The 57671-nt window shown below is 61.7% G+C and carries 48 protein-coding genes and 1 pseudogene (1 of these 49 running past the window's edge); 18 read left to right on the top strand and 31 right to left on the bottom strand.

The annotated features are described in order from the left end of the window. The 15 genes from NKI58_RS12280 to tssA all read right to left on the bottom strand — a co-directional run. Positions 1-137, bottom strand: the beginning of a protein-coding gene (locus NKI58_RS12280) for a beta-ketoacyl synthase N-terminal-like domain-containing protein (RefSeq protein WP_352783750.1). The gene continues 919 nt to the left of window position 1, outside the view; only the first 137 of its 1056 coding nucleotides appear in the window; its start codon is at positions 135-137; its stop codon lies off the left edge, out of view. Then, complete coding sequence (locus tag NKI58_RS12275; protein WP_352592783.1) at positions 137-1195, bottom strand: DUF2169 family type VI secretion system accessory protein; 1059 nt, start codon at positions 1193-1195, stop codon at positions 137-139. Before NKI58_RS12275 ends, NKI58_RS12280 begins: the two co-directional genes overlap by 1 nt. Before the next feature lie 120 nt (positions 1196-1315). Next, entirely contained in the window at positions 1316-1858 is a 543-nt protein-coding gene (gene tagF, locus NKI58_RS12270) for a type VI secretion system-associated protein TagF (protein WP_352592780.1), read from the bottom strand. Beyond that, positions 1840-5376: a type VI secretion system membrane subunit TssM gene (gene tssM, locus NKI58_RS12265; protein WP_352592777.1), complete on the bottom strand. Its 3537-nt coding sequence runs from the start codon at positions 5374-5376 to the stop codon at positions 1840-1842. The genes tagF and tssM overlap by 19 nt, the downstream gene beginning before the upstream one ends. Before the next feature lies 1 nt (position 5377). Further along, positions 5378-6700: a type IVB secretion system protein IcmH/DotU gene (gene icmH / locus NKI58_RS12260; protein ID WP_352592774.1), complete on the bottom strand. Its 1323-nt coding sequence runs from the start codon at positions 6698-6700 to the stop codon at positions 5378-5380. A 4-nt stretch (positions 6701-6704) separates the two neighbouring features. Next, complete coding sequence (gene tssK / locus NKI58_RS12255) at positions 6705-8039, bottom strand: type VI secretion system baseplate subunit TssK (RefSeq protein WP_352592772.1); 1335 nt, start codon at positions 8037-8039, stop codon at positions 6705-6707. Positions 8040-8078: 39 nt separating this feature from the next. Beyond that, complete coding sequence (gene tssJ / locus NKI58_RS12250) at positions 8079-8534, bottom strand: type VI secretion system lipoprotein TssJ (protein WP_352592769.1); 456 nt, start codon at positions 8532-8534, stop codon at positions 8079-8081. A 3-nt stretch (positions 8535-8537) separates the two neighbouring features. After that, a complete protein-coding gene (gene tagH, locus NKI58_RS12245) occupies positions 8538-10016 on the bottom strand; it encodes a type VI secretion system-associated FHA domain protein TagH (RefSeq protein WP_352853239.1) in 1479 nt (492 codons plus the stop codon). Next, positions 10013-11074 carry a type VI secretion system baseplate subunit TssG gene (gene tssG, locus NKI58_RS12240; protein ID WP_352592765.1) on the bottom strand — a complete coding sequence of 354 codons (1062 nt, stop codon included), beginning with the start codon at positions 11072-11074 and terminating at the stop codon, positions 10013-10015. The genes tagH and tssG overlap by 4 nt, the downstream gene beginning before the upstream one ends. After that, positions 11038-12912, bottom strand: coding sequence for a type VI secretion system baseplate subunit TssF (gene tssF, locus NKI58_RS12235; RefSeq protein ID WP_352592763.1), 1875 nt, complete (start codon positions 12910-12912; stop codon positions 11038-11040). The genes tssG and tssF overlap by 37 nt, the downstream gene beginning before the upstream one ends. 1 nt (position 12913) lies before the next feature. Further along, positions 12914-13669: a type VI secretion system baseplate subunit TssE gene (gene tssE / locus NKI58_RS12230; RefSeq protein WP_352592966.1), complete on the bottom strand. Its 756-nt coding sequence runs from the start codon at positions 13667-13669 to the stop codon at positions 12914-12916. Then, complete coding sequence (locus NKI58_RS12225; RefSeq protein WP_352592760.1) at positions 13656-14117, bottom strand: Hcp family type VI secretion system effector; 462 nt, start codon at positions 14115-14117, stop codon at positions 13656-13658. The genes tssE and NKI58_RS12225 overlap by 14 nt, the downstream gene beginning before the upstream one ends. A gap of 46 nt (positions 14118-14163) precedes the next feature. Next, complete coding sequence (tssC, locus tag NKI58_RS12220) at positions 14164-15669, bottom strand: type VI secretion system contractile sheath large subunit (protein WP_352592757.1); 1506 nt, start codon at positions 15667-15669, stop codon at positions 14164-14166. Positions 15670-15671: 2 nt separating this feature from the next. After that, entirely contained in the window at positions 15672-16211 is a 540-nt protein-coding gene (tssB, locus tag NKI58_RS12215; RefSeq protein WP_352592754.1) for a type VI secretion system contractile sheath small subunit, read from the bottom strand. Positions 16212-16217: 6 nt separating this feature from the next. Continuing rightward, on the bottom strand, positions 16218-17396 hold the full coding sequence (gene tssA / locus NKI58_RS12210; protein WP_352592751.1) for a type VI secretion system protein TssA: 1179 nt from the start codon (positions 17394-17396) through the stop codon (positions 16218-16220). A 338-nt stretch (positions 17397-17734) separates the two neighbouring features. Here tssA and tssH point away from each other — a divergent pair, with 338 nt between their 5' ends. From tssH to NKI58_RS12190, 4 genes are all read left to right on the top strand, one after another. Then, positions 17735-20485 carry a type VI secretion system ATPase TssH gene (gene tssH / locus NKI58_RS12205; protein WP_352592748.1) on the top strand — a complete coding sequence of 917 codons (2751 nt, stop codon included), beginning with the start codon at positions 17735-17737 and terminating at the stop codon, positions 20483-20485. 142 nt (positions 20486-20627) lie between these two features. Then, the gene (locus NKI58_RS12200) at positions 20628-20861 is read left to right on the top strand and encodes a type II toxin-antitoxin system VapB family antitoxin (protein WP_352592963.1); all 234 of its coding nucleotides are present in this window, start codon (positions 20628-20630) and stop codon (positions 20859-20861) included. Then, positions 20839-21252 carry a hypothetical protein gene (locus tag NKI58_RS12195; RefSeq protein ID WP_352853237.1) on the top strand — a complete coding sequence of 138 codons (414 nt, stop codon included), beginning with the start codon at positions 20839-20841 and terminating at the stop codon, positions 21250-21252. The genes NKI58_RS12200 and NKI58_RS12195 overlap by 23 nt, the downstream gene beginning before the upstream one ends. A gap of 29 nt (positions 21253-21281) precedes the next feature. Then, the gene (locus tag NKI58_RS12190) at positions 21282-22379 is read left to right on the top strand and encodes an AI-2E family transporter (RefSeq protein ID WP_352592742.1); all 1098 of its coding nucleotides are present in this window, start codon (positions 21282-21284) and stop codon (positions 22377-22379) included. Positions 22380-22481: 102 nt separating this feature from the next. Here NKI58_RS12190 and NKI58_RS12185 read toward each other — a convergent pair whose 3' ends face one another. The 15 genes from NKI58_RS12185 to NKI58_RS12115 form a co-directional block, all read right to left on the bottom strand. Further along, complete coding sequence (locus tag NKI58_RS12185; RefSeq protein WP_352786606.1) at positions 22482-23471, bottom strand: TIM44-like domain-containing protein; 990 nt, start codon at positions 23469-23471, stop codon at positions 22482-22484. Positions 23472-23854: 383 nt separating this feature from the next. Continuing rightward, positions 23855-24769 carry a sugar-binding transcriptional regulator gene (locus NKI58_RS12180; RefSeq protein WP_352592739.1) on the bottom strand — a complete coding sequence of 305 codons (915 nt, stop codon included), beginning with the start codon at positions 24767-24769 and terminating at the stop codon, positions 23855-23857. 182 nt (positions 24770-24951) lie between these two features. Beyond that, positions 24952-26007: a hypothetical protein gene (locus NKI58_RS12175; RefSeq protein ID WP_352592736.1), complete on the bottom strand. Its 1056-nt coding sequence runs from the start codon at positions 26005-26007 to the stop codon at positions 24952-24954. Further along, the gene (locus NKI58_RS12170) at positions 26008-27090 is read right to left on the bottom strand and encodes an ABC transporter ATP-binding protein (protein ID WP_352786529.1); all 1083 of its coding nucleotides are present in this window, start codon (positions 27088-27090) and stop codon (positions 26008-26010) included. A gap of 77 nt (positions 27091-27167) precedes the next feature. Next, entirely contained in the window at positions 27168-28493 is a 1326-nt protein-coding gene (locus NKI58_RS12165; protein WP_352592730.1) for an iron-containing alcohol dehydrogenase, read from the bottom strand. Next, positions 28486-30015, bottom strand: coding sequence for a xylulokinase (locus NKI58_RS12160; protein ID WP_352592727.1), 1530 nt, complete (start codon positions 30013-30015; stop codon positions 28486-28488). Before NKI58_RS12160 ends, NKI58_RS12165 begins: the two co-directional genes overlap by 8 nt. 65 nt (positions 30016-30080) lie before the next feature. After that, positions 30081-31610, bottom strand: coding sequence for an ABC transporter substrate-binding protein (locus NKI58_RS12155; RefSeq protein WP_352592724.1), 1530 nt, complete (start codon positions 31608-31610; stop codon positions 30081-30083). 47 nt (positions 31611-31657) lie between these two features. Continuing rightward, positions 31658-32557, bottom strand: a complete 900-nt coding sequence (locus tag NKI58_RS12150; RefSeq protein WP_352592721.1) for a carbohydrate ABC transporter permease — start codon at positions 32555-32557, stop codon at positions 31658-31660. Next, the gene (locus tag NKI58_RS12145; protein ID WP_292655834.1) at positions 32557-33468 is read right to left on the bottom strand and encodes a carbohydrate ABC transporter permease; all 912 of its coding nucleotides are present in this window, start codon (positions 33466-33468) and stop codon (positions 32557-32559) included. The genes NKI58_RS12150 and NKI58_RS12145 overlap by 1 nt, the downstream gene beginning before the upstream one ends. 341 nt (positions 33469-33809) lie before the next feature. Beyond that, the gene (locus NKI58_RS12140) at positions 33810-34856 is read right to left on the bottom strand and encodes an NAD(P)-dependent alcohol dehydrogenase (RefSeq protein ID WP_352592718.1); all 1047 of its coding nucleotides are present in this window, start codon (positions 34854-34856) and stop codon (positions 33810-33812) included. 546 nt (positions 34857-35402) lie between these two features. Continuing rightward, positions 35403-35903: a GNAT family N-acetyltransferase gene (locus tag NKI58_RS12135; RefSeq protein WP_352827007.1), complete on the bottom strand. Its 501-nt coding sequence runs from the start codon at positions 35901-35903 to the stop codon at positions 35403-35405. Between the two features lie 23 nt (positions 35904-35926). Then, a complete protein-coding gene (locus tag NKI58_RS12130; RefSeq protein ID WP_352592712.1) occupies positions 35927-36232 on the bottom strand; it encodes a type II toxin-antitoxin system TacA family antitoxin in 306 nt (101 codons plus the stop codon). Positions 36233-36429: 197 nt separating this feature from the next. After that, on the bottom strand, positions 36430-37545 hold the full coding sequence (locus NKI58_RS12125; protein ID WP_352592709.1) for a Fic family protein: 1116 nt from the start codon (positions 37543-37545) through the stop codon (positions 36430-36432). A 1139-nt stretch (positions 37546-38684) separates the two neighbouring features. After that, positions 38685-42071, bottom strand: a complete 3387-nt coding sequence (locus tag NKI58_RS12120) for an acyl-[ACP]--phospholipid O-acyltransferase (RefSeq protein ID WP_352827008.1) — start codon at positions 42069-42071, stop codon at positions 38685-38687. A 1182-nt stretch (positions 42072-43253) separates the two neighbouring features. Next, on the bottom strand, positions 43254-43901 hold the full coding sequence (locus NKI58_RS12115; RefSeq protein ID WP_352637941.1) for a helix-turn-helix domain-containing protein: 648 nt from the start codon (positions 43899-43901) through the stop codon (positions 43254-43256). A gap of 324 nt (positions 43902-44225) precedes the next feature. Here NKI58_RS12115 and NKI58_RS12110 point away from each other — a divergent pair, with 324 nt between their 5' ends. Both NKI58_RS12110 and NKI58_RS12105 read left to right on the top strand, forming a co-directional pair. Beyond that, positions 44226-44357 (top strand): hypothetical protein, encoded by a 132-nt coding sequence (locus NKI58_RS12110; protein WP_352786768.1) that lies wholly within the window; start codon positions 44226-44228, stop codon positions 44355-44357. A 396-nt stretch (positions 44358-44753) separates the two neighbouring features. Beyond that, positions 44754-45140: a hypothetical protein gene (locus tag NKI58_RS12105; protein ID WP_352579053.1), complete on the top strand. Its 387-nt coding sequence runs from the start codon at positions 44754-44756 to the stop codon at positions 45138-45140. A 73-nt stretch (positions 45141-45213) separates the two neighbouring features. Here the strand turns inward: NKI58_RS12105 and NKI58_RS12100 are convergent, their stop codons facing one another. Further along, complete coding sequence (locus NKI58_RS12100) at positions 45214-46110, bottom strand: LysR family transcriptional regulator (protein ID WP_352592692.1); 897 nt, start codon at positions 46108-46110, stop codon at positions 45214-45216. Between the two features lie 79 nt (positions 46111-46189). On the opposite strand from NKI58_RS12100, the gene NKI58_RS12095 reads away from it, so the two are divergent. The 12 genes and pseudogenes from NKI58_RS12095 to NKI58_RS12040 all read left to right on the top strand — a co-directional run. Continuing rightward, complete coding sequence (locus NKI58_RS12095) at positions 46190-47404, top strand: trans-sulfuration enzyme family protein (RefSeq protein ID WP_352827010.1); 1215 nt, start codon at positions 46190-46192, stop codon at positions 47402-47404. A 28-nt stretch (positions 47405-47432) separates the two neighbouring features. Beyond that, on the top strand, positions 47433-48467 hold the full coding sequence (locus tag NKI58_RS12090; protein WP_352623457.1) for a transporter substrate-binding domain-containing protein: 1035 nt from the start codon (positions 47433-47435) through the stop codon (positions 48465-48467). 66 nt (positions 48468-48533) lie between these two features. Continuing rightward, positions 48534-49649: an amino acid ABC transporter permease gene (locus NKI58_RS12085; protein WP_352596278.1), complete on the top strand. Its 1116-nt coding sequence runs from the start codon at positions 48534-48536 to the stop codon at positions 49647-49649. 3 nt (positions 49650-49652) lie between these two features. After that, complete coding sequence (locus NKI58_RS12080; protein ID WP_352596280.1) at positions 49653-50744, top strand: amino acid ABC transporter permease; 1092 nt, start codon at positions 49653-49655, stop codon at positions 50742-50744. An 11-nt stretch (positions 50745-50755) separates the two neighbouring features. Then, on the top strand, positions 50756-51550 hold the full coding sequence (locus tag NKI58_RS12075) for an amino acid ABC transporter ATP-binding protein (protein ID WP_352623456.1): 795 nt from the start codon (positions 50756-50758) through the stop codon (positions 51548-51550). A 262-nt stretch (positions 51551-51812) separates the two neighbouring features. Then, positions 51813-52979, top strand: coding sequence for an FAD-dependent monooxygenase (locus NKI58_RS12070; RefSeq protein ID WP_352596194.1), 1167 nt, complete (start codon positions 51813-51815; stop codon positions 52977-52979). A 242-nt stretch (positions 52980-53221) separates the two neighbouring features. Then, a pseudogene (locus NKI58_RS12065) lies at positions 53222-53587 on the top strand (YqaA family protein). 44 nt (positions 53588-53631) lie between these two features. Beyond that, the gene (locus NKI58_RS12060) at positions 53632-54192 is read left to right on the top strand and encodes a hypothetical protein (protein WP_352853235.1); all 561 of its coding nucleotides are present in this window, start codon (positions 53632-53634) and stop codon (positions 54190-54192) included. Between the two features lie 88 nt (positions 54193-54280). After that, positions 54281-54514 carry a hypothetical protein gene (locus tag NKI58_RS12055; RefSeq protein ID WP_352455531.1) on the top strand — a complete coding sequence of 78 codons (234 nt, stop codon included), beginning with the start codon at positions 54281-54283 and terminating at the stop codon, positions 54512-54514. Continuing rightward, complete coding sequence (locus NKI58_RS12050; protein WP_352641659.1) at positions 54511-55968, top strand: TolC family protein; 1458 nt, start codon at positions 54511-54513, stop codon at positions 55966-55968. The genes NKI58_RS12055 and NKI58_RS12050 overlap by 4 nt, the downstream gene beginning before the upstream one ends. Positions 55969-55984: 16 nt before the next feature. Beyond that, a complete protein-coding gene (locus NKI58_RS12045) occupies positions 55985-57343 on the top strand; it encodes a multicopper oxidase family protein (RefSeq protein WP_352455533.1) in 1359 nt (452 codons plus the stop codon). 41 nt (positions 57344-57384) lie between these two features. After that, on the top strand, positions 57385-57671 hold a 287-nt coding region (locus NKI58_RS12040), incomplete at its 3' end, for a cupredoxin domain-containing protein (protein WP_352853234.1).

The following is a 57671-nucleotide window of genomic DNA, read 5'->3' as shown; positions in this document are numbered from 1 at the left end:
AACCGATCGATCATGTAGGGATGATCCTGAATGGCGGAGATTCCAGCGCGGACTGCCGCAGCACTTGAGGCCGCGTCGAAACCCAGCGGCGTACGCGCCCCCACACCGACGACGACAATCGTATCTGCCTTGGCCATCATTCGTCTTCGTCCGCCAGCCAGACGCCGGTCGCCGCGATTGTTGGTGAAATGCCGGTACGCGCGCGGACGCTAAGGGTCGTCATCTTCAGGCGCTCCTCGTCGTAAGGCACTGCCAGGGTCGACATCCACGTGATCGAGAACTGCCTGAGATCGGGCTTGATGCGCAGCGTGTGAATGACGGCTTCGCCGTTTTTGCGATCCGGGCGGTTGTAGAACTCGGTGGTCATGTCGAAGGTGATGCGCGGTAGCAGAAACTGCAGGAAGCCATCCGCAGTGAAATTGCCGAGCCGCACATCTTCGTACCCGATGAGCGTAGTCTTGGTTTGCTGGTCCTCCGGCGCGCACTGGTAATACATGCGGCTGAAATCGCGGGGCAAAAGCGGATCGCGCGTTTTCTCCCAGTCATCACCATAAGTACCGGCATATTTCATACGCGGCTGCCAGTGTCGTGCCACTGGCCCAAAACCTGCCGGTTTACCACTTCTGTGGTCGCGATAGGGAGCATCTGGATACTCAAAGTTGGGCCCGGTCTTGCTGATCAGCCGCTGTGGATCGACAGCAAAGCCGGTGCCGACCGGATTGCGCTGGTCCCAGTTCGGCGTCGATGCTTCCATATCCGTGCCGCCGTAGGTCCGGCGCCAGCTGATAGGCATTTTCGTGAATGGTTCCGCCCGGCTCATCCGCACCGACACCGCGCCCGGCATGAACACACGGTCGCCCACAACATTGACGGTCTTGTCCACGTCGCCGATTTTTATGCGCGCCGCGCTCTCGATGTTGGGACCGCCGCCGGGCGCATAGACGTGTCCCTCGACCAAAATGTCGGTGTGCTTTTTCTCCAGGTTGAGGTCCGTCTCGTCGAGAAGCTCATTCGGGTCCGATCCGTATACGGGCGCCAGGTTCACCGGCGTTTGGTCCTTCAAGAGCCGCTGCTTGCCGTCGGGATCGATCTCGAAGGACGCCTTGATCGCGATCAGCCAGACCTCATGTCCGCGCTCATCACGCGTCCAGCTTTCCTGGGCGGCAAATGGCGTCTCGTTGGACAGTATCCACATTTGGAACCACGCATCCTTACGCGATGGTGAAACGGCGAGCCTTCAACTGTCTTGGAAATAACTTGCCGACGCGGCCTCCGCGTCCGTACCAGCTATTAGATGTCGTCAAATTCGCCTGCATCAGCTGGTCTCCCAGCTGGCGGCAAGGATTTGCTCCAGCATCGCTTGCGGAGATTGCGGATCGATATCGAAAACGTCGGAGTGCGCCGTCCACATCACCATATCGCTGATGACCTCTTCGCCCGGCTCGACCGGCGGCACCGGCAGTACGGCCAAAGCGATATCCAGTTCGTCAGGCGTCAACTCGCCGTGCTGGGCGCCGATGGCAGCCTCTTCGATCTTGGAAAACCACGCATCGGCGCGAGCCAACTGAATGGACGCGTCAGGAAGCTGCGCGACGACAGTCAGCGGAAACTGCCTGCCTACCCGGTCGGCGCTCTGCAAGATGATGCCTGCCGATGCGCCGAAGGAAGCCGGGCCGGCCAGGAAGCGCAGCGCGGTGCTGCGCGGCCAAGATTCCGAGCCGATCAGCGGCACGACATGCTGCGCCAGCCAGCGGTCCCAGACGCGAACAAAATCCCCCGGCAATCGCCGCGTGACGAAATCGCCGGTGGCGGGCATTTTGCCGTAGAAGCCGGGCAGGATCATATCTGCGGCGGACATGAGAATTTCTTGAACATTTGCAGGTTGTAAGGGTTTTCGACGCTGGCGGCCTTGAGTTGGAAATCGGCGTACATGCCTTTGGTGCCCAGACGCAGGCTGTAGACGTCCGACAGCGAGGTGCCGGTGAAGCGACCGCTGCGCAACATTCTCAGCCACGCCCAGCTGCCGGTCTCGTTGAGCAAGATCTCGGGCGAGCCATCGATCGGCTGGAAGGCAAGCGAGATGACGCCCGTGCCGTCCTTGCCGGGCCACGTCATCGGCTGCGGCCTCGTTGCGTTGTTATAATAGACGAGGTTCTGGCCATCCAGATTGAGCGTCACGCGCGCGACGTTGGGCGACAAATCCTTCGGCTCGAGTGTGAAGCTCATCAGCGGGCCTGTACCACCGGGAAAGAGATCATCGCGGATCCGCCTTGCCTGTTCGAACGCGGCCAGTGCCGACGGGTCGAGGCCGAAATCGGCGCGCCATTCCCATGGCTGCGCTGACGTGTCGACATAGCTGATCAGATGGTCGTTGATGAAGGTGTCGATCAGCCCTGCCGGTCCGAACAGACGGGCGAAGTCGCGGACATTGACGTCGACGGCGCTGTCAGGGCTGAAAGGATAGCGGTTGTTGAGTGCTGCCTGGCAGAACGGCAGGATATCGGCTCGCCAGATGGCATTGAGCTCCGAGGTGACCGCCTTCTGCGTCAGGCCGCTGGTATCGCCGGCAATACCGCCCAACCAATCATCGATTGGGTCGGGCAGGATCTGCGCCTGCCTGGCAACCGCTCCAGTCAGTTCGGCGAGGCCGCCCTGCTTCTTGATGGCGTCCTGAGGATCGGGATTGGCCGTCACCGTCTGCAGCACGTTGGACAGTGCGGTGAGCGCGACAATGGCGGCGTCGAGCGCCGGCGGCTGGCCGTCGACCTCGGCGATGGCACCCTTGAGCGGCTTGAAATGCTCGGCCACCAGACTGCCGGTAAGATCCACCTCGTCGGCGGAGCCGGCGCGCGGCAAAAGCTTTGCTCCGGTTTTTACGATCTTGCCAAGCTTGCCCAGCTTGCCAAGCAGTTTCGAGCCACCTGCCGCCGCTGCCTTGTCGTTTCCCGGCGCTTCATCGGATCGCGTAAGCTCGGTCTCCTGGACCACCGCGGTGACCAGGCGCTTCAGCGCGGAGTCGGCACTTGAAAGATCCTTGAGGTTCTCACTGGCGACGTTGAGATCGGTCAATGGCGCAAGCCTCATGTCGCGCAGGAAGCTGTCCCATTGCGCGATGTAGTCGTCGTAATAAAGCTTCAGAATATCTTCTGACAGCGCTGACACCGAGGTTTCGGAATTTTCCGAGCAACCGCCGGCGAACACCGCCCGGTCAAGTGCTGCCTGGGCGGCGACATCCTCGACCCGGTCGAGAATGGCGTCATGGAAGCCGGCATAGGTAAACGCTCCCGAAATGCCGACCCGAAGCGTCTTGTCGGAACGCCGCGCAAAGACCTTGGCGCCGTTGGGGCCGGCGAAGTTGGCAGGAATCCATTCCTTGAGCGCAGCCACCGCCGGGTCGGCCAGCAGCTGCTTGTAGGCACGCGCCGGCAAGGAAATCGTGCAGACGGTTTTCAGGGCCTCTGCAACCAGTGCCTGGTCCGGGGCGATATAACTGGCGTCAACCGCCATGCGACGGATCGCGGCAAGCTGGTGCTCTTCGGCGTCAGCTGTCGGAAAGGGGGCAGCCGCGGCGAATTCGGGCAGACTGTTCACCCACCAGCCCTGGGCGAAGTCCGGATCCATCTGAGAAAGGCCGGTCATCATGCGATAGGTCTTCAGCGCGCCAAGCATGAAGTCCGGATCGCGGATCTGCCGCCACATCGTCGCTTCGAGCAGCGCCACCATGTGCGGCTCGAGAACGTTACGCAAAGCATGGTCGTAAGTGTCGGTCTGTGCCCGCACCAGTTCCGCCGAGGCTGATGGCCCCAGCAAATCCTGTGCTGCGCCAGGCGGCGGGGTGCGGGCATTTGCGACCTCATCCATCGCACCGAGGGCGACATCGATGGCAGGCTGTTCTACCGATGCCGGGTTTGCCGCGGCCGAGGTCAGTGGCGTTTGCAGCGCCTCGAACTGGCTTGCCTGGGCCGTGATCGCGTTGCGGTTGTCGTAGTAGGACCAGGTGAATAGGCCGCTGACCAGCAGGGCGGCTGCGGCACATGCGGCGGCCGCGCCACGCCAGATCCAGGCGCGGCGGCGTTGCGCCAGCGGATCGAAGGTGCCGAGGCCCGCTTCCTTGAAGATGACTTCGGTAAGCAGATTCTTTAGGAAGAAGCTGCGTTTTTCGACACGCGGCGCGGCCAACGCCCGGCGCGGCGGAAGACCGAAGGAGGCAGACAGCGCCGCGGTCAGCCGGTCGATGGGCGCCCCTTCCTGGGTCGCCGACGTCAGATAAAGGCCACGCAGCCAGGCGGCCTCCTCATACCGGCTTTCGCCAAACATCGCCTCGATCAGTACCTGGATCGGCTCGGACAGGCTGGCGAGTTGGGCGGGAAACCTGAAGATTTCGGCGCGGGCAGCAAGCTTGTCTTCGTCCTCCAGCCGGGGCACCAGCCGTCGCTCGAGCTCGGTTGCTAACGTCGCGATTTCCCGCTCGATGGTCTTTGCATCGACATGCGCATCGAGTGCGAACGTGGTCCCCCAGACCTGCTCGCGCGCAGCCGTCGACAAACCGCCGAAGAATGCCTCGAACCCCTTGATCAGGTCGGCTTTGGTCAGCATCAGATAGACCGGAAGGCGGATTTCGAGGCGATCGTTGAGCTCGGCCAGCCGACGGCGGATCTTGCGGCCATGCGCCTTGATGGCGTCGTCGCCCTCCGAAAGCACATCGATCGAAAGCGCGACGATCACACCGTTGAGCGCGCGACGGCCCCGGTGCTTCTTCAAAAGGTCGAGGAAGCCCAGCCACTCCTCCGCGTCGACATCGGGTTGGCTCTCCTGTTGGACATAGCGGCCCGCAGTGTCGATCAGAACGGCGCTCTCCGAAAAGAACCAGTCGCAATTGCGCGTCCCGCCGACCCCTTGCAGGTCGTCGGTCAGGTCGATCGGAAAATTCAACCCCGACTGGCGCAAGGCTGTGGTCTTGCCGGTGGCCGGCGGCCCGACGATAACGTACCAGGGCATCTCGCGCAGGAACTTGCGACCGCCCAGTTTGCGGCGCTTCAACTCGGCCATGACCTCGGCGAACTTGGCACCGACGGCTGCGACATTCTCTTCGCCGGGGCTGAGTGGCTTCTCTACCGCTGGCGCGGCGATTTCGGCGACGAACATCCGGTTGGCACGGATCGCGCGACGCTGGGCAGCGATCAGCCAAACCAGCCAGAAGATGACCAGCAGCGCGATGATGACGATGCGCACATTGTCCGAGGCGAAAGGGTCGTAGGCTCCGACCCTGACGATCGGCCCGAATACCCAGATCACCAAGGAAAGCAGCGTGATGCCAATCAGTGTCCACAGCCAGCGCGATGTCAGGACCGCCCAGAGGAAGCGCAGGATGAACATCTCACAGCCTCTTTTCGACCAGCACCTCAACGCGCCGGTTTAGGGCCCGGCCCTCGCGCGTGCCGTCGTCGGCCACTGGATCCGTGGCTGCCCGGCCCTCGGAATGGACGCGTTCCTGCGGCACTCCGTTTTGTACCAGCATGTCGGCAATGGTCTGGGCGCGAGCCTCTGACAGTCGCTGGTTGGTCGACAGCGGATTGGTTCTTTGCAGAGGAACGCTGTCCGTATGTCCGACCACAGTGATGTTGCCGATCAGGTCACGATTGGCGAGGATCACCTTGGCGATCGAGCCGATCAGCGGCTCGAATCCTTCCGTCAGTGTTGGCCGCGACGACTGGAACAGTTCGGGGTTGGAGGCCTGGATGACCAGCTTGGCCAGTGAAACGCTCTCCGTGCCGCTGAGAGCCGATCTGAGATTGCCCGGCGCCCCGGCCTCAAATTCGGGCAGCAGCGCAAAATCCACACTCTCCGGCGGCGGAACATCGACCGTTGGCGACACGCGGCTGATGTCGCCACGGGTCGGCGGCGGCAAGGCGCGGACCAGCGCTGAAAGCTCCACCGCCTGGCTGCTTAGTCCCATCGAGAGCCCGACATAGGTCGCGGTGGCGATGACCGCCGCGGCCAAGGCCATCACCCAGATCGGAACGATGAAGCGCTGCGGCTCGTCGGATGCGATGACGCCTTTCCAGTTCGGCGACAGCGGTCCATTCTCGGCGTCGGCATCGCGCAGGAAACGTGCCGCGGCCACACGAACGGCATTGAGCGAGCGATCGCCCGACCGGCCGGGCACGCGATACTTGCCGCGAAAACCGAGTGCCAGGCAGTCATACTGAAGTTCCAGCAATTCGCGATCGCGGTTCGGATGGCGTTCCAGTTCGTCGAGCCGTGTGAAGAACTGCGTGCCGGCGTCGACGTCGCCGCGCAACATGACCACAAGCGGCTGACGCGGCCATGCGCTGGCCCCGCCCCAGGGCGTGTTCAGGGCCAGATCGTCGAGCAAGGCCGCCACCACCCATGCTGCCTGATCGGCCCGCTCCATCGATGACCCCGCCGCCATTGCCGTGTCGCGTGCCCGAACCAGTTCTTCGAGCAGCCGTGTGCGTAACACTTCCGGAATCTCTGGTGGCAGCGCGCTTTCAAGCTCAGGCGCAAACTCGAGCAGGGGCGCAAAGGCGTTGACAAGGCCGTTCGGGTGGGTGCGCGAGCGTTTAACCGGCCCGCCCGGCAAGGATGCCGCCATCGGTCGCGGCATCGGCGTGCCGGTCAGCCTGATGCGAGTGCGTTCGCGATCCTCCGACAGTCCGAAAGGATCATCCCGGCTCATGGTTTCACCTGTTCACCGAATAGCAGTCCACCTGCGGTTCGCTCGGCAGTACACCCGAAACGCCAATAACGAAGCCTGGGGCACCGAGCAGCGATGCCCAGTGCTCGCTTTTCTGGTCGAGCTCAAGGCACAGCCGATCGCCGTCGTAAGGAATCTCGCGCGGTTGCGAATGAAGCGGTTTCAGCGGGATGCCGGGCAGGCGGGACTTCCACAGGCCCTCGAACTCATCGGCCGAGCCCACGGTCGCCTGGTTGACGAATATCTTGCGTAGCGCGTCCTCCGACAGTTCCGAACCGACCCGGATGACGATCCGGCTGGCCACCAGCAGCTTCGGATTGTCGATGCGGATTTTCCAAACATTGGTCGAATGGCGCATGACGGGCAGCGCACGCGATTTCGGCTCGATGTAACGCAGGCTCAGGATCAGTGAGCGCAATGCATCCGCCAGCGCCGAAAACGGTGGGCCGGGCGCCATGTGATCGTAAGCCGGCAGCTCGCCCAGTCGCCGCGCGCTCGAGCCGTAGGTCGCCATCGAGCCGGCAAGCCCGGCCAGTTCGAGGTAAAGTTCGGCCGGATGGAAAACATCCTGCGCCAGCATATGGGCCAGTCGCGGACGCGCCGCGTTGGCGAGGTTGAGCATCAACAGGTCTTCGACGCTGCGCCCTGGCCCGCCCATGACCATCTTGCCATGCGCCTCGGCGATCTGGTCGAGGCCTGTGACGACTTCCAGAAGCAGTTGCCGGTACCAGGCCACTGCACCGGTAACCAATGCCGGTGGCAGGAACGTCTCGTCCAGCGAAACGCCGCCATCGGCACGAACCGCCTTGATGTCGGCTATTGGCAGGGCGGTATAGCCGCCGACCGATTTGCCGGGTGCAAGCAACAGCGATTGCGGCCGGGCGATTTCGATTTCTTCGGGGTCTGAACCGCCCTGGACGGCATCGCGCACCGAAACGATCCGTCCATGATAGCGCGCACCGCTGGGCGGCGCATGCGCCGGATCGAAGCCAACGCCGCCGGCCGGCTCGAGCGGCAAGGCGACCAGCACCGGGCCGGCGCCTGTATCCAGGGTGACCGGCAGCGGACGCGGCTGGTCCATCAGATCCGGAATGGAGAAGGGGGTTCCGTCCGGGAAAATGCCTCGTGCAGACAGTATCGAGATCTGGCCGGCATCGAGCAATGCCTTATCCAGGGTCAATTGCTGAAAGCCGAACGTATGCAGCTGGCCGGCCCGCAACGCGCCGCGCACCGTCCCTTCGAAGAAACGATCCTGCTGCTGGAAATGCTGGGTCCGCAGGAAAAGGCCCTCGGACCACAGCACCCTGTTTGCATCGCTCATCCGGCTACTCTCTCAGTCGAGCTCCCCTTGCCTTGGCCGTCAGGCGGAAATGCCGCCGCTGCCGAGTGTGACATTGATCGTAAAGTTTGATCCGGGCGAAACCGATTTGGTCGTCCGCCAGTTTCGCCCGCCAGGCTCACGGATGAGCGCAACGAAGCCCAGGGCCGCCGCATCCGGTTCAACCGTAATGGTCTTGGTCGCGGTTTTTCCAGGCCCGACGGCAATCTGGTCGGATCCGATGAGATCACCCGCCAGTGCCGAGCCGGCATCCCCCTGCAAGGCAAAGTAGTCGGCGGAGTTGAACTTACCGGTGCTGCGCAGCCGCATGACCAGCACCGTCACTGGCCGGTCGCCGCCGCCTGGTCCAGGGTTCATGCCGCCCGCCCCTGTCAGTTTCACGGTGATGACCGACGGTTTTGGCGGCCCGGCGCTTTGACAGGCCGTAAGCAGCCCGGTCGCACCCAAGGCAACGATAAATTCCCGTCGATCCATCATGTGTTACTCCTCCTCATATGCATCCCGAAAATCGGCGCCGATTTCGCCGAGAAAGCTCTTTTCCGCGCTCTCGGCGATTTCACGATGGCGTTTCTGGTACAGCTCCCACAGCTTGGCGCCGCGCCCGCCCGACAACAGCGTGCCGATCGCGGAACTCGATTTCAGCTCTTCTTCGATGGCTGCCGGCTCAAAACGGTCGACCATCCGCCGCAAGGCGGCCTGCACGCCGCGCCAGGCGCGCACGTGATGCTGTGCCAGATCGCGAACCGCATCCGCGATAGCCGCTTCGCCGGCCAGAAATCCGGGGCTGCGTTCGGCGATAAGCGTCACGATAGCGTCGTCGACGGTCGGCAGAAACTTGAGTGGATTGACCTCGGAGGCTCCGACCATTGTCTGGGCAACGCGAGCATTTCCCTTTTCTTCGGCACGCTTGCGCAGCAGCTGCATCAGTCCTTCCATCATAAGCCGGTATTCGCGGCCGAACTTTTCCATCTCAGCGACGGCGTCGCGCCCGGGAAAATCGGCTTCCGCGACGCCCATGCCGCGCAGGAATGCGGTGCGAAGCGCCATGTCGGCGTGCTGCCTCGCAGGCGGCTGGCGGGCGGGGCTGGCGGCTGCGCCTGCCCGCATTGGGGGATGGGCATTTGCCGCTCCCACGGGCACTTCCAAGGGATTGCCCGATTGCAGTGGGTGGGCGTCGCGCTCGCGCTGACCGGTCGAGCCCGCATCTCTTCCCGGGCTGGGCGCCGCGGCTGGACCAAAACCGAAGTCGTCATTGAATTCCGGCAGCTTTGCCGTCGCGGGCTCCGTTGCGCCTTCAGGGGACGACATAGGGTCGAGGCCGAATGGGTCCGCGTGGCTGGGGGTGCTGTCTGGTTCCAGGTAGGCGTCGGCGCTTTTTGACAGGGGCGTTGAAACCGGATCGAGGCTGAACGGGTCGTCGAAAGCAGGCGAGCTTCGCTGTCTGGAATTGGCGCGTTCAAACGCACCCGGGATCGGCTGCTCGAACGGGTTAGGCAGCTCGGCTGGACGTGGCCGCTGCGGCTCTTCTTCCATGGCGGCTGAAAAGAAATCGTCCCGGCCGATGCTGACCGGTGCCCGAGACGCCGGCCGCGAGCGCTCCGGAACTGACGCTGCGGCTGCTGCAGATGTGGCTTGAGGGCTCGACGTCTGCAGATCGACATACACGATGTAGTCGCCCAGTCTCAGCCGCATTCCATTGCGAAGGCGCGTCGACTTGCCGGCACCGAGCGGCCTGTCGGAGTCGTCTATGAACAATCCGCTGCTCGAGGTATCGGTGACGAAATATCCGTCGCGCCCACCAGTGATCCTGCAATGGGCGCGTGAAACGAACATGTCGGGATCGTCGATCTGCCAGCCGGCGTCCGCGCTGCGGCCGATCACCAGTTCCCCCTCGTCAAGCCGGGCCTGCCGTACCGCCTGGGTGCGTGGCCCTTGCTCCAGCGTCAGCAGCAGACTCATGCCGCGACCTCCGCCCCTTCCTGCCGCCAGCCGACTAATGTCCGCAGCCGCATGTCGTCAGCATCGCCCCTTTCAGCGGGCCGCGCAAGCCACGCGGTCCGGGCGAGTTGCACGGCTCCAATACGCGGCGGCGGAACGGCATCGCGCGCCAGCACGATGCGCAGATCGACGTCGAGCGATTCGCCAACCATGTCGCCAACGGCTTGCTTCAACAATTTGAGGCGTTGACCGCCCGGCAGGAACGCCTTGAAGTCCTCATAGCCCAGTGGGCCGACGCGGAGCTCGAGCCTGCTTTGACGGTTGAAGACGCGCGGACCGATCGTCGCTCCCCGACCAAGCCCCGCGTAGGCTTTGCCAAGGCGGGTCTGAAGCGCGGCTGGTATGGTTATCCAGGCAGCGATGAACTCCCTGATCTGGACCGGCACCTTGAACGCCTCTGCCAGAAATAGCGTCAGCCGCTCAGGGCCGTCGACCTGATTGGCAAGCGAAGCGGCCTGGCGCAGCTTCACGGCATCCAGATCGGCGTTCTGGGTGCCGGGAAGCCCTATTCCCGCCATGGCTTCAAGCATGGCGCGAACGCGCCCACCGACCGCGCGCTCGACCTGAACCGCCGGATGCGCATCCGCCCACGCCCTATAATACAGCGCAATCATGCGGTTCTGAAGAATGTTGACGAAGTCGATGAACGTCGTGTCGCTGGTCTGCTGCGCATCGGCGCCGGTGAACCAGCGTTGCGACAGGCGATCGAGCACCCAGCGCGTCAAATGCAGGGGCATCGGACCTTCAGGTCCCATCAGACCAATGTTTGCGACCGTAACCCGAGCGGGCGCTTGGTCAGTCGCTTCGCGGAATTCTGCCAAGTCCTTGGCGGAAAAGCTGAGACGGACATGCTGCCCGAGCCGCGAGGGTTCGCGCTCCGGCGGGCCGGAATAGCCGAACAGCCCGCCTCTCCGTTCGAGCCGGCGCAACAGCTCGAAGAAGTCGAACGCATCCGACAGCTCTTCGGACCGACCAGGCTTATTTAGATCAGGTAGCGATTGCCGGGCGTCATCGGCCATGGCACATCCTCCTGCTTCTGCAGCAGCCATGTGCGGGTTCGCACAAAGCCGTTTATTCCGGCATGACGGGCAAACAGCCGTGCCAGCAGGGCCGAAAGCAGCAAGGTGCTCTGCCCCGCCAGGACCGATTGATCGACATGCAATGTCACCTCCGTGCCTCGTCCGAAGCACATCGGCCCATCGATCTGCAGTCGTTCGATGACCGACCGGGAATCGATGCGCACGATCGAGTGCACATTGCGGGCGAGGCTCGGGTCTCCCCTGTCGGCGTATAGCTCAAGCAGCGCATGCAGCGGATCGACGCCGCGACCTTCCTTTGCAAGGCTTAAGAAGTTGAGCGCGAGTTGCGATACAAGCCGCCAGGCGAGATTGTCGGCTCGCGATTCACCCGCCGCGCCCGACGGCAACGCTGCGGGGATGGCTGGGCGAGGCGGGCGCAATGCGCCGAGAAGCCGGATTGTTTCGACCGGATCGCCGGCTTCCAGCGTCAAGGTAGGGTTGTCGTCAAGGATCGGCAGATCGCGGTTGGTGCAGAGCGCCACGATGTCGACGCGCTTCAGCGGCCGGTTCGGCGGACTTTCCGCGGGGCGTGAAATCGCCAGGAAAACGTCGTCGCCCGTGTATGAAGTGCGGGTGAGGCCGTCGCGCCGTTCCTCCTCCGTCGGGCGGCGTGGGCGCCGTTCGGTGGAATAAACCCAACCGCTGCCGCGGTTCTGTCCCAGGCTGAAGAGCTCCGGGATTGCGGCGTCGCTCCCCTCACTGTCGGCGTCCTCGACGCGGATAACCCGATAGATTTCGAAGTCCCGCGCTCGCGTGCGGTCGGCATGCAGCACCTGCCGCGTCTTGCGCGGATCGAGCTCGACGACGTTGCACTCACGCTCGAACAGATTGATGATCGGCGTTGCGAAAAGTTCAAAATCGGCCGCCGTCAGATCGGCAAGTTCAGGCACCGGACGCCTGAAGATGAAGATGATCTCGAGCTCGGCTGTGCATCTGCGCACAATGGGCTGCAACCCCGAAATCCGAGCATAGTGAAAGCGCTCCGGCATCATGAAGTATTCGCGCAGAAGACGGTATCCTTCGAACGTCGGACGTGTACGAGGCATCAGCGCCTCGTCATCGCTGATGCCGACCATTTCAGGTACCGGCAACGCCGATATCGGGTTGGCCTTGCCTTCCGGTCGTGTACCAACGGCCGAGCAGGCGCCGAAAATCGCGTCGAAAAGCAGTGGTGCCTTGGTGCGCGCGGCAAAATAGAGATCAAGCCGGTCGAGCGACAGTTCGTCGAGCTTGCCTTTTCCGGTACGAGCCAGCGTGATGCGAAGCGCCGCCTCGCCATCCACACCGCCGATCCGCGTGATGCCGGCTGCCGCCAAGGCGCTGCGATCCTGAAAATAGCCGACCGACGTGATCGCAATCGGCCACAGCGTCATGTCCTGGGCGGTGGTGAACGTGGAACGCGTCGACAGGCCAGGCTGGAGGCTGGAAACCAGACGCGTATTGCGCTTGACGACATGACCCCCAATCATTGTCTGGACCTGCTGGCCGGGTTTGAGCACCACCATGGCCGTTGCCGGCGCCGGCGTGACAAGATCGGGATAGAGAACATCAAGGACGGCGCGCGAGAAACGCGAGCGTTCCGCATCGACCTTGAGCCGGGTCCGCGCGGCCAAGAAAGCAACGCCGTCAAGCAGCCGCTCGACGTAGGGGTCCGGACAGGGGACCGTATCGAGTGAAAGGTTGCGCGCCACCGCCGGATGCATGTCGGCAAATTCTGCCGCGAGCGCACGGATATGGGTCAGTTCCTCCTCGTAATATTCTACGAAGACCCGGTCCATCTCAGGCTTCCCTAAATTCGGTCCGAGCCAAGCCGTTATCGAGATTGATCGTGGTGCGCAGGCGCATGCGTTCGGGCGTCGGCGTCATGATCAACACCGCATCTATCTCGATCTTCAGGCCCACGGTTTTGTCGCCAAGGGTTACCGTAACTTTTGTTGCACTGTCCTTGAGACGCGGCTCGAAGGTGGCAAGCACCGAGCGGATCTCGCGCGCAAGGGCCTCGCGATCAAAGTCGCGGGAAGAACGGCCCGAGAAGGAAGGCACGCCGTAATTGACGACGCTGCGACGCACCTCCGGAAAATCGGCGAGCGACGGCGGGTTGTCCGCGGCCTGTTCGCTTTCAAGATCGGAAAGAAGCGGAACGGCCTCGAAGCGCTCTGTGTTGAACAAAGCCTCGACATCGCGCCGCACGGCTTCCTTGAGCACACGAGCCGACACCACCACGCCGCGGCTTTCGATTTCAGCGCGGTGCTGGCTCTGAAAGGCCAGGCGATGCAGACGCCGCTTCTGGTCGGCCGTCAACTCCGCGTCCGCGTCGATGAGCCGCGCACTGGCCGCAACCAGATTGTCCAGCCGCTCCGCGCCAAGCTCGTCCTGCAAGGCCTGGCGCAGCCCGTCTATCTCGGAAGTCATACCCGGCAGATCGTTTACGAGGCGGTCCCATAGAGAGGGCTGGACTGCTTCGCGCTTTGCTCGCGAACTGCCGCTAGCCAGCGACTTGTCCGCGCCGGGCCGCCGGGCCTCACTTGCCGACATAGACATCCATTTCGATTTCGTCGTTGTCGTCGTAGACGAACTTTATCTTCTTGTAGGCAAAGCTGACCTCTTCCTCGATCAGGTCCTCCTCATCCTCGGCCTGCGACATGTCGTATTCCATGATCGAGGCGTCGGTGAGTGTGACGACCAGGTAATCCTTGGTCTCGCCATCAATGGTCCGCCGTGCCGAAAACACGACTTCGTCCAGGGCCTTGTTTTCGAACAGCGCCTTTTTCAGGTAGGGCGAAGCCTTGTCATAGTGCTTGGTGAACTTGATCATACCCAAGGACACACGACCGCGACGCGAGAGCGAATTTGGATCATAGGGTGCGATCATCTTGTAATCGACGCCATGGATTTCGATTTCATCCTCATGGCCATCTCGAGTGCTTGGACCCTTGATATCCGGAACCTTCAGAAAGCCATCAATCTTCGTATTTGTGGGCATTGTCTTTCTCCACCGCTTTCAAAAACCAAGATGTTGTTGCTGCAAATCAAGTCTTTACCGACGGAAGTTCCGAAACCAGTCGGAGCGAGGCATTGATACCCTCCAGCTGATAATGCGGGCGCAGATAGAAGCGGGCATTGTAGTAGCCGGGGCGCCCTTCCACGCTGTCCACCTGAACCTCGGCGGCGGCGAGCGGGCGCTTGGCGCGCGCCTTGTCGTCGGCAAAGGCCGGGTTGGCCAGCACATACCGGTTGATCCATTCGGTCAGCCAGATCTGCATGTCGGAGCGCTCCTTGAACGAACCGACCTTGTCGCGCGCGATCGCCTTGAGGTAGTGGGCAAAGCGCGAGACCGGGAAAAGGTAGGGCAGGTTGGCGCTCAGCCGCTCGTTGGCCTGCGCATCGGGGTCGACCAGCCGTCCCGCCCTTGTCTCGTCGTCCTGCAGCGAATGGGCGCCAATGAAGGCGGCGAGATCGGTGTTCTTTCGATGCAGGATGGGCATCAGGCCGAGCTTGGCCAGCTCCGCCTCGCGCCGGTCGTCGATGGCGACCTCCGTTGGACATTTCATCGCTATGGAGCCATCATCGGTCGGGAAGCTGTGCACCGGCAGGTTGAGGACCGTGCCGCCATTTTCGACGCCGCGGATCTGCGTGCCCCAGCCATAGAGCTTGTGGCTGCGGTTGATATTCACGCCCATCGGGAAGGCTGCATTCATCCAGACATATTTGTTGTGATCGCCCTGCACTTCCTCCTCGAAGGTGAAGCTCTTCACCGGAACGGTATCTGTCCCATACGGCAGCCTTGCCAGAACGCGAGGCATGGTCAGGCCGATGTAGCGCGCGTCTTCGCTCTCGCGCAGTGACTGCCACGAGGCATAGGCCGGGTTTGAGACGATCTGCTGCAGGTCTTGCGGGTTCGGCAATTCCTGCCAGCTGTCCATACGGAACAGGCGCGGCGAGGCAGCTGCGATGAACGGCGTGTGTGCAGAGGCGCAGATCCCGGAGATGTTGCGCAAAAGACCGACATCGCGCGGGTGGTTGGAGAATTCGTAGGCGCCAATCACACAGCCGATAGGCTCGCCGCCAAGCATCGAATACTCGTCCGTATAGAGTTTCTTGAAGATCGGGCTCTGATCCCACATCTGGCCCTCATAATCTTCGAGCGTGTCGGCCAGCTGCTGCTTGGAAATGTTCATCACCCGGATCTTCAGCTTCTGATCCGTCTCGGTATTGTTGACGAGATACCACAGGCCGCGCCATGTGCCCTCGATTTCGCGCACTTCCGGCGCGTGCAGGATCTCATTGACCTGTTCCGACAGCATCTTGTCGATCCCGGCGATCAGCGACTTGATCGACTTGATCGCATTGGACGAGATGGTGGTGGTATCGGACCGCGATTGCGCCGCAAGCGCGAGATTGCGCACGAGCTGCTGCAGCTTCTCGCTGTCGTCTTTCTTGACCTTGAAATCCTTCTCGAGGAGGTCGCTGAATTCGCCAAGGTCGATGGCTTCGGCCGCGGCGGTGACGGCGGCAGTCTTTTGCTGTTCGGCCATGGTCATTCCCCTGCCTTATCGTCGTCGGCCAGTGCCTGGCTGGCGATCCTGCCAAGAAGCGGCTCGTTATTGAGAAGTTGCGCAATGCGCTTTTCGGCGTCGACGCGACCGTCCATGAAGCCGAGAAGTTCCTCGAGCTGGCGACGCATTTTGAGGATTTCGGCCAATTGCGGAACTTGCTCGGCGATCTTGTCTGGTGCGAAATCGCCCATCTTGGTGAAGGTAAGATCAAGCGCCAGTTCCTCGTCCCGCTCGGCGCCCTCAGCCTGGGGCAGCGTATTCTTCACGCGGGCTTTCACGCGCGGTCCGAGCGCTTCCATGAAACGTGGGAACCGGTTCGCGTCGGTTTCGACAAAGGAGCGGTCCAGCACCGACTTCATCGCTTCCTTGGTCTGCGAAGCGCCCGAAAGGTCGGCCATCACGGCCATGACGAACGGCAGTTCGATTGTCGTCGGACTGCCGTAGGTTTCCACATCATAGGCGATCTGCACCCGCGGCGCTCGATTGCGTTCGATGACCTTCGCTTTGCTTTCGGCTGGCATGGCTTGCTACCTTTCATCCTTCTGGACCGTCTTCTTGGCATCGGGAACGCCGGCAAGAAGCCGGAATTCCTTCAATCCCGACGGGGCGAGATCTTCCATCAGTTCAACAAAATCCATATGCACCATCCGGCGTACACGGCGGGCGAGGTGCGGAATCGGACTGGACGGTTCGGTGCGGTCATAAAAGGCGACCACGAGGTCCAGGCATTTCACCACGTCGTCGCGCGAAGTAATCCGGTCGGGAAGTGCGGTGCTCGAGTCAGCGTAGCTAGCCACACTTGCCATAGTATCGGCTCCATGACCGTTTCGGGCAGGCATTACCGGTTCTGCAGGCGAAGCGGACGGGTTTACTGGGCCATTTGCCATCGCGCCGGCAGCCGAGTTGCGCTCGAGGATTGTTAGCAAACGCTGCAGGAACCGTTTCAATTCCGGGATAGTGGTGCCGCCGCTGCCCTCAAGGTGAGCGTTGAGGGCTGTCTCGACGGCTTCCAGTGCCGCGACCGCTGCCCGCGCATTGGTAATGAGCGAATGCATTTCCTCATTGGCTTGGTCCGCCTGTGCCGCGCACCCGGCACGGACCCGGTTCAACAGTTGTCCGTGCGCACTGACAAGCGCTGCTTTTTCGGCCGCATTCAACCCTGACGCTGCTTCTTGCAGCATGACACGATCGTCGAGCGCAGCTTGTTCCAGGTCGCGTCCGCTGATCGGCCCGATCGAGCGTGGCGCAAAGAAAGTCATTTGCCGCAGGTTGGCCAGCAGCCCGTCCTGACCATTTTGAACGTCGAGCAGCGCGTTGATGCGGCGCAAGGCCGCTTCGCGAGGCGGCGTGTTGGGCCGCAGCGACGGGTGCATGGTTTCCCAATGCTGGTCGAATGTCCGCCCAATAAGCGTCAGACCCTGCGCCAACCCGGCCAGTCCCTGCTCGTTGGCCAGTGCGCGTGTGACAATGACAATCAGGCGCAGGTCGCGGCCACGCGCGCGCAATTCCTCGGCCTTGGTGAGTACTGCTGGCCAGTCGACGGGAATGGTGCTTTGCGAGACTGGCTTGTTGTTGCCATCATGGACAACCTTGACCTGAGGCTCTGTCAGGCGCTCCAGTTCATGAAACATCGGATCGTTGCGCAAATCTTCGCCGGACGGATTTTCACCGTCGAGCGGAGCAAGCCAGAGTGCGATATCTATCACACCGATCCCCCAGTGACTGGCCCTGAGGCCATGCCTGCCCTTACGTTATCACACGGCTGCACCTCACCACAATTCAGCGATCGCTGAAAAATTAACGAAAGCTAACTTAGCCGACTCTTGAGTGCTGAAATCGCTGGCGTAACTGCCGAACTCAGCATCTGAAAGCCATCGCATCGGGCCTGCCGGTCGCGTGGTTGTTTGTAGTCGGTGAGGCGAGACCTTTCACAAATGGCAGGACCCGGCGAAATCGGGCACCAAAGCCTTCGTTCATCACCGACTTTGTCAAGCGGCTGCTTATGTGGCAGGTTATCAACTTGCAGAATGCAGGAGCACGTTCGATGGAACAGCGCCGGTCATCGCAGAGCTTCAAGCGCAAGGAACTGGTCGGCAAGCTCAATCCTGTAGGCTTGCGGGCCTTCAAGGCTGCGGCAGACAGCGCCAAGCTGCGCGGCAACCCCTACGTCGAACTCGTCCACTTCATCGAACAACTTGTGCTCTCCGACCGCTCGGATGTGCAGATGATGATCGCCGATGCGGGAGTGGATGCGAGCCGGCTCGCGGCCGATATGACGCGCGCGGTGGACAAGCTGCCTTATGGCGCAACTTCGATCGAAGAGTTTTCCGACCATATCTTCCACGCCATCCAGGAGGCCTGGAATCTGGCAACACTGGAATTCGGACTGGAGGAGGTCCGCAGCGCACATGTTCTGCTTGCTTGCCTGAAGACACCGGTGCTGGAAGGCCTGCTGTCGAAGATCAGCGGCGAGTTCGACAAGATCGACGCCGACGCCGTCGTGGCGCGCTTCGCCGATGTCACGGAGGGCTCACTCGAAGCCGGCGCTGCGCCAACGGTCACCGCGACAGAGGCGCCGCGGCGGGCTCCGGGCGGGGATTCGGCACTGGCCAAATACGCCACCGACCTGACCCAGCGCGCCCGCGATGGAAAGATCGACCCGGTCGTCGGCCGCGATCCGGAGATCAGGCAGATTGTCGACATATTGATGCGACGCCGGCAGAACAATCCGATCCTGACCGGCGAGGCGGGCGTCGGCAAGACTGCAGTCGTGGAGGGTTTTGCTCTGCGCATCGCCAAAGGCGATGTGCCGCCCCCACTGCAGGGAGTGAGCGTGCGCATGCTCGACGTCGGATTGATGCAGGCAGGCGCTAGCGTAAAGGGTGAATTCGAAAAACGGCTGAAGGCCGTAATCGACGAAGTCCAATCCTCTGAAGCGCCGGTCATCCTCTTCATCGATGAGGCCCACACCCTGATCGGCGCCGGTGGTGCTGCCGGAACCGGCGACGCTGCCAATCTGCTCAAGCCGGCGCTGGCACGCGGCGAGCTTCGCACGATAGCGGCCACGACCTGGGCGGAATACAAGCAGCACATCGAGAAAGACCCGGCACTGACCCGCCGCTTCCAGGTGGTAAAGATCGACGAGCCTTCGGAACCGGTAGCCATCCTCATGTTGCGCGGCGTGGCCGGCGTCCTCGAACAGCACCACAAGGTTCAGATATTGGATGAGGCGATCGACGCGGCGGTCGGCCTGTCACATCGCTACATCCCGGCGCGGCAGCTGCCGGACAAGGCGGTCAGCCTTCTCGACACAGCCTGCGCGCGTGTCGCGGTATCGCAGCACGCCACGCCGGCCGAGGTCGAGGACATCATGCGCCGCCGCCAGGCGCTGGAGGTCGAGCGCGGCATTATCGGCCGCGAGGCTGCAATCGGCATCGAAGTGGCCGAGCGACAGGCACGAGTCGAGGCCGGGCTTGCCGAGACCGAACGCACGCTCGCAGCCGCGCAGCAGCGCTGGGAGCGCGAAAAGGCGCTGGTGGCCGAGATACTCGAATTGCGTGCCAGGCTCCGCGGCGACGGCGTCCCGCTCGATGCCGTGGAAGGGCAGGAGGCCGCCACGGAGACAGAGAGCGGGGAGGTGCCGGAGACCGAACTGTCCAATGCCGGGACGAAGGTTCCGGCGGCAGGTGGTCCTCCGCCTCCCGATCCGGCTGCCGATCTCGCTCGGCTGCGCGAACTGATGAGCGAACTGGCCGAGGCGCAAGGCGAAACACCGCTGATCCTGCCATCGGCCGACCGCAACGCCGTGGCGGCCGTGGTTCAGGACTGGACGGGCATCCCGACGGGGCGGATGCTGTCGAGTCAGACGGAGAAGGCGCTGCGGCTCGCGGTCACTCTGTCCGAGCGCGTTGTCGGACAGGATCACGCCATGGAGATGATCGCCAAGCGCGTGCAGACCAGCCGCGCCGGTCTCGGCGCTCCGGAAAAGCCAGTGGGTGTATTCCTGCTTTGCGGCCCCTCGGGCGTCGGCAAGACCGAAACCGCTTTGGCACTGGCCGAAACGCTTTACGGCGGAGAGCAGAACCTGATCTCGATCAACATGTCCGAATTCCAGGAGGCGCATACGGTCTCTACCTTGAAGGGCGCGCCGCCCGGATATGTCGGCTATGGCAAAGGCGGAATTCTCACCGAGGCGGTACGGCGCAAGCCCTATTCGGTGATCCTGCTCGACGAAGTCGAGAAGGCGCATCCGGACGTGCACGAAATCTTCTTCCAGGTCTTCGATAAAGGGATGATGGACGACAGTGAAGGTCGACGGATCGATTTCAAGAACACGCTGATCCTTCTCACGTCGAATGTCGGCTCCGAAGTCATCATGGACCGGACAAGGAATGGCGCGGTACGGGCAGGGCTCGACGAACTGGACACTGCGTTACGCAGCCCGTTGCTGAAGGTCTTCCCAGCGGCCTTTCTCGGCCGGGTGGTGACCATCCCTTACTTTCCGCTTTCCGATTCGATGATCGAAGCGATCACCCGTCATCAATTTGCTAGGATTGCTCGCCGGCTGCGTGCAACCAACGACGCGGAATTGGTAATCGGCGACGGTGTCATGGATCTGGTCAAGACCCGCTGCACGGAAATTGAATCGGGCGGCAGGATGATTGACGCAATTCTGACCAACACGCTCCTCCCGGAGTTGAGCCGCGGCGTGCTGAACCGGTCGCTCGCTGGTGAAAAGATGACAAAGGTCACGGTTGGCGCCTCAGGCCAAGGGTTTACCTATTCCTTCGAATAGGAGCGCGAATATTATGGCGGCTCCTTCCTCAGCTGTGGCGTTAATCGCTCGTGCGGCAGCAGGCCAACACCAGCCATCTTTGCTGGCAAGCGAAGTGGGTCTAAATGAAGTCGGTCTAAATAATGCCGCGAAGGGATCCGATATGGCCGATCCACAGCTCTCAGTCCGTAGGGGCAAGGCGCGTGATCTTGCGCGCCGGCTGGCTCGCCGTGAAAACCGCACGATTACGGATGTGGTCGAGCGCGCGCTCGAATTCTACGACCTCCGCGAGGCCGGTCGTGAGCCTGCTTCGGCCTTCTATCGGCGTCTTTCAGCGCAATCTGGTACAGACATTCATCTTGAAGCAGTGATTCATGAGACCGGATCAGCCCGCTGAACGGCTGGAGCAAGGTTGCCCGACCGGCGCAGGCGTTTCGCAAACCGCATCTCTGACTGAAGAAGCTGCTCTGGCTTGCCGAGACATTATACGTGCAGAGTTTGAAGCCTCTGGAACGCCGGTAAGCAGGGCAGGGGCTGTTCTTCCCTTTTGCATGGCTGGGCCTCAGTCCGGCAATATTCCTCGTCATCTCGGCCGGATCGTGGCTCCTAGGCGAGAAATTCCCAATGCACCTGGTGGCGCGCTCATCAACGCCGGCGCCAGCGCGAAAGCCGATTTTCATCGTCAATCCTTTGAGCTGACCCGCCTCGGTGATCACGCCAAGCGCTCCTTGCAGCTTCACCGCAGGGCGCCGCGGCCGACGCTGCCCTTTTTTCAAGAAACCAATTAGGCTCGCTGGGCTTGCGAGACAGCGAAAGGTTGCCTGATCTGAAACAGATACCCGACGTGAAACAATTGAGACTGCTCGGCGTCCTCGCAGCGGCGGTGATCGGTCTATATGTCTGCTATCTGCTGGCGTGGCCTTTTTTGCCGGCACTGACCTGGGCGCTCGTCCTGGCAATCATCCTGGCTCCGGCTCATCGATGGGTTGAGAGACGGGTCGGAAATCGAAACCTGGCCGCATTGATATCTGTAAGCGTTGCTGCGATTGCCGTCGGCCTGCCGCTGGTACTCGTCGCCCAACAGCTCGTTCGCGAAGCGGTAAACGGAGCCAATTATTTGGAGGAGGTCGTCCGTGGTTGGGACGCAGACGGCTTCATGTCTGACTATCCCACCCTTTCGACCATTGCCCAATGGATTGAGAACCAATTCGATCCGGCCGGTTCGGTCGCCGCATTCGTACAATGGCTGACGGGACAAAGCACATCGCTGTTGCGTGGGTCCATCTATCAGGTCGCGATGTTCGGCCTGACATTTTATCTGCTGTTCTATTTTCTGCGGGATCGCCAACACGGCCTGCAAGCCGTCGCGGGGCTTTCGCCCCTGCGCGCTCCCGAGACAGCGCACATCTTGTCCCGCTTTGCAGAGACCGTTCATGCGACACTGCTCGGCACCGTGTTCGTCGCCGCCGTCCAGGGAACATTAGGTGGCCTGATGTTCTGGTGGCTCGGTCTGCCCACGCCGGTATTTTGGGGCCTTGTCATGGGACTTCTTGCCATCGTGCCTGTGCTCGGGGCATTCGTGATCTGGGTGCCCGCGGCGGTCTATCTCGCTCTGGAGGGGGCTTGGGCCAGCGCGGCGATATTGACCGTCTGGGGCGGCGTCATTGTCGGTGGCATCGACAATCTGCTCTATCCGATGCTTGTCGGGAACAGGTTGCGCCTCCACACCGTGGTGGCCTTTATCGGCTCGGTCGGCGGCATTGTCTTGTTCGGAGCATCCGGCCTTGTTCTCGGCCCCGCGGTGATCGCCATCACCGTAAGCCTCATTGATGTGCTGAAGAATCGATTGACAGACCCGCCCAAGGCGACGCCGGCGCGCCCTGCTGAGCTACCGCATCAGTCCGGGACGGATTGAAGACGAAGACAAGATCAAGCGCGCGGAAAGGGCGCTGGCCTTCGAGTGGTAGCACGAAACCTGAACAACCTCTGGGCAGACATTTTAATCACGGCAAGCAAATCAGCCAGGCTGCTGGATCGCGGCGAGCTTCCAGTCCCCGCCGTTCTGGCGCATGAAGGTCCACAGTTCGGTCGTCTCCGTCGGCTGATCGGCCTGGCCCTCAACGATCTTGCCGCTTATGCGATCGCGGGTCACGTCGCGAGATTCATATCGCAAAGCAGCCGTCGCGAAGTTGCGGTCACCCTCCCGCCAACTTTCCGCAATATCGGCCTCCAGCAGGCCCACATCCGATACCTCGTTCCTGAGGCCCTTTTTGGCGTTATCGGCAAGTTCCTCGAACAGATAGGAGACCATTTCTGGCGTTGCCAACCGGCGCAAGGCGGCATGGTCCTCGCGCCCGAATGCTTCCTGAACTTCCGTCAGCCGTTGCTGGAACGTGTCGAGGTCGGTTTTGGTGAGTGTGATCTCATCGGAAGCGGTGGCTTGGCTCGTTCCGCCAAATCCTGACCCGATGCCTGGAATAGGGAAAGCTGTGGCGTTGCTCGGCTCGGGTCGGGCTGCTGCGTTTCGCCCAAAACTCCCTGTGCCCCCCGAGGCACGAGCCGTAGTGGGCGCTGGATTGTACGCCGATTGCGAGCGGAAAAAGCGGATGGCCAGCATGATCACGCCGCCGATCAGCAGTACTTGAAGCAGAAGACCCAACATGCCGGCCAAGCCGCCGAAACCATGGCCCAAAAGAACGCCGATCAAACCACCGAGAAGCAGCCCCCGCATCATCGGCCCGCTGAGGCCGTTGAAGACGCCTGGGCGCTGGAATGCCTGCGGCTGGCGGGCCGTATTGTTGGTTGCGGTATTGGGCGTCATCGAACGCTCGACCGGTGCGGCCGGCTGTGGTGCCGTTCTGGTCGGCGGGATCGACTGGAAAGTGCGCGTGCCGCGGCTGCCAAAGCTGCCGCCTCGGCGCGCATCGGCATGATCCACAGCGACCATGAAAAACGCCAGCAACAACCCTACGAGCAAAACTGCAAACCGTCCCGAACGCGAAATCAACATAGGCAAATCCTTACGACACTCTTCCGCTCATATGGGGTGCGCCGATCGAAATATCACTGACCGGCACCTTGCACTTCAACGGGCGACATGCTGCCTATGCTCAGGCGCGTTTTTCGCCGGGCGAGGCTTGCGCCTTGGCGCGCGATACTCTCGACACGCAGGACCTAGTCGAAGTCGGCCGCGACCACCGGCCCCAGATTGACCGTCAGCGTCCCGTCTTCAAGGCGATCCGTGGCGATGGTCTTCCGGCAGATGACGCGATGCGTATCGGCGCTAATAGGTAGTGAGTGTATCCGTTCTGCGCAGGCACTGCAGATGTCGCGCGGCCCAGCTTGGCACCATTCAGGTGCGAGACAATTCCTCGCCCCGACCCGTCTGCGCTACGGCTTTTCCGCAAGGATCGCCTCAGCGGTTTTCTCGTCGGTGATCAGCACATCGACCACTCCCAGACGCAACACGGCGCGCAGGACCGGAACCTTGTCGAGGCCGCCGGAGGGCAGGATCACAGTGTCGACGTCGCGCAGATGTTCGGGGGCGAGGCCGATGACACGGCTGTTTAGCGGGTGATCGACGAGTTGTCCGTCGGCGCCGATCCAGTGGCCGCAAATATCGCCGACCGCCCCGGCTTCGCGGAGCGATCTGAGATCATCGTCTCCTACCAGTCCGATCCGAAAGATGGTGGCGTCCTTGTGCACCGCGCCCACCGAAACGAAAGCGGCGTCAACGTCGCGGGCATGGGTGAAGGCGTCTTCCAGAATGGACTGGCGCATAAGCAGATCGCGCGTGGCCTCCGTATCCGTGAACACCGGTGCCGCGATGTAGAAGCATTCCGCATCGAAAAGCGCCGCGAGCCGCGACGCGATTTCATAGATGTTGATCGCCGATCCACGCGTGAGCCCGCCGAGCAGGGAAACGACCGACATCCCTCTGACGGGGCGTACGGTCACTGACCGCAGACTAAGCTGGAGCGTCCGTCCCCATCCCACGCCCACCGATATGCCGTCACGGATTCTATGCGACAGGGCTTCACCGGCAGCGGCTGCGATGACCTGTGGCACCAGGGCAGGATCAGGCGGTGTCGGAACCACGATTGGGTCGGAAACGCCATAGGCGTCCCGCAGCCGGTTCTCCAGCTCGATGCAGTTCGCCACCTTGGAATTGATGCGAATCTGAACGATCCCCCGCTGACGGGCATGCGCCAGCATCCGGTTGACGCGAAGGCGTGTCAGGCCAAGAGACTTGGCGATTTGCGCCTGGGTGAGGTCACCGACATAAGCAAGCCAGGCGGCGCGCACGAGCAGCCCTTCCTCGCGATCGGACGTGACGGAACTCGTTACGGCATGGCGGCCGTCGCGTTTCTTTCGTGCTGGTTTCTCCATCAGATCATCCTGTCCACTCCGCGGCAGCGGGTCCAGAGCGGGCTCGGCGGAGCCATGTGCTCATGGATATGAGGCATCAATCGAGTTTCCCGGCTCCGCTAGCCTCGATGATAGCGGTCGAAGGACAAAACCAGCGGAGCATCATGGCAAATTGCGTCGATGATGGCAGTCGTCAGCGGCAGGCGATCGTGGGGAAGTACACCCCGGGCCATCATATTCTTCAAAGTCGGACCAAGGTCCAGCGCCAGTTGCGCGCCCTCGACCGTGTCCGAACTCATATGTTCGCGCTTCGCCACGGAATAAGGCAGGCCGCGGCCGAGCAGGCGCCCCATGCGACCGTTACGGCCCGCCTGGCAGGTCACATAAAGATCGCCGGAGCCGGCCAGCCCCAGCACTGTTTCGACCTTTCCACCCAGAGCTTCGACCAGAATCGCCATCTCTGCGAGGGACTGCGAGAAAAGTGACGAGGCCAGGTTGTGCATGAGTGCGCCGTTGGGCGCCTTGCCGTCGCGCTCGAGCAGCCCGACGGGAGCACCAACGGCGAGTGTGTAGAAATTCTTGAAAGCGGCGCAGATCTCGACGCCGACGAGATCGGATGACGATCGCGTATGATAGAAGGGCGCGCGCAGAATGCGGGACGCCGCGGCGACCTGGTCGGGATCGTGCCCGGCCACGATCACAGAGGTGTCGCGCTGTGCCGCCAGTTCGCCGGCAATGCACGGTCCGCCGACGGCCATCACAGGGACCGAGAAGCCAGTGCGTTGCTCGATCTCGCGGGCAAGCAGATGTGGCAGGATTTCCACGCCTTCGTCGCTTGCTGCAAGTCCTTTCGTAATCATCAGTATCGGCACGGGCGACTTGATGCTTTCTGCAATGCGGTCGATCGCCCAAGGAATGCCGGCCGACGAGACGCCGAGTACAAGCAGATCGGGTCCATCGTTCATCGCCGCCCCGAATTCGGTCCAGGAACAGGCGGTTACCACATCAGGCAGAGTGATGTTGAGGCGTGGGTGATGACTTGTGCTGGCCACCGAGCCGACGATCTCCTCATCGAGATGGGTCCCGACAAGAGTGATGCGGTTACCAGCGTGAGCGGCCGGAAGCGTCATGGCAGAGCCCATGACGCCGGCGCCGAGGGTGATGATCCGCGCCATTCAACTTCTTCCCTTGTCCAGCCGCTCGCCGCTACCTTGGTCGAACAGGTGGATTCGCTCAGGCGCCGGCTCCAGATGGATCACAGCTCCAGGAGAGAGCTCCATGCGGTCATGCAGCACCGAGCAGATCGCGGTGTTGCCCATGCCGGCAAAGATGTGAATTTCGGGGCCAGTCGGCTCGACAACCGTAATCCTCGCCGGAATGCCGCGCCCGTCGGCCACTGGTCGAAGATGTTCGGGGCGAATGCCGTAGATCACCTTTTGGCCGGGCCGGACCGCAGCCCCTGGCGGGAGCGGGAGGGATAGCTCGTCGGTCCGCACCACCCAGGCGTCGCGCTCGGAAGCCACCTCGCCATGGAACATGTTCATTGCGGGCGAGCCGATGAAAGAGGCGACGAAGAGGTTTGCCGGGCGATCGTAGACATCGAGCGGGCGCCCGATCTGCTCGATATGGCCGTCGCGCATGATGACGATGACATCGGCCATGGTCATGGCCTCGATCTGGTCATGCGTGACATAGACGGTGGTGGTCTTCAGCCGCTGGTGGAGTTCCTTGATTTCGGTGCGCATCTGCACCCGCAGCTTGGCATCGAGATTGGACAGCGGTTCGTCGAACAGGAACACAGTTGGGTCCCGCACGATGGCGCGGCCCATGGCGACGCGCTGCCGCTGACCGCCCGAAAGCTGGCGAGGGTACCGTTCCAGATAGGGGGTCAGATTGAGGATCGCCGCCGCCCATCCGACCTTCTGTTTGATTTCTTCGGTTGGGCGTTTCTTCAACTGCATGGAAAAGGCCATGTTGTCGAAGACGGTCATGTGCGCATAAAGCGCGTAATTCTGGAAGACCATCGCAATATTGCGGTCTTTGGGATGGAGCGTGTTGACGACCCTGTCGCCTATGGCGATATCACCGGATGTGATGGGCTCGAGACCGGCTATCATGCGTAACAGCGTGGACTTGCCGCAGCCGGACGGCCCCAACAGAACGACGAACTGGCCATCCTCGATCGAGAGATCGAGTCCATCGATAATCGAGAGAGCGCCATAGTCCTTCTTTATGTTGCTGATGGTGACGGACGCCATAAATTGCTACCCTTCGATTGCCCTTGCCGGTTGGATCGCATTTTCGCTATGCGAGCTATTGGCGATCGGATGCGCTCTCACCATTCGCTCTCCAGAAACTCTTCCAAGAGTCCCGCATCGGCGGCCAGATTGATGAAGGACCATCGACCGCGGATTTCCCGCGAATAGTGAATGGCGTCGTGCCAAAGCGCTCGCGGCAGGCCTAGTTCCGCGCCGGTGACCGGCCCTCCCGCAGCCTTGAGTGCTGCCTCCATGCGGGCGACCGGCATTGCCATGGGCCGAACCTCCTGGCGCAGCGCCGGCCAGATTTCCGCAAGCCTGCGGTTGAAGATTTCCGTCTGGCTGGCGTCGAGTGCCGTCTTCTTCGTCTCGGCAATGCAAAGTGGTCCAAGCTGCGCGCCATAGCGGGCCAGCATCGCCGCTTCGTCGATGGCGGTCGGCTTCACCTGCGGCGGCTCTTTCATGTCCAGCAGCCGCGCTTGCAGACGCGCCATGACCAGCGAGGCAACCCCAACCTGCTGACCATGCGTGGTGCCGGGATGACGCTCTCCCGCGAACATGTCGACCCAATGGGAAATCTGGTGCTCTCCCATGGACCCGGGATGGGAAACGCCGGCAAAGCACACGCCCATCGAGCACAGCGTCAGGACGCGCTGGAGATGCCCGACAGCGGTGACGTCATGCCTGGCAAGGCCAGGCGCATGGGCCAGCATCGGCTCCTCATCGCCCGCCTGCAGCAGGTAGGGCACCTCAGAATAGTAAGTGTCGAACAGCCGATGCGAAGCCCACCAGTCGATCTGGGCCGTGGAGCGGCAGAGGCTGTCGCCAAGCCCGGCGGCGCTGAGCCAGGCGGGCGCTGCGGCCGACACGCCAAGGTCCAGGAAGATGCCCCGCGGAGCATGCGAGGGCAGCGAGATCTTGAGCCCGGAGGCCAAGGTCACCGACGCTGTCGAGGCGCCGTAGCCATTCATCGAGGCGGCCGTACCGAAGACGGCATAGGGCCGCTCGTCGAGAAAGGTTGCATGCTTGCAGCCGTCGTTGAGGACGCCCGACCCGACGGCCACGACCCCGTCGGCGTGACGCGTCTTCTCCCTGACCATCTGGATCATTGCCTCATCGCAGTCGAGGCCGTCAGGCAGCACGATTTCATCGATGTCGGCGATGGCACGCAGCGCCTTCGCGACGCGCGTGCCCATCACATCGACGGTGTTGATATCCGACACAACAGCGATGCGGCTGCCTAGCGCCAGGGGCGCAACGAGATCCGCCTCGCGGCCCTCCGTCGTCTCCAGCAGTTCGATCGTCTGGAACGGCAGGTCCGCTGCCGCGCCGGTCTTGGGATCTGTCCAGCGTCCCGCGACAACGTCCTCGATCAAGGCGTTCCAGTTGGTCGTTTCAGCCATGATCGGCCTCCATGAAGGCCGCGAGGCGCTGGTTCCAGGCTGAAAGCGTTGGCCAAAGATCGGCATGGATCGCAAGAAGTTCGGCGTAGAGCGCGGCCCGTTTCGTGTCCGGTTCGAAGGTTTTGGCCGGCTCGCTGGCCATTGCGAGCGACGCTTCGGCGATGGTGGAAAACCAGCCCACCCCCTTTGCCGCCGCCATCGCCGCCCCAAGCGAGGAGGCTTCGACGGTCGTCGAACGCTTTATGGGACGATTGAGTGCATCCGCCAGAATTTGCATCCACAGGTCGGACTTCGCTCCTCCGCCGATCGCTATGAACTGGTCGATGGTCTGGGCGGCAGCCGCAGCCGCCCGCTGACTTGTCGCGGCCTGATGCAGCGCTATGCCTTCCAGCACGGCGCGATAGATGTCGCCGCGGCGGCTCGAGCCCGAAAGCCCGGCAATCACACCACGGGCCGCACTATCCCAGTGTGGGTCCATGACGCCCTGCCAGTAGGGCAGGAGCATTATGCCGCCTGCGCCGATCGGGCTGGTAGCGGCTTCGGCCTCGAGCGCCTCCAGGGCATCATTTGCGCCATGCAGATCGACGCCAAGCATCTCGCGCGCCATCCAGTCGACAAGAAAAGTGCCGGCGCGAAGGCACGTCTCGTAGATATAGCCATCATCGGCGACCGCCGTTTCGGTGCGGAAGGCCTGGTCGTGGACGTAGTCCGTGCCGAAGCTGCCGGAGACGACCGCCGTGCCGAGGTTGATGTAAGCGCATCGCGGCTGCAACACACCCGCGCCCGTGCCGGCGCATTGACCATCGCCGCCGCCGGCGACGATCGGCGTGCCCTCGCGCAGGCCCGTCGAAATGGCCGCTTCCGAAGTCAGTTGACCCAGAACGGTGCCGGGCCGCGCCAGATCCGGCATCATGCGCCGGGCGACGCCCGCTGCCTCCAGTATATCGTTCGACCAGTCCACAGCGCGCATATCGAGTATGCCCATCGGGTCCGCGGATGCGGTGGACGTCACCCACCGGCCGCTCAAGCGAAAGACCAGATAGCCGTGGACTTCGGCCATCCGCTCCACCCGGGCAAAAATCTCGGGCTCTTGCTCGCGGAACCAGATCATGCGGTAAAGGCAAGGAATGACGTCCAGCGGCTTGCCGGATATTGCGTGGACGCGTGCCGCGCCGAAGCTCTCGCCGAAGCGGCGTGCCTTCCGCCGGGCGCGCTCATCGAGCCAGAGCGTCGCGGGCCCGACCGCTTCGCCTTGCTCGTCGAAAAGTCCGAAGCTTTCGCGCTGGTTGGCAATCGCAAGGGCGGCAATGCGTGCCGGCGAAACCGTTGACGTCACGGCGCGCAGCGCTGCGACCGTCGAGGTCCACCACTCGGCCGGATCCTGCTCGAAATAGCCCGAACGCGGGTTGGACATTGCAAGCGGTGCACGACCTTCGGCCACGGCCAGACCATTGCGGTCCCAGGCGATCGCCTTGGTTGCCGAGGTCGAGGAATCAATGCCGATGACGAGATCAGGAACCATTGCCGCCACATTACCAAACGGCGAGGGCGGCCGAAGCCGCCTTCGCCCAAATCACCGACTAGCCGCTAAAGACCGGCGTCCTTGACTTTGCCGTCGACAATGCCGGCAATGGCATCCAGGCATGCCTTGGCATCGCCGCCATAGTCTTGGCCCGTAAGCAACTTGCCGAGCTCAACCGGAATGTCGTTGTTCGACAGATCCGCCCAGATCGGCATGTCCGGCTCAGATCCCATCTGATTGTCGATAGTGTATTTGATCGCGTCGAAATGGCGTGTCGTTCCGGGGCCGACAACGGCCTTCGCCTTGACCCGAGGATCTGTAAAAGAGGAATTGCGCATCGGCGAGGCGCCGCCGCCGAGCGTCGATACCCGCGCCATCACATCCTTCGAGCAGACCCACTGCATGAACAGCCATGCTGCTTCCTTGTTCTTGGAATATTGCGACAGCGAAATCGTCGAGCCACCTTGGTGACCAACGGCCGGGATTTCGTTGAAGCCGCAATCGGCGGCGGCGCGACGGCCAGGAACCTCCTTGGGCGCGGGCAGGGCCTCGAACAGGCCTTTGACCTTGGAATCGTTCGCGTCGAAGCCGGGGAAATCTTCGCCCCAGGTGATTGCCATAGCGGCCTGACCCTGTGTCAGTGCCTGTCCCTGCCCGTCCCAGGTCCAAGTCGTCGCGGAGGGCGGCGAGTTCTTGACCAGCTCCTGATAGAATTGCAGCCCGGCCACGCCGCGCTCGTCATTGCCGACAAACTTCTTGTCTTTGTTGAAGATCGAACCGCCATGGCCCCACAATGCGAAGGTCCAGTCGCATTCCAGCGAATAATGGCCGGACTTCGCCTGGCATGCTGTGCCGAAGATGCCGTTGCTTTTTTCTGCCTCTGTGAGCGCCTGCACGGCCTTGAGGTAGGCGTCGAGGTCTGTCGGCAGCGCAATGTTGTGTTTGTCGAAAAGATCCTTGCGGTACATCAGGATGAAGATCGGAATATCGAATGGAATTCCGCACTGTTTGCCGTTGTACATGGCGATGCCGTCGACCAGCGGCTTGGAGAAATCGTCCCAGTCGAAGTTGGGCATCGCCAGTTCTTTGTTCTGGTCATAATACTCGCGTGGATCGACGACATCCTGGGCAAATGTCGCCATCCAGGACTGGTCGAGATAGTAGACGTCGTAGGTGCCAAGTTGGCCCTGTACGTCTTGCGTCGCCTTGGCGAGAACCTGCTCCAGCGGCACGATCTCGACTTCCACCTCAATGCCGGTTGCCTTGGTGAATTCACCCGCGACAAGCTGGTTGGCAACGATCGTTGGCGGCGTCGCTTCCGAAGTGTAGCGGATTTTGGTGCCGGCATATGGTTTGCCGACGTCGGCCAGCCACTTCAGCATATCGGCGTCCTGGGCGCGGGCTTCTTCAACCCCGAGGCCCAGCATCCCCCGACTGGTGCGGCCACCACCTAGCATGGCTGATCCGAAGGCGGAAAAGCCGACACCAGCGAGCGCCATCTTCCTCATGAAGTCGCGTTTGCTTATTCGGCGCGCCGTAAAGTCATTGCAGGTATCGGCGACGAATGTCTTCTTGTCGTGTTCACTGAAGCTCATGATCGTTCCTCCATTGCGTTTTTGTCGTCGTTCTTCTCGTCTGCGCCTCACTCTTTCAGCGATCCGAGGGTGAGGCCGCGGACCAGATGTCGTTGAACCAGCAGGATAAAGATGAAGCTGGGTATGATCGCGGACGTGCCGAGCGCTGTGATGTAGCCCCACTCGGTCGCGGTCGAGGTGACAAAGGTCGAGATCTTCACCGGCACAGTGCGGATCGACGTTGTCAGGAACAGTGAGAGCAGGAACTCGGTCCACGAAAAGATGAAACACAGCACGGCCGTCGCAGCGATGCCGCCCTTGACCATGGGAAGGACGACGCGTCGAAACGTCTGCCAGCGCGTCGCGCCGTCAATCAGCGCCGCCTCATCAATCTCGCGCGGAACATCGTCGAAGAACGACTTCAAAAGCAAAACCGCCAGCGGCAGGTTAATCAAACTGTGAACGAGGATGAGCCCCGTATAAGTATCGCGCAAGCCGAGATCGCGGAACATGAAAACGATCGGAATGACGATCGCGATTGGCGGCATGAAGCGTTGCGAGAGAATCCAGAACAGGAAGGACTGCTGGCCGCTGAACTGCATTCGCGACAGGCAATAGGCGGCCAGCGTTGCCAGCAGCAGCGTCAGCGCCGTCGATCCGACGGCTATGATGGCGCTATCGAGCAACGACTGACGGGAATCATAGGAACTGGCGCCACCCTTGATGACCCCGGCCGCCTCGCCGCCCTGTTCCATGCCGATGTCGACGCGCGAAACGCCAAGCAACGTCACACGGTAATTGTCCGGCGTTGGCGTGAAACCGGTGTAGACCGGTCCGCTGCGGTCGAAGATCGCCGAATAGGGTTTGATGGACGACAGGGCCCACCACGCGATCGGGAACATAAAGATCGCCACCACCAGGACGGCGAGGACATCACGGCCGATCGTTTGGGCGCGCGACGACTCCATCAGAACCTCACCTTGAACAGCCTGACGAACAGGTTCGACACGACGATCAAGACGACGAGCACGATCAGCGACAGGGTCGCGGCATAGGGAAAGTCTCCGGTGAAGTAGATACGGCCAGCGTAGAATGAAAGCGTCTCGGTGGCCGTGCCAGGCCCGCCGGCGGTGATGATGTAGACGTAGTCGTAGATGCGAAAGAGATCGACGCCGCGGATCAGCACCGCGACCGCTATCACCTTGCGCAGCATCGGCAATGTGAGGCGCAAGAACGTCTGGATGCCGTTGGCACCGTCGATCGCGGCGGCTTCGAAAGGTTCCTTCGGCAGCGCCCTGAGCCCTGCCAGGATGATGAGCACCATGAACGGCGTCCACTGCCATATGTCTGCCAGCAGGATCGCCGCCAATGCGGTTCCGGGCTGCGTCAGGATCGGCTGTGCCGGCGAGATCAGGTCGAGGGCATAGAGGTAGAACGACAGGACACCGAAAGAACCGTCCTGCATCAGCAGGAACATCATTCCGGTCACCGCCGGCGGCACCACCAGCGGCAGTGTCATCAGCGCCCGCAGCACCCCGTAACCTTTGCGATCGGTGTCAAGCAGAAGCGCGATGAGGATGCCGAGCGCAAGCTGAACCGCAAGCGCGACGAAGGTGTAGATCAGCGTGGTTTCCAGCGAATGCCACATACGCGCATCCGAGAAGGCGCGCGTCCATTGGTGGAGCCCGGCGAAGTCAAGCTGACGGGAAACGACATTGCGTTTGTGAAACGACAGCCAGACTGAATAGGCGAGGGGATAGATGCCGAAAACGAGAAGCATCACCGTGATCGGCGCGAGCCAGGGAAAAGGATGCTCGGCCGTCATGAACCGGGGTAGGGCCCACCTGGAAGTCGGCCGCGTGAGGATAGCGCTGCTCACGTGCAAATCTCCGCTCGGTCACAGAGACGCATCGGCCTTCTCCCTATCGGCCAGATTGTGCCAACTTGAACTTTTGTAAGTTTGTTGTGCCTTTTGTTAAGAACGTGTCGGACGGCCGCCGATTTGTCAAGTGTCGGGTCCGTCAGCGCTCAAGGGATTTGCTCGTGGTAGATCCCGTCATCGCCGGGTATGAAGTTGTTTTTGGAGGGATCGCCGCCGGTAAATGCGGTGGACCAGCATCAAAAGCACTCAGGGCCGCCGCCAACTTTGGCAGCCCAACGAAAGCTACGGAAAGCATCGAGGAGATCGGGAGGACAGCCCGGGGGCTTTTGGAACTCCCCTTAATCCGGCAACAGGATCTGAAGCTTTACGTCCGCGGGCCGGGCTTCGACTGCGCGGTCGAAAGCGGTGATGGAATCTTCGAAGGGGAAGGTCGCCGAAATGAGTGGCTTTAGGTCGACCCGGCCCGACCCCATCAGCGCGATTGCCCGCTCATATTGGTGGGCATATCGGAACACAGTCTCGATGCGGACTTCCTTGGTCGAGGCGGTGGCAATGTCGAGCGCTACAGGCGCCACCGGCAGGCCGACCACCACCACCGCGCCGCCGGGCCGCGGCAGATCGAGCAGGCTCTCCCATGCCTTGGACGAGCCCGAGCATTCGAAAACGACATCGGCGCCCCAGCCATCGGTCAGGAGCTTTACCTCCGCCGCCAGGTTCTTGTCGCGGATGTTGACCGGGATCACGCCTTGATAGCCGCTGGCGATGTCGAGCTTGGGTTGGGCGAAATCTGCAACAATGGCGCGGGCGCACCCGCCGGCGAGTGCCGCGATCGCCACCATCGTCCCGATCGGCCCGGCGCCAATCACCACCGCCGTGTCACCAGGCGCGATCTTTGCTTTGGCAGCCGCCTGCATGCCGACAGCGAAGGGCTCCACCATGGCGCCTTCGGCGAAGCTGACATCGTCGGGCAGTTTGAATGTGTAGTTGGCGGGGTGGACGACATAGGGCGTCAACACACCGTGGATCGGCGGCGTTGCCCAGAATCTGACAGCTGGGTCAATGTTGTAGAGACCGAGCCGGCTCGCCCGCGAATTGGGATCGGGAATACCCGGCTCCATGCAGACGCGGTCGCCGACCTTCAGATGCTCGACGCCTTCCCCTGTTTCGACGACGGTGCCGGCGGCTTCGTGGCCCAAGACCATCGGCGCTTCGACCACGAACGGGCCGATGCGGCCATGCGTGTAGTAGTGCACGTCCGAGCCGCAGATGCCCACCGTATGGATCTTGATGCGAACTTCGCCCGCGCCGACGGTCTGTGGCAGATCGATCCCACGCAGCTTGAGTTCGTGCTGGCGTTCAAGGACAAGGGCGCGAACGTTCGTCATCGACGTAGTCTCCTCTAAAGCCGACTTTTCGAGGCCTCCGCGACCTTGCTTGCATTCGGCACGTTCATCATAGCCGCTCATTCACGGCTTCAAAATCCAGTTCGGAAACGGGTGTTGCAAGATTCCGACTATCCGTACCAACTTCCCGGCCAAGGGACTTTGAAGGCCGACCATGCCGCTGCCGAATTGCGTTTGGATCATTCAGGGTGCTCTGAGGTATCAAGTGATAGATTCGGCATCAGGATAGGAACCAGTGTTTAGAGGGCGACGTGCACACTCGCTGCAGACAAAGTTCTCCCTTCTTTCGGTTCTGTTTTGTCGAAGAGGCAACAGGGCATGCTGTGACGCGATGTTCGAGAAATTGTCGCCCGGCTTCGGCTGCCCGGGCGACAGAGCACCTGACAGGGCGCCGTAGCACGACGAAAGAGGGTCTTTTTACTGGGTGTGCGAGATGCTTCTGAGTGCTTCGGCAAAGCACAGGGTGGCCGAACCCGTCGCGGTCCGACGGCGAAGGCTCCGCGTTAGGCGATGTAGGTGCTGCGTCGATCATGGCTCCACCAGTTGCTGGATTGCGTGCATCGGTAGGACGAGCCGGAGGTAGTCCGGCAGCCGCACGAAGCCGTTTCCCTCATAGAAGGCAGCGGCGCGCTCGCTGATGGCATCCACCACCAGCATCGAGGAACCGACTGTGGCCGCGCTCGCATAGGCGCGCCGCACGGCGTCGGCGAGAAGCATCGCACCCAGGCGTTCGCCCTGACGGGCTTCCGAGACCGCCAGCCGTCCGATCAGCGTGGCGCTGACCAGCGGATAGCGCGGGATGTGCTTGCGCGCGGCGGCCGGCACGTCGCCCTGTGCAAGGCTGGTTGCGCAAAGCGTATAATAGCCCAGCACGACATCCGGTTTATCAGGCTCCACTAGAATGAAGACCCCATTCGCCTTGCGCCGCACATCTTGGCTTGCCTGCGTCCGGAGATAACGGTCGAGTCTGTCGACGCCGCAGGCAAAGCCGTCCCGGTCGTGATGCGACGCGAGCGCCTCGATCTTCAAATCTGGCCGAGACGCCGCCATGCTCAGGACGCGACCCGGCGCTTGTGCTCGGCCAAGGCGCGGACCAGCCGCTCACTCGGCTCTGGCGGATTGACCAGCGCGTCGAAGAATGCCGCGCGGTCGCGATCGGACAGCACCAACGTCTCATGCTCGGCGATCGTGCGGCGCGCGGTGTCAGTGAGCGCAGTGACGCAGAAGTCGCTGACTTTGCGTCGTGACAGATGCGCTGCCCGCTCGATAAGATCCTTAGTCTCTTCATCCAACCGGAATCCGAGGCGTTCGACGCGGTTGGGCGTCTCTCGTTCGATCTGGGGCTGTTTGCGCGCCATTGGGATCACTCCTGTCGTGGTCTATGTTTCGCAGACAATGTACGTCACATAGACGAACAAATCAAACCGATTTCTGCCCTTCATCCACGCGCTGGTGGTCGAACATCAGCTTCGCCCGCTGTTCGGCTTCTACTGGGTGCTGACGGTCCAGGCAGGCAGGCTCTTCGACAGCCCGCTTCTTCTATCCCTGTTGTGGTTTACGCTCGGCCAGCAAGAGTGTTCAATGCGTAACGTGTGTATCGTCGTTCGCCAGTTCTAATCAGTGCACCCTTGGCAACGAGGTCCTGCAAATCTCTTGTCGCTGACGCGCGAGATGCCTGAGTGATGGCGATGTAATTCTCGGCGCTGAGACCGCCCTTGAAACCATCTATACCTTCGCGGAACATCCGGGTGATGGCCTTTTCCTGTCGCTCGTTGAAGTGACCGTGGTAGCGTTCGTAAAACTTGGCCTTGGCGACGGAGAATTCGACACGGGCAAGCGTTACGCGCTGCGCCTCAAGGATCGTTTTAGCGAAGTAGAGCAGCCAATCCGTAATCGCGTTGCTCTTGTTGCTGGCCTCGAGATTGTCGTAGTAGGCCTTGCGGTGGCGTTCAATCGTGTACGCCAAAGCGATGAGACTGGGCTCACCCAGCCTTTGCGCCAACGCCTTTTCGCAGAGGGCACGCCCTATGCGCCCGTTGCCATCCTCGAACGGGTGAATGCTCTCGAAATAAAGGTGCGCGATTCCGGCACGCGTCAACGCCGGAATCGGTGTCTTGCCTTTGGGCGCGGTTACGTTGAACCAAGCCGCGAAGGCGTCCATTTCGGTCTTCACCCGGGCCGACGGGGGCGCTTCGAAATGCACTTTGGGCTTATCCAGCCTATTGGAAACGATTTGCATAGCATCGGCATGCTGGCGGTAGCTGCCGATGGTCCCGATACCCCGCTCACCCGACATCGCCATCTTGTGCCAAGCGTAGAGGGTGCGGTGCGAGAGTGTATCGGCGAAATGCAAGTAAACATCGGCCATCATTTCAGCGATGCCGCGCTCGGCCGGCGGAATGTGCCTGATCTCGCTTCCCAGGCCAAGTTGCTGGCGTAAGGATGATTGCAGACTCTCGCGGTTGAGGTATTCCCCTTCAATCGCGGATGTCTTCAAGGCCTCTTCGCTGATAAGGTCGATGCGGATCTGGTCGCGATCGTTGGCACCCACATGACGAAAGACGCCCAGGAACTCGCCCGATCGCAACAGGAACTCGCTTTCCAGCGGTTCCAATACCTTCTTATCGTAGGTAAAATGCGGCCAGTCAGCCTGCTCCCAATTCCATACCATGAGTTATAGAGCACCTTTCTATAACTCATGATGCCACGACAGGTGAGCTATAGCAATCCTCGCTATGCCTCAGGGTCTTCTCGGATACGTCAACAATTGGCGAACGTGTTCGGGGTTCGAGTTGTAGACCGCTATATCGCAAGACCCACTGTTGAGGAGGCGTTCTTGCGGTCGCGCCAATCTGTTTGATTGCAGTTCGAGCTGATCGATCAACCCCCGGGCGGCACCGCAGATTTTCCTGATTGCGCCGGAGTTGATCCAACCCAGGTCGGCTCTGAAAGGGCCGCTGGACACGTTGAAGGACATAGCTTGAGGCGCCCCGAGAACCGGTCTTTGCACAGCTCCCCTCACGCAGGTATCAAGGGCCGACACGTGTAGCGTCATTATGGAAATCAGCGGCGGTTCGTACCTCACAGGCGTGCGCGGCTTTGCCTGTTCAAGATGTGGGCACGGCTCGGATCTGAACCGGTAGGCTGGAGCACGGAGCCGGCCCCGACGGGCCCTCGGGCTGGGCTCCGGGAACTGTCCTGTCCCTTGGCACTGGAACCCTGATTTCGGGCCAGTCCAACTGGCGGTTGCTAGACGTATAGCAACTCATGCGCCTAAGTTTGCCTACGGCCCGCGCGCACCTGGCAAGCCCGCCCACCCTAGTCCCCCGTTTGGTGCAACAGCGCCCGTCCCGCCCCGCCGCACCTAACCGTGCGGCGGGCTTTTTTTCACGCGGTGGAACACCGGCGCGCAGGGAAGTTCGGGGCATGCCGCATACCCTTCGCCTCACAGTATTGCTGCCGGATCGCTTGCCCTGATCGGCCCACGTCGTCGATCGACAAAGGTTCATTATGGAGCGACAACGCTCGCTAGGGCTTCCCGATGATGGGAGTCATGCTCGGTCCTTTCTCGGCAGGGAGCGGGCAACAAGCCGAAGGCGTTCATAAAGAGTCCAGAACTGCTCGTGCTGAGTTCGGCGATCGTCATAGTTATATGTTTAAGATTCCAAAGGTCAGACAGAGACGGCTGCCGCGCATCCGGTGATTTTCGGGACCTAATGAAGTATCGGCGTTACCTACGCGGGCGGCAACTGGATGGGACTGCGCGGGAGAGCGGGCCAGCTTGGTTCGTCGGCCGTTGGTAGGACGTGCTCAAGCGGCCTTAATCTTCATCTCTGCGCCGAGCACCATCTTTGTCACGGCGGCGAAGTCGAGCTTCCCGGAGCCGAGGACGGGCACTTTCGCAACGACGCGCACTCCGGCGGGCACCATCAGGTCCATGGCGCCGTTGGCCTTAGCGAAGGCCAGGAATTCGGCACGCGTGGCGTTGACGGCCTCGGTGATGAGGATCAGCTTTTCGCCCTTGCGCGCATCTGGCACGGCGGCGACCGCCGAGAGCGAGCCTTTCCACAATTCGCCCGCCAGCGCCTCGACGGCGGCCATCGAGATCATCTCGCCACCGATCTTGGCAAAGCGCTTGGCGCGGCCTCGAATGGTGATGAAGCCGACATCGTCGACGGCGACGACGTCGCCGGTGTCATGCCAGCCGTCTTCGAGCGGTTCGAGCACGCCCGGCTTTTCGGCGCGCAGATAGCCTGCCATGACGTTGGGCCCACGCACGAACAGCCGTCCGCCATCCTCGACGCCAGGCACCGGATCCAGGCGATACTCCATACCCGGCATGATTTTGCCGACGCTGCCGGACCGGTTGTACATCGGCGTGTTGATGGAGATCACCGGCGCGGTTTCGGTCACGCCGTAGCCTTCGAGGATGCGCAGGCCGAACTTTTCCATATAGATCGCGCGCGTCGAAGGCTTGACCGGTTCCGCGCCGGCAAAGCAGTAGCGCACTGACCGGAAGTCGTAGGGGTGTGCGGTGCGGGCATAGCCGGCAAGGAACGTATCGGTGCCGAAGATGATCGTTGCGTTCGAGGCGTAAACCAACTCCGGCACGATCCGGTAGTGCAGCGGCGAGGGGTAGAAATAGACCGGCACGCCCGAGATCAGCGGCAGCACCGTGCCCGCCGTCATGCCGAAGGAATGGAAGATCGGCAGCACATTGAAGACCTTGTCGCCCGAGTGGAAGTCGATACGCGAGGCGGCCTGGGCGGCATTGGCCAGGATGTTGCGGTGGGTGAGCAGCACGCCCTTGGGCGTGCCTTCGGACCCCGAGGTGAACAGGATCACCGCCGGATCTTCAGACTTGCGGGCGACCCGGGGTGCGCTCTTGCGCAGAAGGCCGAGCAGCTTGTGCCTGAGGCCAATGGTGGCCCGCAGATCATCGAGCCAGACGATGTCGACCGATCGGCCGAGTTCCTCGACCACGGCGCCGAGTTTCGCTTGTTCGACAAAGGCGCGCGAGGTCAGCACGGTGCGCACCTCGGCGGCTTTGCAAGCGGAGAGGATGTTAGCTGCACCGGCAGTGAAGTTCATCATCGCCGGAACCTTGCCGGCCGACATAACGCCGAGCAGCGTCGCACAGGCGCCATTAGCGTTGGGCAGCATGATGCCGAGCGTCTGCTGGCCGGCATAGAGTTTCTTGAATTTCTCGCCAAGCACGGCGGCGGCTGTCAGCAGCTTGCCGTAACTCAGCGAACCGGTGACCGGGTCCTGAACGGCCAGTTGCTTCATGCCGCGTTCGTTCGCCGTCTGGATGATCTTCTCCAGCACAGTCTTGTCGATGTCCTGGGTGCGGAAGACGAGGTCCGACATGACCTGGTAGAGGGCAGCGCCCGCCGCGGCGCGGCGCTTCCGGCCCTTCAGATCCTGCAGTACTTCAAGTTTGACGGGCTCCAGAATGGTCACCTTGACCTTCGGGAACAGCCGGCGGCGAATATGCAGCGAGGTCAGCCGCGAAAAATAGCTCTTCTCCAGCCCGTCGATGCGCACGGGCACGACCATCGAGCCGGTCTTGTCGGCCACCATGGCGGCGCCGTCATAGACCTTCATGAGGCCGCCGGTGACGGTGATCCGCCCTTCGGGGAAGATGACCAGCGGATCGCCGCCTTGCACGATCTTGATCAGCGTGCGGGTCGACATCGGCTTGGCTGGATTGAGCGGCAGCGCACGGGCGAGCTTGAGGAAAGGCTTCATCCACCAGGCCTGGGCGATAGTGTGGTCGATGGCAAAGACGGGCTCTTCCTCGGTCAGCGTCAGGGCCAGCGGACCGTCGAGGAAACTGACATGGTTGAGCGCCAGGATGGGTGCCGGGCCGGCCGCCTTGAGGTTTTCCAGCCCCTCCACCTCCAGACGATGGAAGGCTCGGAACAGAATGGAAACGAAATCGCGGAAGGCGTTTGTCGGAAGGTATCTCAGCATCAGCCAGGCGGCGACCACGTTGAGTGCGGCGAGGCCGAACAGGATACCTCCAGTGGAGACGCCCGCTGCTTGAATCGCGGCGACAAGTATGCCGCCCACCGTCATGAAGCCTGCATTGACGATGCTCACGGCGGCGACGACGCGAGCGCGGCTGGCTTCGGGCGCCCAGGCTTGCACTGCGGCGAAGGTCGGCACGACAAGAAAGGCGCTGGCAATAGCCATGCCGGCAAGGTCGATCGCAACATGGACCGTGTTTGGCCCGGCGAAGAATATTGCGAGCGTTTCGGCCCTGGGCGAGGGCTGCATGCTCCAGATGATCCAGGCCAGGTCCAAGCCGAATAGTGCCATCAACGCCGTGCCAACCGGGGCTGGCAAGAGCACGATGCGGCCCTGCGACATCCATGCGGCTATGGCAGAGCCAATCGCGATCGAGACGGCGAACACCGCGAGATAGGCGGTGACAGCGATTTCTCCGCCACCGAGCGAATCCTTGACCAACGTAGGCAGGATCGAAAGGACAATGGCCCCGATAAGCCAGAACCACGACGTCATCAGTCCGGCGCGCCAGATCCGCTTGTCGGCACGCAAGCCGTTGACCTGTCGCCACGTCGAGCGAAAGATGTTCCGGTCTATAACGAGGTCGGGTGCAGCAGAACCGGTTGACGGAATGTATCGGCTGACAAACCAGCAACCGATGGCGAGGATCATCATCATCGGCCCGAAGACCGAGACGCCTATGCCATCGGCCGAGACGACGCCTCCGCCGATAGTGCCGCCGAGGATGGCGGCGAAGGTTGCCGATTCGATCCAGGCATTGGCGCGGGGCAATTCCTTGCGCTCGAGATGATCCGGCAGGATGCCGTACTTGATCGGTCCGAACAGTGCCGAGATGATGCCGAACATGAGCAACGCCATCATCAGCACCGGGATCGACGACAGCGCGATCCCAACGACAGCGACAGCCGCAGCGGCGATCTCGGTGAATTTCAGCCGACGGGCGATGAGCGCCTTGTCGAACCGGTCGGCGATCTCGCCACCAAGGGCGGACAGGAGCAGGAAAGGAGCCATGAAGACGGCACCCGCCAGGGTGACCAGTGATGCCGCCTGGTCCGCCGCCAGGGTGAACAGAATAAGGAAAACCAGCGTGTTCTTGAGGAAATTGTCGTTGAAGGCGGACAGGAACTGCGTCCAGAAGAGAGGCGCAAAACGCCGTGAAGTCATCAGATGACTGTTCGTGGGGTTGTTCGTGAGGATTTCCATAGCGGCGACTTCCATTGGGCAGACCGTTGAAGATCCTGGTCGGATCGATCCGCGGTCTTGCGCGGTTTGAGCCTTTTTGTAGTGGGAACCCGATTACGCTTCGTTACTGCGGTTCACATTGATCAGCAGCTTTCGGTGTTGCCGGTTGATGAAGCGGCTTGCCTCTTCCGCGTCTCGCGGTGTCTTGGTGATGGTTCGAGGTATCCACGAGCCTGGTCGCGGCCATCGGGCAGAACCCCTTGGCGGCTATGCTTGCCCCATGAAATTGATGCGGCCGTCATCATCCAGGCGGCGATAGCGAAAGTGGGCGTGGTCAACGTTTGCAGGCGCTTGAACCCTTGGGAGCATAGCTGTTGGAGGTCATCGATATTGTCTTTTGGGTTTCAGGGTGAGGTTGCGCCGGCGTTGGTCTGTTTCCGGGTTCGATACAATCAGCCGGTCTTGCGACAGTCTTTCGCAGCCGGTCGAGGACGGCGTCAGTGAGCCGGCTCGCTTCATCGGCATGAGCGGTGACGGCATACGTCATCAAAGCAATAAGACTGCCCGCATCCTCACCCCGTCGTTTGGTCGAAAGTAAGGTGGGACAATCAGAGTGCGCAAACTTGTCATTACTGATACTGCGCTTCACCCCAGCTTTTAGCGTGCGCCCTTCGGCATATGCGTGGTTCACCATTCCTTCACTTTATTAGCGCACGTTCATATGCGGACATGTTGGTGTAGCTTGTACGTGCCCAAAGCCCCGGCGCATCGACCCAGCGCTGGGGCTTTTTTGTCCGCCTGGTAATCCGCGTGTTCCCCAGACAGGGGCGTGAACTGCGCAGTCGCCCTTGAAGGTGAGTTCGCCGCTGTGGTGTCCTCTTGCATCGACCAAGCTCAAGGCAACGCCATCGACTTGAGCCTAGCTGTGCGTGTTTCGACATTTCGACGTCGCGGTGTCGGATGCTTTTACATCTGAGAGCTACGCGCGTTCGTTTGCAGACGGTCAGGCGTTCCGACTGGGCGTTCAGGTCGCGGAGATGAAGAAGGCGGCCTAGCTGCGCGCTTGGCCAAGGCCGCATGGCGATTGAAGCCCGAGTGACCAAAGTCGGTCGAAAAAGCGGCAACGCTTACGATCTGCCACGCGCGGCAAGTGACCAAGTAGCCTCACTCGCTCATCGCATGAAGCACGTCGTGCTTGATGATCTCGATGCTGCGCAGATTGAGCAGGCGGATGACGCCTTTGTCCTTCAGCCGGGTGAAAACCCGCGACACGGTTTCGATGGTGAGGCCGAGATAATCGCCAATATCCATGCGCGACATCGGCAGTTCGACCTGTCGCAAGCCGCCCTGCCGCTCCGCCATGTCGACCAGGAACGCGGCGACGCGTTCGATGGCATTCTGACGGCCGAGAACCAAGAGATGTTCCTGCGCTCTCGTCAGGCCCTTGAGAGCCAACGGCAGCAGCTGACGGGAGAGATCCGCACCAGTGGCAAAGCGGAAGACGCGGACACCCACGGCGTTGATGGCTTCGGCGAAAAAATGATGGGTGGTGTCGGCTTCGAAACCGAATGTCTCTCCGGCCAGATGGAAGGCACTTATCTGCCTGCGACCGTCCGCAAGCAGGCGGTAAACACGCACGGCGCCAAACTCGACCTGATAGAAGGCTCCGGCCTTTTCACCTTGCGCATAGATTTCCGAACCGCAGCGAAAGAAGCTGACCGGCTGTAGCAGTGTCGGATCGAATGCCGTAGGCAGGCTCGACTGTAAGCCGTGCGACGGCAGTGAAATTCTGGAGCTCGATTGGGCGTGCATGGCTGTTTCCCGGTTGATCCGTAGCACAGCAATCGCGCAAATCAGCAGGTCGCGAAATTCGGTTCTATCCCTACGGGAAACTACCTAGTGCTTGGCTGGGAAAGCGGTGAAGGCCGGCAGCGTGCCTACGCGGCGCCCGCCTTCTCGGGAACTTGCGCATGCTTCTGCCGACTTGTGCCGCATTGAAATTGTCGGAGCACGCAATCATCAGCGTCGGTCGACAGCCGTCATACTGGCAGACTGGCAACGGAAACGCGGTTTCGACAGGTCGGCAACCGGGCCGAAATCCGCCGCCTGCAATCGCGACTGAAATCACGGGTGAGGATGCAGGAGTGGGCAAACGAAAGCCAGATCGCCAAGATCGGAATCAGAGCCGTCGACATCATCGACGTCGACATGGCTCGCATTCAGATGATCTTCCCGGCTAAGCCCGACGAGGCGACCGGTGGGCGCTGAAGCCAACGGCTTTCGCTGGTCGCCGTCGTCGCAAGGCACTTGGCAGGCCATCTTAACGAGGCCCGGACGATGGTGGACGAACGGGTGATGAAAGCCATCACCGCCGAGGACGCCTCGTGAGCCGCGCCGAAAGGGATCGCAATTCTTCGAAGTTATGGAGTTTTTCGGGAATGGCGATCCTTTCTTGGGTGGCGAGGCCGAGGGACAATTGATTGAACAGTTCGCGAGATGCCGACCCGCGCAGTCGCGCCAGCTATGCTCTGGCTGCAACGCATCCAACGTTACCATCCATCCTGACATGAACGCGCCGGCAGTCATGCTACTGTGGAAGCGCAGCTGGCCGATCCTACGACATCGTTCTGGCAGCCTGCCATGAAGTGAAGAGGAGAGTTCACCATGTCCAGGATGAATCGCCGCGCCTTGCTTCTCAACGCCGCCAGCGCCGTTGTCGCCTCGACGGTTGCGGCATCGGCTTTCGCCACAAAGCCGCGACGGGAGGACCGGGAACCGTCCCGCGATCTGCGGGCGCTGATCAATGCGCACAAGGCAGCGTACGCGGCATTCGGCAAGGCGATCCACGAAATGGGCGGCAGTAACCGCGACCACGACAGAGCCAGCCGGGCTGAGGAAAGGGCGCTGCTGGCTGTATGCGCCTATCCTGCGGTTAGGGAAGGTGATCGCCGGTCCAAGGCCCGATATCTTTTGAAGATCGAGGCGCGCGGTGAGCTCGACTTGGCAGAGCATATGCAAGCTCTTCTCCGCTCGACGATGGGGGAGGGATAGGACCGGGATTGCGTGTCCTGCTTCTCGTCGATGGCATTCGTGTGCAGCTAGAACCAGGCGTCGAGCCAGTTGCCTATGCCTCGCTCGATAGCATATTGCGAGCGGCATAGAGTTCGCCAATGAAGTCGGTGATCAAGGTCGAATTGATGCCGTCCGGCGGGCGCAGGAGTAGCGCGCGGAAATTGACGGCTGGCTCGAATGGCCTGGCCAAAATACCGCCGATCATGCCGTCCGCAATGACGGAGGGATTGACCAAGCCGATTCCCATGCCCTTCGCTGCAAGGATAGCGATGGTCAGGCCGTAGGGCGTTTCGATCAGGATGCGCGGCCGTACCCCATGCGCGGCCAGGATCTTGTCCATCGCGAGCCGAGCCGTATCTTCCGGCGACAATGCCAGGAAGGCCTCGTCGGCGAGATCGGCCGGCGTGATTATCTGCTTCCGCGCCAGCCGGTGGTTCGTCGGCATTACACAGACGGCGCGCGGCGTGGTGAAGATGCTGTGCAGCACGCCGCTGGTATCGACCTCGTCGGCCGCGAGCCCGATATCGAAACTGCCAGAGGCCACCAGGTCGCGCACGATATTGGAGGTGCGGACCTGATAGCTGATTCGCACCTGCGGATGCCGGCGTGAGAACGCTACGATGGCGCGCGGCACCAGCCCATGCCCGAGTGCCGACAGGCAGGCGACGCGGATGGTACCGGTTCCGACCTCCTTGATCTGGGCCGCCCGCAGCTTGAGCCGGTCGAGCCCGACCAGGTTGGCCTTTACCTCGGCATGGAACAACTCCCCTTCGCGTGTCGGCACCAGCCTGCCACGAATGCGGTCGAAAAGCCTGAAGCCGAGTTCGGCCTCTAGCTTGGCTAGCGAACGGCTGATGGCCGGCTGCGAGGTATCCAGCAGCGCGGCCGCCGCGCCGGCACCGCGCGTGATCATGATCGCGTTGAAGACATCGATGTCGCGCAGGTTCATAGTCAGCCCATATCAAAAGCGAATTAACTTTATCGCTGCGGTCATAGATGGCAATGGGTGAGCCGGCTAAGCTGCGCCTATGAACCGACGCGATGACACTTCACATGTCCATCCTCCCAAGCGCTCGGAGGAACCGTTCCAGGCGGTGGCGATGCCGGTCGAGCGAGCCTCGACCGTGGTCTTTGACGATCTGGAATCGTTCGAGCTTCGCGTCGAGCGTCTGTACGACGGGTTCAGCTACGGACTTTACGGCACACCGACCAGCCGGCAGCTCGAAGATCATATCGCCGTGTTGGAATGCGGATCGCGGGCTCTCGTCGTCCCGTCGGGCATGGCGGCCATGACGCTGGCGACCATGGCTGTCTGCCGTGGCGGCGAAAGCGTTCTGATCCCGGAGACGCTCTATGGCCCGGCGCGCGACATGGCCGAGCGTTTTCTCGGCCCACTCGGGATCGAGGCGGTTTCCTACGATCCACGGCTGGACGCAAGTATCGGGGCCATGATCGACGGCAGAACGCGGCTGGTCTGGGCAGAATCGCCTGGCTCAGCCACCTTCGAAGTTCAGGATGTGCCAGCCATCACGGCCGCGGCCCACAAGGCCGGCGCGCTCGTTGCGGCCGACAACACCTGGGCCTCGCATCTGCTGTTCAAGCCGCTCGCTCATGGCGTCGACATCTCGATGCAGGCGCTTTCCAAACACGCCGGCGGCCACGGCGACCTCTTGATGGGCTCGCTCGCAGTGCATGACCATGCCCTGTTCCGGCGCCTGAAGGATACAGCGCGTTTCCTTGGCTATGGCGTCTCGCCCGAGGATTGCGCGCTGTGCGAGCGCGGCCTGATGACGATGCCGGTGCGCATGCGCCACGCCGACGGTACAGCGCGCAAGATTGTCGCCTGGCTGTCGGGGCGCCCGGAAGTCGCGCAGATCTTGCATCCTGCGGAGCCTGGCCATCCCGGCCACGCGGTCTGGAAGCGTGACTTCGCCGGATCGGCGGGCGTGTTCTCCTTCGTGCTGCGGCCGGAACTGGCGCCACTGCAATCCGATGTTCTGCGCAGCCTGCGGCTGTTCAGGCTCGGCGCAAGCTGGGGCGGCGTGCATTCGCTGATTGCCGTCAGCGATCCCCGCAAGGGCCGCGCCAGCCTCGACTGGCTGAAGCCCGGCCCGGTCTGGCGCCTGTCGATCGGCCTTGAGGCGCTCGAAGATCTTCTGGCCGACCTTTCTCAGGCCTTCGAACTTTTTGCTGAAGCCCGGCGCAACGGAACCGCCGCGGCCGACGTCAACGCCGCAGAATGACGACAACTCAACGACAAGGGGAATGATTATGAAACATCAAGGTCTGAAATGGCTCACGGGTCTGGCGATAGGATTGGCCAGCCTGACTACGGGCGCCGTGGACGCCAGCGCGCAGGCGGTAATCAACAAGATCAAGGAGCGCGGCTATGTCAGCTGCGGCGCCAGCCAGGGCGTGCCCGGTCTATCCCGGCCGGACGAGAAGGGGTATTATCGCGGGTTCGATTCCGACATCTGCCGCACTTTCGCGGTCGCCATCCTCGGCGACAGAGACAAGATCCGTTACGTGCCCCTTAACGCAGGCCAGCGTTTTGCTGCGCTACAGACTGGGGAAATCGACGTTCTGTCGCGCACATCCACCATCACCTACAGTCGTGATACGGTTGTCCGCTTCGTCTGGATCAATCTCTACGACACGGACGGCATGCTCGTGCGCAAGGCCGATAACATCACCGAGCCCAAACTGCTGGACGGAAAGACCGTCTGCCTGCAAGGCGGTGGCAGCCTGACCGAGAAAGCGATCGAGGAAACCGAGGAAGAGTTCGGGATCGCGATGGAGAAAGTCTATTACGACTCGACCGTTCAAGCGCGCGACGCCTTCTTTGGCGGCCGCTGCGATTCCTACGTCACCGACGGCACCGCGGCAGCAGGACAGCGTGCCTCGGTGGCCAAGAACCCGGACGACTACGACATCATCCGGGTCGGCAGGGCCGCCGAACCCAATGGAGTCGCGGTCGCCCGGGGTGACGATCAGCTTTTCGACGTCGTGCGTTGGACACTCAATGCGCTGTTCTGGGCCGAGGCCAACGGCATCACCTCGCAAAACGTCGATGAAAAGCTTGCCTCGGGCAGTCCGGAAGTCAAACGCGTGCTGGGTGAGGAGCCCGGTTTCGGCAAGCCGCTCGGATTGGACGACAAGTGGGCCTACAACGTCATCAAACAAATGGGCAACTACGCCGAGATCTGGGATCGCAATCTCGGCAAGGACAGCCCGCTGAAGGTCGAGCGCGGCCTGAACGCGTTGTGGAAGGACGGCGGCCTCAACTATCCTTTCCCTTGGGATTGAGCTGCATGAAGGGGACGCGCCCGCCGTTCCCTTTCCCTGCCAACGCCGCGAACCGTCGAGGTCGAAATGCTGAGCGACGCCAGGACCAGATCGATCATCATCCAGTGTGCCCTGGTGGCCGTGGCTGCCGCCTTCGCTGCCCTGCTCGTCAGCACGACTTTCGCCAATCTCAGGGCACGCGGCATACCGATCGGCTTCGATTTCCTGACGATGCCGTCAAGGATCGTCATCTCCGAAGCAATCCTCACTTACAAGTCGCGCGACCCCTATTACTGGGCGATCGCGACCGGGCTCGCCAATACGGTCTTCATCTCCGCGCTCGTCATCGTCTTTTCATCCGCGCTCGGCCTCGTCGTCGGCATCACCCGGCTGAGCAGCAATCCCCTGGCGGCGGGCACCTGCCGCGTATGGGTGGAGGTTGCACGCAATTCACCGCCGATCGTGCTTCTGATCTTTCTCTACTCGCTGTGGTGGAAGGTGCTGCCGCCGGTCGGCGAAGCGCTCAATCCGCTGCCAGGCGTTTACGCCTCCATGCGCGGCTTTGTGGTGCCGGCCGTCAGCATGGACGTCGCCACCGCGGGAATGCTCGTCATTGCTCTCGCCCTGGCACTGGCGGCCGCTGGCTGGGCGGCGGCGAGAAGAGGATGGCTGCCACCGCTGACCGCGCCGGCGATCCTCGCGGTTGGCATTGCCGGGCTCTGGCTTGCCGATGCGAAGTTCTCCGTCGACTGGCCGACCTTCACTGGGTCGAACTTCAAAGGCGGCAAGGACCTGACGCCCGAGCTCAGCACCATCCTCATCGGGCTGACCATCTACACCACCGGCTTCGTCGCCGAGATCGTGCGTGGGGGCGTGCTTTCGGTCGGCCGCGGTCAGTGGGATGCAGGTCATTCGCTCGGCCTGCCACGCGGCAAAATATTGCGTCTGATCATCATTCCGCAGATGCTGCGGGTGATCGTCCCGCCGCTCAACAGCCAATACATCAACGTCGTCAAGAATTCGACGCTGGCGATCGCGGTCGGCTATCCGGACTTCCTTGCGGTTATGAACACCATCATCAGCAAGTCCAGCCATTCGATCGAGGGCGTATTCATCATCCTCGGCGTCTATCTCGCCCTCAACCTGAGCCTCTCGAGCGCGGCCAATTGGTACAACCGTCGCATCGCCATCGTGGAGCGCTGAACCATGAAGGCCCTGTCTCTTCCCCTTCCGGCCGAGCCAATGCCAGGACAGATCCGCTTCGGCGCTTTGCGGCGGTCAGCCATGCTCCTGTTCGGCACGCCACTCAATGCCGTCCTGACGCTGTTGTTCGGCGTTCTGCTCGTCGCCACGGTACCGCCGATGCTGCGCTGGCTGGTAATCGACGCCGTGCTGTTCGACCCCAGTCCACGCGCGTGCCGGGTGGCCGCCGGAGCGTGCTGGAGCTTCATCTACGCCAAGTCCGGGCAGTTGCTGTTCGGCATCTATCCGCTCGACGAACGCTGGCGCCCCGCCATCGTCTGCGTGCTTATCCTGGCGCTGCTTGCCTGGTCGGTGCGGCCCGCCAGCTGGGCGCCGCGGCTGGCAGCGCTCTGGATGGCGGCGCTCGTGTTGATCTTCTGGCTGATGGCCGGCGGTTTCGGCCTAGCCGAGGTTCCGACCTCGTCCTGGGGCGGCCTGCCGGTGACACTCATCCTCACCGTCGTTGCGATCGGCGTCGCCTTCCCCGTCGGCATCCTCCTGGCGCTGGCCAGGCGCTCGACCATGCCCATCATACGCATCGGCGCTGTGGTCCTGATAGAATCGGTGCGCGGACTACCGCTCTTGTCCATCCTGTTCGTGGCATCGATCATGATGCCGCTGTTCCTGCCCGAGGCCCTCTTGCCTGACAAGTTCGTGCGCGCGCTGGTCGCCCTCACCATCTTCGCCGCGGCTTATCTCGCCGAGGTGATCCGCGGCGGCCTGCAGGCCATTCCGAATGGCCAGTACGAGGCCGCGGCTGCGGTTGGCCTGCCCTTCTGGCGCACTCAATATCTGGTGATCCTGCCGCAGGCGATCCGGGTGGCGATCCCGGCGCTGGCCAACACGATCATCGTCATGATCAAGAACACCAGCCTTGTCCTGGTGGTCGGCCTGTTCGACCTGATCAGCTCCGGTAAAGCGGCGCTGGCCGACCCGGACTGGCCATCGCCAGCGGCCGAGACGTTCCTGTTTATCGGGGCGATCTTCTTCGCACTCTCATTCTCATTCGCCCGCTTCGCCGACTTCCTGGAGCGGCGCGGCCCAACCGCTCACTAGGAAATGTTGTGATGTTGTCGTCCGCCGCCAAGCGCGTTCCGCCCATGACCGATCCCAATGATCCGCCGGCAATCGAAATGACCGGGATGAACAAGTGGTACGGGAACTTCCATGTGCTGAAGGACATCGACTTGACAGTCCTTCGCGGCGAAAAGCTGGTGATCTGCGGGCCCTCGGGCTCGGGCAAGTCGACCATGATCCGTTGCATCAACCGGCTGGAGGAGCACCAGCAGGGACAGATCGTCGTCGACGGCGTCGAACTCACCAATGATTTGAAGAAGATAGACCTAATTCGCCGCGACATCGGCATGGTGTTCCAGCATTTCAACCTGTTCCCGCACCTGACCATTCTGGAGAACCTGACGCTGGCGCCGATCTGGGTGCGCAGGATGCGGCGCGCACAAGCCGAGCAGACCGCCATGCATTATCTGGAACGGGTGAAGATTCCGGACCAGGCGCACAAATATCCCGGCCAGCTTTCAGGCGGTCAGCAGCAGCGGGTTGCGATCGCGCGTGCGCTCTGTATGAGCCCGAAAATCATGCTCTTCGACGAGCCGACGTCGGCACTCGATCCGGAAATGGTCAAAGAAGTGCTCGACACGATGGTCGCGCTGGCTGGGGATGGCATGACCATGCTGTGTGTCACGCACGAGATGGGATTTGCCCGCCAGGTCGCCGACCGCGTCGTCTTCATGGACCAGGGCGAGATCGTTGAGATGAACACGCCCTCGGAATTCTTCTCGCATCCGCGTCACCGGCGCAGCAAACTGTTCCTTGCCCAGATCCTGACTAGCTCGATCGCATAGAGAGAGTTCATCAGCTACGGATCAATGAGCCACCTCTCCGAGATCCCGCACCAAAATGCCCGTGGCAGCGGACCGGCAATGGATCGCCCGCCCTTTGACCATGCCCTGGCAATCTCGAGCACATCTAGAGCCTGGCTCGGCCCGGCAGAACTCACTTCGAGCGAAATTGGAGAAAGCGTGTGGCGTGTTTCACCTGCCTTTCGCCGGGAACAATTTGATGTCGCAAAGTGTTCCCGCGTGAAGAAGGCGAAGGACCGTGAACATGCGCGCAGTCATCATTGGCGCAGGAATCGCCGGACTTGCAGTTGCCAAGGGACTGCGACTCCTCGGATGGGAGACCGAGATTTACGAGCAGGCGAGCGAACTAAAGCCTCTGGGTGCGGGCCTCAGTCTTAGCGCTAATGCGCTTCGTGCCCTTCGTGTGCTCGGGCTCTACGAAGCGGTTGTTGCCGAGGCGCAGCCGATACACAGACTCGATCTTCTCGACGACGAAGGACAAGTCCTTCAATCGACGGATTTTCAGCGCTTCAGCCAGCGATATGGTCACCTCAGTATGGCCGTGCTGCACCGCGGCGATCTCCATCGGGCGCTTCTTACGGAGCTGCCGCGCTCTGTTATTCGCACCGACATGGAATGCGTGGATGCCCGCCAGGTCGGCGAGAAAATCGTCCTGCACTTCGCGGATGGGGAGATAGTGGAAAGCGAGCTGGTGCTCGCTTGCGATGGCATTCACTCCGCTGTTCGTAGGGCATTCTTTCCAGAGTCGCGCGAGCATTTCGCCAGCTACGCCTGCTGGCGCGCCATCTCGCCCGGTCTCCCCCAGGGAATGGACCCTGCGCGTCTTACCGAGAGCTGGGGGGCCGGCAAACGCATCGGGCTGGCCGCGATTCCCGGCGAAAGGGTCTACTGGTTTGCGTGCTGCGGGGCCGAGCGCCTACACGACCCCAAGCTGGCTCAGGCCGATCTTGCCGGAGTGAAGGCGATGTTTTCCGGCTTTCACGATCCCGTCCCTGAGGTCCTCGATCGGACACCGGCGGACTCGCTGATCTGGACGGATATACTTGATCTCGATCCGATACCCTCGTTTACGCGCGGAAATGCGGTTTTGCTTGGCGACGCCGCGCATGCCGTGACACCCGATCTAGGGCAAGGAGCTGGACTTGCCATGGAAGACGCGGCAGTTCTTACAGCGTTGTTCGGACGGCTTCCGGCCGACGAGGCCCTCCGCGAATATGACAAGCGCCGCCTCGACAGGGCACGTAGGGTCGCGGCTGAATCACGCCTCTATGCCAAAGTCGCGCAATGGCAGAACCCGCTTGTCGTCCCTCTTCGCAACTTCCTGGTAAAGAGCATACCGGAGCGTTTCATGGATCAGCAGCTCGACGCGGTTCTCGATGTCACGTTTGAACCCGTGAGGTCCGTCGCCTAACGCGGCGATTTGGCGGCAGCACGTCGCCCGGGCAGTCTTCGGCATGGGCCGCCTGATCCCTGCCTAATGGTCCTGACAGGCTCGCGCAGTTTTTCCGGATGCTCTTGACCTTCCAGCAGCTGGAAAGAGTATCTCTCTCGTATCAAATACGAGGAGACACGAATGAACATCGGAGCTGCCTCCGAAAAGTCCGGGCTGCCGCCGAAGACGATTCGTTTGCTGTTGCCTTCGCTGCGGCGACGATCCTTCCGTCGCAGTCGGAGGCCGCCCTTGCGGGACTCCCTCTCGCCGGCAATGCTGATTTTTCTCGCCAGCATGGGCAACGTCCTGGGTTCTGCGGCAAACTGGGGGCTTGGTCGAGGGATTGAATGCTTGCGGGATAGGCCCTGGTTTCCCCCGCGTCCTGCGACGCTCAACCGCGCAACGAACTGGTATTGCCGTTATGGAAGATGGTCGCTCTTGTTGAGCAGGATGCGATCATCGGCGATCCGCTGAGCGTGGTCGCTGGGGTTTTGCGCGAGCCGCTATGGAGCTTTGTCGTAATCGTTGCTCTCGCGAAGGTCTCGCGTTATTTGGTTGTTGCCGGAGCGGTGCTGAGCCTGACGTAAAACCGAAATCGCGGACATCGCAGCGCGGTTGCGTTCATTTGGGCATGAGCCATAAACAGGCCATACAAAAATGTATGAAAAATATTGTGGCGCATGGCGGCTTCGAGCCATACCGTTCTTGCAACCATCCTCACTTTTGGTTGCACTGCAGCAAACTGGTTGAAGGGGGCCTTGACAAATCAGCCGAACAATTGTGGGAAGGGCCGATGAGGACTGTTGGTCGAATCGCGATCCTAGGAAGCGTACCGCTCCGCGCTCTGCTGGCGGTCGTATTCCTGGTCATGTCGGCGCTTCAGCCTGGTCTATTCGCCACAGCCAATGCCACGGGTTTTCACGCCAGCGCGGATCTGCAAGCCGAGACACCTGCACACGACATGAGCCATCACGGCGCCACGGTGAATGAGGCGGATACGTCGGAGCATCAGCACGGCGACAAGCAATCCGCCGACAAGAGCTGTGAAGTGCATTGCGCGCCGGCACATGCGGTGCCAGTCGATTGTCCCGAGTTGGAGCATGTGATCTCCCGCTGCTTTGCGCCCGTCATTGCCGTCACTTTGCCGCTCGGCGAATATAAAGCGCTGATTAGACCCCCAAGATACATCTGAACTGACGCCTCTTTTGAGGGCGTTCGCGCGCAGCGTTGGGAATTCGCTCCCGCGCGGCCAAATGCACACGTCAAGATTCAGGTCTACAATGAAAATCGCAAGCTCCGCGATGCTCGCATCGCTGTTAGTTGCCGGATGCGCGGCAACCACGCCGCCAGACATTCTTCCAGTCTTCAATCCGGCCGATCCCGCAATGGGCGTCCGTGATGCGCGTCACCACCCGGCCGTCGTCGACTATAACCGTCGGGAGCCGGTCGATCCGAAGAATTGGCGGCGTCTTAATGAAGAACTCTCTCCCGCGAACCCGGGGGCCGGATCATGACGCGCCGGTTACTGACCATAGCTGCGGTATTGACTGTCCCGCTGATTGCCAGCGGATGCGTGTCCAGCGGGACCCTTGATGGCATCTCGGCCCCCATGGCCGGCTTCACGACAGTCGCGGCGCGTGCCGAAGCCGTAACCGGCAAGCAAACGGTGTGGGTTCAGTCCAGCGATGAAGCGCGGACAGTCTCGGAGCACGTGAAGCGCCTGGTCCAGAAGGAGACAATCGGTCCAGACACCGCGGTGCAGGTCGCCTTGCTCAACAATAAAGGCCTGCAGGCCGCCTACGCCGAGATCGGCCTGTCGGCGGCCGACATGTGGCAGGAATCGATGCTCGTCAATCCGACGATCTCGGTCGGCATGATCGGCGTCGATCCTGTGCGGACGATCGAAGGAGCGGTGGTCAGCAACATTCTTGCCATGGCGACGCACAAGCGGCGCGTTGCGGTCGCGGATGCCCGTTTCCGTCAGGCCCAGCTCCGCGCCGCCGAGGAAACGCTACGGCTGGCCGCGGACACGCGGCGGGCCTGGATCAACGCTGTCTCGGCCCGTGAGAGCGTTTCCTATTTGAACAAGGCGCAGGCTGCCGCCGATGCTGCTTCTGAACTCGCGCAAAAACTCGGCGAGACGGGTGCCTTCACAAAGACCGGGCAAGCCCGCGAGCACGTTTTTTATGCCGAGATCACCGGTCAGGCGGCGGAGACGCGGCTTACGGCACGGACCGCCAAGGAAGAGCTCACCCGGCTGATGGGTCTATGGGGACCGGATGTCGATTACTCAATCCCCAACATGCTTCCAGCCCTGCCCAAAGGCGCCAAGGCCAAACGCGCGATCGAGGCGGAGGCGCTAAAAAATCGCGTCGACCTCGAGATCGCGAAACTTGAGCTGGAAGCTCTGGCGAAATCCTACGGTCTGACCGAGGCAACGCGCTATGTCAGCGACCTGGAACTACTTTCCGGCGTGGAGGTGGAACGCGAGGATACGGAGGAGGGTGGAACCGAGACGAGTGTCTCACCCACTCTCGAACTCGAGTTCGTCATTCCGATCTTCGACACCGGCAAGGCGCGCATTCGCAAGGCCGAGCTTGCCTACATGCAAGCCGCAAACCGGATCGCGGAAAAGGCCGTCAACATCCGGTCAGAGGCTAGATCCGCCTATGATGCCTACCGTTCGACCTACGACATTGCCCGGCACTATCGGAACAATGTTGTGCCGCTGCGCACAAAAATCGAGGCGGAATCGGTCCTCACCTACAACGGCATGATCACCAACACGTTCGAGCTGCTGGCGGACACACGCGCGAAAATCAGCTCGATCATGCTTTCCCTCAATGCCAAGCGCAATTTCTGGCTGGCCGACGTCAATCTCGGAACCGCCATCCACGGGGGCGGCACAGGCTCATCTGGAGCCGGCGATGCACCGGCCCCAGCCGAACCGGGCGCCGAAGGCCACTGAACTCAAGGAGAACAAAATGCTTTCAAGACGTCAGTTGCTAGGCGCGGGAGCCCTGCTCGCAGGCGCCACTGCATGGACCAAAACATCCGCAATGGGGCTGCCCGACGCTCCGCTCATGGACTCTCCAGACATGCAGCCTCCGATTGTCCCGACGAGCGGACCTGACTACCAACCGGTCGTGACGCTCAACGGCTGGACACTCCCTCATCGCTTGAACAACGGCGTGAAGGAGTTCCACCTCGTGGCCGAGCCGGTCGAGCGCGAAATGTCGCCCGGCATGACCGCCTATCTCTGGGGTTACAACGGCCAGTCCCCCGGCCCGACCATAGAAGCGGTTGAAGGCGACCGCGTCCGCATCTTCGTAACAAACAAGCTGCCGGAGCACACGACGATCCACTGGCACGGCATGATCCTGCCCAACGGCATGGACGGCGTCGGTGGCCTCACCCAGCCGCACATCCAGCCTGGCAAGACCTTCGTCTACGAGTTCGACCTCGTGAAGAGCGGCACCTTCATGTACCATCCTCATGCCGACGAGATGGTCCAGATGGCCATGGGCATGATGGGCTTCTTCGTGATCCATCCCAAGGACCCGAAATACATGCGGGTCGACCGGGATTTCGTCTTCCTGCTGAATGCCTACGACATCGAACCGGGATCCTACGTCCCTAAGGTCATGGAGATGACCGACTTCAACCTGTGGTGTTGGAATAGCCGCATTTTTCCGGGAGTCAGTCCCCTGGTAGTGTCAAAGAACGACAGGGTGCGGGTGAGGGTCGGCAATCTGACCATGACCAATCACCCGATCCACATGCATGGCTATGACTTCGAAGTGACCTGCACCGATGGCGGCTGGGTTCGCCCCGAGGCACGCTGGCCGGAGGTGTCGATCGACATTCCGGTCGGAGCGATGCGCGCCTATGAGTTTGAAGCCAAGTATGAGGGCGACTGGGCGATCCACTGCCACAAATCGCACCACACGATGAACGCCATGGGACACGATGTGCCGACCTTCATCGGTGTCGACAAGACAAAGGTGACCGACAAGATCCGAAAGGTTCAGCCCGACTATATGCCGATGGGCAATCGCGGCATGGCCGATATGGGCGAAATGGAAATGCCGCTGCCCGACAACACCATCAAGATGATGGATGGCTGGGGGCAATTTGGCCCCATCGAGATGGGTTCCATGTTCTCAGTCGTCAAGGTTCGCGAGGGGCTCGCCTCGAACGACTACACCGATCCTGGCTGGTACCAGCACCCGGCGGGAACCGTGGCCTATGAGTGGAAGCGGGATGTCCCCGCTCCGACGAAGTCAGGCGACGCAAGAACGATGGCCCCGGCAGCGCACGGTGGTCACGGCAAACAGGGATGAGAACCGAACCCCGCAACCTCAACAATGAGAGAAAGTGCAGCATGAAACGTATGATCGTAGCGGCCGTTTTGACGGCGCTCAGTTCCGGAGCAGCTCTTGCCGGTGGAAGCCACGCCGGAGGCCATGGCGATAAAGCCGCCACCATGCCGATCGGCAACCCTGGCGAGGCGAGCAAGGCAAAGCGGACGATCAACATCTCGATGTCGGAGAAGGACGATGGAAAAATGTTGTTCCAGCCGGCCGTCCTCAAGGTGAGGAAGGGCGAGACCGTTCGCCTGAAGTTCGTCAACAAAGGCCAAGTCGACCACGAGTTCGTCATGGACGTCCA

Source organism: Mesorhizobium sp. M0522 (assembly GCF_040321085.1).
In the GTDB taxonomy this organism is placed as follows: Bacteria; Pseudomonadota; Alphaproteobacteria; order Rhizobiales; family Rhizobiaceae; genus Mesorhizobium.
Note: the sequence above shows the minus strand (reverse complement) of the source record. Positions and strands in the feature narration are given on the sequence as shown.

Bases quoted from the DNA above. Each gene is read 5' to 3' on its own strand.
- NKI58_RS12275 (WP_352592783.1), bottom strand. From the start codon at position 1,195: ATGTGGATACTGTCCAACGAGACGCCATTTGCCGCCCAGGAAAGCTGG.
- tagF (WP_352592780.1), bottom strand. From the start codon at position 1,858: ATGTCCGCCGCAGATATGATCCTGCCCGGCTTCTACGGCAAAATGCCC.
- tssM (WP_352592777.1), bottom strand. From the start codon at position 5,376: ATGTTCATCCTGCGCTTCCTCTGGGCGGTCCTGACATCGCGCTGGCTG.
- icmH (WP_352592774.1), bottom strand. From the start codon at position 6,700: ATGAGCCGGGATGATCCTTTCGGACTGTCGGAGGATCGCGAACGCACT.
- tssK (WP_352592772.1), bottom strand. From the start codon at position 8,039: ATGAGCGATGCAAACAGGGTGCTGTGGTCCGAGGGCCTTTTCCTGCGG.
- tssJ (WP_352592769.1), bottom strand. From the start codon at position 8,534: ATGATGGATCGACGGGAATTTATCGTTGCCTTGGGTGCGACCGGGCTG.
- tagH (WP_352853239.1), bottom strand. From the start codon at position 10,016: ATGAGTCTGCTGCTGACGCTGGAGCAAGGGCCACGCACCCAGGCGGTA.
- tssG (WP_352592765.1), bottom strand. From the start codon at position 11,074: ATGGCCGATGACGCCCGGCAATCGCTACCTGATCTAAATAAGCCTGGT.
- tssF (WP_352592763.1), bottom strand. From the start codon at position 12,912: ATGGACCGGGTCTTCGTAGAATATTACGAGGAGGAACTGACCCATATC.
- tssE (WP_352592966.1), bottom strand. From the start codon at position 13,669: ATGTCGGCAAGTGAGGCCCGGCGGCCCGGCGCGGACAAGTCGCTGGCT.
- NKI58_RS12225 (WP_352592760.1), bottom strand. From the start codon at position 14,117: ATGCCCACAAATACGAAGATTGATGGCTTTCTGAAGGTTCCGGATATC.
- tssC (WP_352592757.1), bottom strand. From the start codon at position 15,669: ATGGCCGAACAGCAAAAGACTGCCGCCGTCACCGCCGCGGCCGAAGCC.
- tssB (WP_352592754.1), bottom strand. From the start codon at position 16,211: ATGCCAGCCGAAAGCAAAGCGAAGGTCATCGAACGCAATCGAGCGCCG.
- tssH (WP_352592748.1), top strand. From the start codon at position 17,735: ATGGAACAGCGCCGGTCATCGCAGAGCTTCAAGCGCAAGGAACTGGTC.
- NKI58_RS12200 (WP_352592963.1), top strand. From the start codon at position 20,628: ATGGCCGATCCACAGCTCTCAGTCCGTAGGGGCAAGGCGCGTGATCTT.
- NKI58_RS12195 (WP_352853237.1), top strand. From the start codon at position 20,839: ATGAGACCGGATCAGCCCGCTGAACGGCTGGAGCAAGGTTGCCCGACC.
- NKI58_RS12175 (WP_352592736.1), bottom strand. From the start codon at position 26,007: ATGGCGCGGATCATCACCCTCGGCGCCGGCGTCATGGGCTCTGCCATG.
- NKI58_RS12170 (WP_352786529.1), bottom strand. From the start codon at position 27,090: ATGGCGTCCGTCACCATCAGCAACATAAAGAAGGACTATGGCGCTCTC.
- NKI58_RS12165 (WP_352592730.1), bottom strand. From the start codon at position 28,493: ATGGCTGAAACGACCAACTGGAACGCCTTGATCGAGGACGTTGTCGCG.
- NKI58_RS12160 (WP_352592727.1), bottom strand. From the start codon at position 30,015: ATGGTTCCTGATCTCGTCATCGGCATTGATTCCTCGACCTCGGCAACC.
- NKI58_RS12155 (WP_352592724.1), bottom strand. From the start codon at position 31,610: ATGAGCTTCAGTGAACACGACAAGAAGACATTCGTCGCCGATACCTGC.
- NKI58_RS12150 (WP_352592721.1), bottom strand. From the start codon at position 32,557: ATGGAGTCGTCGCGCGCCCAAACGATCGGCCGTGATGTCCTCGCCGTC.
- NKI58_RS12140 (WP_352592718.1), bottom strand. From the start codon at position 34,856: ATGACGAACGTTCGCGCCCTTGTCCTTGAACGCCAGCACGAACTCAAG.
- NKI58_RS12130 (WP_352592712.1), bottom strand. From the start codon at position 36,232: ATGGCGCGCAAACAGCCCCAGATCGAACGAGAGACGCCCAACCGCGTC.
- NKI58_RS12125 (WP_352592709.1), bottom strand. From the start codon at position 37,545: ATGGTATGGAATTGGGAGCAGGCTGACTGGCCGCATTTTACCTACGAT.
- NKI58_RS12120 (WP_352827008.1), bottom strand. From the start codon at position 42,071: ATGACTTCACGGCGTTTTGCGCCTCTCTTCTGGACGCAGTTCCTGTCC.
- NKI58_RS12115 (WP_352637941.1), bottom strand. From the start codon at position 43,901: ATGCACGCCCAATCGAGCTCCAGAATTTCACTGCCGTCGCACGGCTTA.
- NKI58_RS12110 (WP_352786768.1), top strand. From the start codon at position 44,226: ATGCAGGAGTGGGCAAACGAAAGCCAGATCGCCAAGATCGGAATCAGA.
- NKI58_RS12105 (WP_352579053.1), top strand. From the start codon at position 44,754: ATGTCCAGGATGAATCGCCGCGCCTTGCTTCTCAACGCCGCCAGCGCC.
- NKI58_RS12100 (WP_352592692.1), bottom strand. From the start codon at position 46,110: ATGAACCTGCGCGACATCGATGTCTTCAACGCGATCATGATCACGCGC.
- NKI58_RS12095 (WP_352827010.1), top strand. From the start codon at position 46,190: ATGAACCGACGCGATGACACTTCACATGTCCATCCTCCCAAGCGCTCG.
- NKI58_RS12090 (WP_352623457.1), top strand. From the start codon at position 47,433: ATGAAACATCAAGGTCTGAAATGGCTCACGGGTCTGGCGATAGGATTG.
- NKI58_RS12085 (WP_352596278.1), top strand. From the start codon at position 48,534: ATGCTGAGCGACGCCAGGACCAGATCGATCATCATCCAGTGTGCCCTG.
- NKI58_RS12080 (WP_352596280.1), top strand. From the start codon at position 49,653: ATGAAGGCCCTGTCTCTTCCCCTTCCGGCCGAGCCAATGCCAGGACAG.
- NKI58_RS12075 (WP_352623456.1), top strand. From the start codon at position 50,756: ATGTTGTCGTCCGCCGCCAAGCGCGTTCCGCCCATGACCGATCCCAAT.
- NKI58_RS12070 (WP_352596194.1), top strand. From the start codon at position 51,813: ATGCGCGCAGTCATCATTGGCGCAGGAATCGCCGGACTTGCAGTTGCC.
- NKI58_RS12060 (WP_352853235.1), top strand. From the start codon at position 53,632: ATGAGCCATAAACAGGCCATACAAAAATGTATGAAAAATATTGTGGCG.
- NKI58_RS12055 (WP_352455531.1), top strand. From the start codon at position 54,281: ATGAAAATCGCAAGCTCCGCGATGCTCGCATCGCTGTTAGTTGCCGGA.
- NKI58_RS12050 (WP_352641659.1), top strand. From the start codon at position 54,511: ATGACGCGCCGGTTACTGACCATAGCTGCGGTATTGACTGTCCCGCTG.
- NKI58_RS12045 (WP_352455533.1), top strand. From the start codon at position 55,985: ATGCTTTCAAGACGTCAGTTGCTAGGCGCGGGAGCCCTGCTCGCAGGC.